Annotated in this window: 51 protein-coding genes and 1 pseudogene (1 of these 52 cut by a window edge); 24 read left to right on the top strand and 28 right to left on the bottom strand. The window is 71.7% G+C overall.

Annotated elements, in window-relative coordinates; translation table 11 throughout:
* Positions 1-1,026: the start of a discoidin domain-containing protein gene (locus tag OG737_RS31115; RefSeq protein ID WP_405922259.1), read on the bottom strand. Its footprint begins 1,527 nt before the window's first position; 1,026 of the gene's 2,553 nt are visible here — the first part of the coding sequence; its start codon is at positions 1,024-1,026; the stop codon falls past the left edge of the window.
* A gap of 153 nt (positions 1,027-1,179) precedes the next feature.
* Between OG737_RS31115 and OG737_RS31120 the strand changes: the two genes are divergently transcribed.
* From OG737_RS31120 to OG737_RS31150, 7 genes are all read left to right on the top strand, one after another.
* On the top strand, positions 1,180-1,713 hold the full coding sequence (locus OG737_RS31120; protein ID WP_328929527.1) for an NUDIX domain-containing protein: 534 nt from the start codon (positions 1,180-1,182) through the stop codon (positions 1,711-1,713).
* Positions 1,714-1,814: 101 nt separating this feature from the next.
* Positions 1,815-3,509 (top strand): AAA family ATPase, encoded by a 1,695-nt coding sequence (locus OG737_RS31125; protein ID WP_405922260.1) that lies wholly within the window; start codon positions 1,815-1,817, stop codon positions 3,507-3,509.
* Between the two features lie 32 nt (positions 3,510-3,541).
* Positions 3,542-4,210 (top strand): hypothetical protein, encoded by a 669-nt coding sequence (locus OG737_RS31130; RefSeq protein ID WP_328929529.1) that lies wholly within the window; start codon positions 3,542-3,544, stop codon positions 4,208-4,210.
* Positions 4,211-4,557: 347 nt separating this feature from the next.
* Positions 4,558-4,989 carry a hypothetical protein gene (locus OG737_RS31135; protein ID WP_328929530.1) on the top strand — a complete coding sequence of 144 codons (432 nt, stop codon included), beginning with the start codon at positions 4,558-4,560 and terminating at the stop codon, positions 4,987-4,989.
* Positions 4,990-5,119: 130 nt separating this feature from the next.
* Positions 5,120-6,232 (top strand): PLP-dependent cysteine synthase family protein, encoded by a 1,113-nt coding sequence (locus tag OG737_RS31140; protein WP_328929531.1) that lies wholly within the window; start codon positions 5,120-5,122, stop codon positions 6,230-6,232.
* Entirely contained in the window at positions 6,232-7,536 is a 1,305-nt protein-coding gene (locus tag OG737_RS31145) for an MDR family MFS transporter (protein WP_405922261.1), read from the top strand. The genes OG737_RS31140 and OG737_RS31145 overlap by 1 nt, the downstream gene beginning before the upstream one ends.
* Before the next feature lie 189 nt (positions 7,537-7,725).
* Entirely contained in the window at positions 7,726-7,944 is a 219-nt protein-coding gene (locus OG737_RS31150; RefSeq protein WP_328929533.1) for a hypothetical protein, read from the top strand.
* Here OG737_RS31150 and OG737_RS31155 read toward each other — a convergent pair.
* The 3 genes from OG737_RS31155 to OG737_RS31165 form a co-directional block, all read right to left on the bottom strand.
* Positions 7,937-8,467: a GNAT family N-acetyltransferase gene (locus OG737_RS31155; RefSeq protein WP_405922262.1), complete on the bottom strand. Its 531-nt coding sequence runs from the start codon at positions 8,465-8,467 to the stop codon at positions 7,937-7,939. The genes OG737_RS31150 and OG737_RS31155 overlap by 8 nt on opposite strands.
* 41 nt (positions 8,468-8,508) lie before the next feature.
* Positions 8,509-8,853 (bottom strand): peptidase inhibitor family I36 protein, encoded by a 345-nt coding sequence (locus tag OG737_RS31160; RefSeq protein ID WP_328929535.1) that lies wholly within the window; start codon positions 8,851-8,853, stop codon positions 8,509-8,511.
* 70 nt (positions 8,854-8,923) lie between these two features.
* Positions 8,924-9,316 (bottom strand): hypothetical protein, encoded by a 393-nt coding sequence (locus OG737_RS31165; RefSeq protein ID WP_328929536.1) that lies wholly within the window; start codon positions 9,314-9,316, stop codon positions 8,924-8,926.
* Positions 9,317-9,457: 141 nt separating this feature from the next.
* Between OG737_RS31165 and OG737_RS31170 the strand changes: the two genes are divergently transcribed.
* The 6 genes from OG737_RS31170 (at position 9,458) to OG737_RS31195 (ending at position 16,674) form a co-directional block, all read left to right on the top strand.
* Positions 9,458-10,369 (top strand): phosphotransferase, encoded by a 912-nt coding sequence (locus OG737_RS31170; RefSeq protein ID WP_405922263.1) that lies wholly within the window; start codon positions 9,458-9,460, stop codon positions 10,367-10,369.
* A 389-nt stretch (positions 10,370-10,758) separates the two neighbouring features.
* Positions 10,759-11,169: a hypothetical protein gene (locus OG737_RS31175; RefSeq protein ID WP_405922264.1), complete on the top strand. Its 411-nt coding sequence runs from the start codon at positions 10,759-10,761 to the stop codon at positions 11,167-11,169.
* A 93-nt stretch (positions 11,170-11,262) separates the two neighbouring features.
* Positions 11,263-11,673 carry a VOC family protein gene (locus OG737_RS31180; RefSeq protein WP_405922265.1) on the top strand — a complete coding sequence of 137 codons (411 nt, stop codon included), beginning with the start codon at positions 11,263-11,265 and terminating at the stop codon, positions 11,671-11,673.
* Positions 11,674-11,780: 107 nt separating this feature from the next.
* Positions 11,781-12,242, top strand: coding sequence for a helix-turn-helix transcriptional regulator (locus tag OG737_RS31185; RefSeq protein ID WP_405922266.1), 462 nt, complete (start codon positions 11,781-11,783; stop codon positions 12,240-12,242).
* A gap of 46 nt (positions 12,243-12,288) precedes the next feature.
* A complete protein-coding gene (locus tag OG737_RS31190) occupies positions 12,289-12,771 on the top strand; it encodes an iron chaperone (protein WP_405922267.1) in 483 nt (160 codons plus the stop codon).
* A 330-nt stretch (positions 12,772-13,101) separates the two neighbouring features.
* The gene (locus tag OG737_RS31195) at positions 13,102-16,674 is read left to right on the top strand and encodes an NB-ARC domain-containing protein (protein ID WP_405922268.1); all 3,573 of its coding nucleotides are present in this window, start codon (positions 13,102-13,104) and stop codon (positions 16,672-16,674) included.
* Positions 16,675-16,740: 66 nt separating this feature from the next.
* Here OG737_RS31195 and OG737_RS31200 read toward each other — a convergent pair whose 3' ends face one another.
* Positions 16,741-18,357 carry an FAD-binding oxidoreductase gene (locus tag OG737_RS31200; protein ID WP_328929543.1) on the bottom strand — a complete coding sequence of 539 codons (1,617 nt, stop codon included), beginning with the start codon at positions 18,355-18,357 and terminating at the stop codon, positions 16,741-16,743.
* Positions 18,358-18,420: 63 nt separating this feature from the next.
* Here OG737_RS31200 and OG737_RS31205 point away from each other — a divergent pair, with 63 nt between their 5' ends.
* Together OG737_RS31205 and OG737_RS31210 are read left to right on the top strand one after the other, a co-directional pair.
* Positions 18,421-19,053: a TetR/AcrR family transcriptional regulator gene (locus OG737_RS31205; protein ID WP_405922269.1), complete on the top strand. Its 633-nt coding sequence runs from the start codon at positions 18,421-18,423 to the stop codon at positions 19,051-19,053.
* 690 nt (positions 19,054-19,743) lie between these two features.
* Complete coding sequence (locus tag OG737_RS31210; RefSeq protein ID WP_328929545.1) at positions 19,744-20,511, top strand: NPP1 family protein; 768 nt, start codon at positions 19,744-19,746, stop codon at positions 20,509-20,511.
* A 44-nt stretch (positions 20,512-20,555) separates the two neighbouring features.
* Here the strand turns inward: OG737_RS31210 and OG737_RS31215 are convergent, their stop codons facing one another.
* Both OG737_RS31215 and OG737_RS31220 read right to left on the bottom strand, forming a co-directional pair.
* Positions 20,556-21,899 (bottom strand): hypothetical protein, encoded by a 1,344-nt coding sequence (locus OG737_RS31215; protein ID WP_328929546.1) that lies wholly within the window; start codon positions 21,897-21,899, stop codon positions 20,556-20,558.
* Positions 21,900-22,024: 125 nt separating this feature from the next.
* Positions 22,025-23,344: a DUF2254 domain-containing protein gene (locus OG737_RS31220; RefSeq protein WP_405922270.1), complete on the bottom strand. Its 1,320-nt coding sequence runs from the start codon at positions 23,342-23,344 to the stop codon at positions 22,025-22,027.
* A 208-nt stretch (positions 23,345-23,552) separates the two neighbouring features.
* On the opposite strand from OG737_RS31220, the gene OG737_RS31225 reads away from it, so the two are divergent.
* The gene (locus OG737_RS31225; protein ID WP_328929548.1) at positions 23,553-25,400 is read left to right on the top strand and encodes a glycoside hydrolase family 15 protein; all 1,848 of its coding nucleotides are present in this window, start codon (positions 23,553-23,555) and stop codon (positions 25,398-25,400) included.
* On the opposite strand, the gene OG737_RS31230 is transcribed toward OG737_RS31225, so the two are convergent.
* From OG737_RS31230 to OG737_RS31285, 12 genes are all read right to left on the bottom strand, one after another.
* Positions 25,397-27,187, bottom strand: a complete 1,791-nt coding sequence (locus OG737_RS31230) for a cation:proton antiporter (protein WP_328929549.1) — start codon at positions 27,185-27,187, stop codon at positions 25,397-25,399. The genes OG737_RS31225 and OG737_RS31230 overlap by 4 nt on opposite strands.
* 116 nt (positions 27,188-27,303) lie before the next feature.
* The gene (locus OG737_RS31235; RefSeq protein ID WP_328929550.1) at positions 27,304-28,356 is read right to left on the bottom strand and encodes a cytochrome d ubiquinol oxidase subunit II; all 1,053 of its coding nucleotides are present in this window, start codon (positions 28,354-28,356) and stop codon (positions 27,304-27,306) included.
* Positions 28,356-29,840 (bottom strand): cytochrome ubiquinol oxidase subunit I, encoded by a 1,485-nt coding sequence (locus OG737_RS31240; RefSeq protein ID WP_328929551.1) that lies wholly within the window; start codon positions 29,838-29,840, stop codon positions 28,356-28,358. The genes OG737_RS31235 and OG737_RS31240 overlap by 1 nt, the downstream gene beginning before the upstream one ends.
* A 38-nt stretch (positions 29,841-29,878) precedes the next feature.
* The gene (locus tag OG737_RS31245) at positions 29,879-30,673 is read right to left on the bottom strand and encodes an SDR family oxidoreductase (protein WP_328930535.1); all 795 of its coding nucleotides are present in this window, start codon (positions 30,671-30,673) and stop codon (positions 29,879-29,881) included.
* Between the two features lie 211 nt (positions 30,674-30,884).
* The gene (locus OG737_RS31250; RefSeq protein WP_328929552.1) at positions 30,885-32,465 is read right to left on the bottom strand and encodes a GMC family oxidoreductase; all 1,581 of its coding nucleotides are present in this window, start codon (positions 32,463-32,465) and stop codon (positions 30,885-30,887) included.
* 146 nt (positions 32,466-32,611) lie between these two features.
* Positions 32,612-33,526: a cyclase family protein gene (locus OG737_RS31255; RefSeq protein WP_328929553.1), complete on the bottom strand. Its 915-nt coding sequence runs from the start codon at positions 33,524-33,526 to the stop codon at positions 32,612-32,614.
* A 32-nt stretch (positions 33,527-33,558) separates the two neighbouring features.
* Positions 33,559-35,049 (bottom strand): gluconokinase, GntK/IdnK-type, encoded by a 1,491-nt coding sequence (locus OG737_RS31260; protein WP_405922271.1) that lies wholly within the window; start codon positions 35,047-35,049, stop codon positions 33,559-33,561.
* A 150-nt stretch (positions 35,050-35,199) separates the two neighbouring features.
* On the bottom strand, positions 35,200-36,606 hold the full coding sequence (locus OG737_RS31265; RefSeq protein ID WP_405922272.1) for a chloride channel protein: 1,407 nt from the start codon (positions 36,604-36,606) through the stop codon (positions 35,200-35,202).
* Positions 36,607-36,747: 141 nt separating this feature from the next.
* Positions 36,748-37,467, bottom strand: coding sequence for a DUF2993 domain-containing protein (locus tag OG737_RS31270; RefSeq protein ID WP_405922273.1), 720 nt, complete (start codon positions 37,465-37,467; stop codon positions 36,748-36,750).
* Positions 37,464-39,707, bottom strand: coding sequence for an MMPL family transporter (locus tag OG737_RS31275; RefSeq protein WP_405922274.1), 2,244 nt, complete (start codon positions 39,705-39,707; stop codon positions 37,464-37,466). Before OG737_RS31275 ends, OG737_RS31270 begins: the two co-directional genes overlap by 4 nt.
* Positions 39,708-39,831: 124 nt before the next feature.
* Positions 39,832-41,217 carry a HAMP domain-containing sensor histidine kinase gene (locus tag OG737_RS31280; protein ID WP_328929558.1) on the bottom strand — a complete coding sequence of 462 codons (1,386 nt, stop codon included), beginning with the start codon at positions 41,215-41,217 and terminating at the stop codon, positions 39,832-39,834.
* The gene (locus OG737_RS31285) at positions 41,214-41,900 is read right to left on the bottom strand and encodes a response regulator transcription factor (protein WP_328929559.1); all 687 of its coding nucleotides are present in this window, start codon (positions 41,898-41,900) and stop codon (positions 41,214-41,216) included. Before OG737_RS31285 ends, OG737_RS31280 begins: the two co-directional genes overlap by 4 nt.
* 297 nt (positions 41,901-42,197) lie before the next feature.
* On the opposite strand from OG737_RS31285, the gene OG737_RS31290 reads away from it, so the two are divergent.
* Positions 42,198-42,707, top strand: coding sequence for a hypothetical protein (locus OG737_RS31290; protein ID WP_328929560.1), 510 nt, complete (start codon positions 42,198-42,200; stop codon positions 42,705-42,707).
* 226 nt (positions 42,708-42,933) lie between these two features.
* Positions 42,934-44,811 carry a PAS domain S-box protein gene (locus tag OG737_RS31295; protein WP_328929561.1) on the top strand — a complete coding sequence of 626 codons (1,878 nt, stop codon included), beginning with the start codon at positions 42,934-42,936 and terminating at the stop codon, positions 44,809-44,811.
* A 16-nt stretch (positions 44,812-44,827) separates the two neighbouring features.
* On the opposite strand, the gene OG737_RS31300 is transcribed toward OG737_RS31295, so the two are convergent.
* On the bottom strand, positions 44,828-45,817 hold the full coding sequence (locus OG737_RS31300; RefSeq protein WP_328929562.1) for an Acg family FMN-binding oxidoreductase: 990 nt from the start codon (positions 45,815-45,817) through the stop codon (positions 44,828-44,830).
* 25 nt (positions 45,818-45,842) lie between these two features.
* On the bottom strand, positions 45,843-46,502 hold the full coding sequence (locus OG737_RS31305; protein ID WP_328929563.1) for a DUF4389 domain-containing protein: 660 nt from the start codon (positions 46,500-46,502) through the stop codon (positions 45,843-45,845).
* 106 nt (positions 46,503-46,608) lie between these two features.
* Between OG737_RS31305 and OG737_RS31310 the strand changes: the two genes are divergently transcribed.
* Positions 46,609-47,502 carry an oxidoreductase gene (locus OG737_RS31310; protein WP_328929564.1) on the top strand — a complete coding sequence of 298 codons (894 nt, stop codon included), beginning with the start codon at positions 46,609-46,611 and terminating at the stop codon, positions 47,500-47,502.
* 12 nt (positions 47,503-47,514) lie between these two features.
* Here OG737_RS31310 and OG737_RS31315 read toward each other — a convergent pair whose 3' ends face one another.
* Positions 47,515-47,901, bottom strand: a complete 387-nt coding sequence (locus OG737_RS31315) for a VOC family protein (protein WP_328929565.1) — start codon at positions 47,899-47,901, stop codon at positions 47,515-47,517.
* Between the two features lie 109 nt (positions 47,902-48,010).
* Between OG737_RS31315 and OG737_RS31320 the strand changes: the two genes are divergently transcribed.
* Entirely contained in the window at positions 48,011-48,304 is a 294-nt protein-coding gene (locus OG737_RS31320) for an acylphosphatase (protein WP_328929566.1), read from the top strand.
* A gap of 306 nt (positions 48,305-48,610) precedes the next feature.
* Positions 48,611-49,720: a hypothetical protein gene (locus tag OG737_RS31325; protein WP_405922275.1), complete on the top strand. Its 1,110-nt coding sequence runs from the start codon at positions 48,611-48,613 to the stop codon at positions 49,718-49,720.
* A gap of 139 nt (positions 49,721-49,859) precedes the next feature.
* Here OG737_RS31325 and OG737_RS31330 read toward each other — a convergent pair whose 3' ends face one another.
* The gene (locus OG737_RS31330; RefSeq protein ID WP_405681294.1) at positions 49,860-50,015 is read right to left on the bottom strand and encodes a CsbD family protein; all 156 of its coding nucleotides are present in this window, start codon (positions 50,013-50,015) and stop codon (positions 49,860-49,862) included.
* 153 nt (positions 50,016-50,168) lie between these two features.
* Between OG737_RS31330 and OG737_RS31335 the strand changes: the two genes are divergently transcribed.
* The gene (locus OG737_RS31335) at positions 50,169-50,486 is read left to right on the top strand and encodes a hypothetical protein (RefSeq protein ID WP_328929569.1); all 318 of its coding nucleotides are present in this window, start codon (positions 50,169-50,171) and stop codon (positions 50,484-50,486) included.
* 534 nt (positions 50,487-51,020) lie between these two features.
* On the opposite strand, the gene OG737_RS31340 is transcribed toward OG737_RS31335, so the two are convergent.
* The 4 genes from OG737_RS31340 to OG737_RS31355 form a co-directional block, all read right to left on the bottom strand.
* The gene (locus OG737_RS31340; protein WP_405922276.1) at positions 51,021-51,896 is read right to left on the bottom strand and encodes an alpha/beta fold hydrolase; all 876 of its coding nucleotides are present in this window, start codon (positions 51,894-51,896) and stop codon (positions 51,021-51,023) included.
* A complete protein-coding gene (locus OG737_RS31345; RefSeq protein WP_405922277.1) occupies positions 51,893-52,636 on the bottom strand; it encodes a TetR/AcrR family transcriptional regulator in 744 nt (247 codons plus the stop codon). Before OG737_RS31345 ends, OG737_RS31340 begins: the two co-directional genes overlap by 4 nt.
* 9 nt (positions 52,637-52,645) lie before the next feature.
* Positions 52,646-53,557 (bottom strand): class II aldolase/adducin family protein, encoded by a 912-nt coding sequence (locus OG737_RS31350; protein ID WP_328929573.1) that lies wholly within the window; start codon positions 53,555-53,557, stop codon positions 52,646-52,648.
* A gap of 103 nt (positions 53,558-53,660) precedes the next feature.
* On the bottom strand, positions 53,661-54,311 hold the full coding sequence (locus OG737_RS31355) for a TetR/AcrR family transcriptional regulator C-terminal domain-containing protein (protein ID WP_328929574.1): 651 nt from the start codon (positions 54,309-54,311) through the stop codon (positions 53,661-53,663).
* Positions 54,312-54,350: 39 nt separating this feature from the next.
* On the opposite strand from OG737_RS31355, the gene OG737_RS31360 reads away from it, so the two are divergent.
* Positions 54,351-55,793, top strand: a complete 1,443-nt coding sequence (locus OG737_RS31360) for an FAD-dependent oxidoreductase (protein ID WP_405922278.1) — start codon at positions 54,351-54,353, stop codon at positions 55,791-55,793.
* 184 nt (positions 55,794-55,977) lie between these two features.
* Positions 55,978-56,352, top strand: a complete 375-nt coding sequence (locus OG737_RS31365; RefSeq protein ID WP_405922461.1) for a phosphotransferase — start codon at positions 55,978-55,980, stop codon at positions 56,350-56,352.
* Here OG737_RS31365 and OG737_RS31370 read toward each other — a convergent pair.
* Positions 56,304-57,053 (bottom strand): annotated as a pseudogene (locus tag OG737_RS31370) (cytochrome P450); the annotation flags it as partial. The gene OG737_RS31365 and the pseudogene OG737_RS31370 overlap by 49 nt on opposite strands.
* Between the last annotated feature and the right edge of the window lie 441 nt (positions 57,054-57,494).

The raw sequence follows: 57,494 nt of genomic DNA on the forward strand, positions 1-57,494 counted from the left end.
GGTGAAGGTGGCGGTCTTGACCGTGTCGTCGTCCCGCCAGGTGCCGGCGGCGACCGGCGCGCCGAAGGCGGTGCCGTCGGTGCTGGTGGTGATGGTGTACGCGCCCGCCCGGCCGTTGGCTCCGCCCACGCGGGGGTGGTAGACGAGTGCGGAGACGGGTGTCGTGCGGTGCATGTCTATGGTGATGCTGTGCGGCAGGGGGGTGGGTGTGCCCGTCCATTTGCTGTGCCAGATGGTGTTGGTGTTGCCGTCGAGCACGTTGGCCGCGCGGCCGTCCTCGCTACTGGTCTCCTCGTCGCTGGCCGTGGCCGTCCATCCGGTCCGGGACAGGTCGACGGTGGCTTCCGGGGTGCCGGGGTCGCCCAGCAGGTTGATCTCGGCGGCGGAGGTCCAGGGCCCGCGCCCGCCCGCCTCGGTGAGGGCCGTCAGCCGTACGAACCGAGCCCCCTGCGGGGCGAACCCGAGCGTCTTGGCGGTGCCGTCGTCCGCGAGCGTGCCGGAAGCGACCGGGCTCGCCCAGCTCCGTCCGTCCGCGCTGAGACTGATGCTGTACTCACCGACGCGCCCGTTGGCCCCGTCGGCACGGGGGCGGTAGACGAGCGCGGAGACGAGTGTCGTGCGTTGCATGTCTATGGTGATGTTGTGCGGCAGGGGGGTGGGTGTGCCCGTCCATTTGCTGTGCCAGATGGTGTTGGTGTTGCCGTCGAGCACGTTGGCCGCGCGGCCGTTCTCACCCCCGGTCTCCTCGTCGCTCGCCGTGGCCGTCCATCCGGTCCGGTCGAGAACGGGAGCCGCGGGTTCCATGGCGTTCGCCGGGGCGATGCCGTGGTGCGGTGACTGCGTCGCCGGCTGCTGCTCGAAGGGCACGGGTGCGGTTCGGGGGGCCGGGACGCGGCCGGCCACTGCCGGGCTCGCGATCCCGAGCCACGGGATCGCGCCGATCAGCAGCGCGCCTATGCCGAAGGCGATGAGCAGGTGGGAACGGCGTATCAGGCGGGTTGAGGCGAGGAAGCGCCTGGACTGCAATCTGACCTCCTGGGGCGAGCTGGTATGCCCCGTAGAACATAGGTCAGAGCGGTAGTAACTCGCCCATAATGCGGGAGAGTTGGCGCAAAACGGCATGGTCGCCAGCGGATCCCCGGCCGCCCGGGGGCGTCGGCCGTGAGACTCTCGCCTAACATGCCCAACAACCCGTCAGACGAAGGAAACCCCGTGAGCCAGCCCATCGGCGACCGCCGTTCCCCAGCGCTCGCGCCGGCGCTCGAATCGATGACGCTGCTGGTCGCGGCGGTCATCGTGCACGACAGGGCCACCCACCGGGTCGTGCTCCTCCAGCGCGGCGAGAACGCCAAGTTCGGCCAAGGGCTGTGGGACCTCCCCGTGGGCAAGAGCGAGCCGGGCGAGCCGATCACGCGAACCGCGGTGCGCGAGCTGTACGAGGAGACCGGGCTCGTGGTGAAGCCGGAGTCCCTCACCGTCGCCCACATCATCCACGCCGCGTGGGGCGTCGAATCCCCCAACGGCTTCCTCACCGTCGTCTTCGCCACCCACGAATGGACGGGCGAACCCGAGAACCGCGAACCCGGCAAGCATTCCCAGGTCCGCTGGAGCGACGCCGAGGCCATCCCCGAGGCCTTCGTCCCCTCCACGAACAGGGCCCTCCGCGCGTACCTGGACGGCACGGTTCAAGTGGCCCTTCACGGCTGGAGCTAGGGCCTCCCAGCGACACGCCCGCCGCCGGCGCGCACGTACATCAGACACGACAAGAGGAGACAGCAGTGCCGGAGCCGTCGGTTTCGCGACGCTCGATGAGGATGTGTGAGGAAGCGTGGCTTCACGGTGTCGCGCTGATCAGGCAGGGGGACCGGACGGCGGCGGCCCATGCCTTCCAGGCGGCCGTCTCACACAATCCGCTCGCAGCCGATGCCTGGCTGGGACTCCACTCGACGGGTCGGCTCCAGGACGAGGCCTTGGAGGCCATGACCCGGTACCAGGGCTCCTTCGGAGCCTTGCGCGCGCAGTTCCAGACCCGGTTGGCGTCCCAGTTCCAGATCGGTGGCTACGTACGCTTCCGTCTGGAGTGGCCGCGCGACCTGTGGCTCGCGTCGGCGGCCAAGCTGCTCGACGACGGCCGGCTCGACGAGGCGTGGCGCATGCTGTCGTCCGCGACGCTCGACTGTGACGAGACCCGGTTCGTCTGTACGCGGTATGCCTTCCTGAAGAAGGACTGGCCACTCGTCCTGACCTTCGCCGAGGGAATAGGCGATCGGTTCCTGCGCGACGAGTCGCAGCTCTACGTCGCCTCCGCGCTGGTCGTGCAAGGAGTCTTCCACGAGGCCCTCAACGTACTCAGACCGCTGCCGCAGGCTCTGGGAAGCGAGACCGGGTTCCTCGGCGAGGTCGCCTACCTGCGTGGGCGTGCTCACGAGGGGCTCGGCGACGCCGTGGAAGGGCTGAAGCAGTTCCAGGCCGCCTACCGCTACAGCCCACGCCTCGCCGACGTGGCCCAGCGGGCGAAGGTGGTCCCGGCGCCGACGCCCGTTTCCGTACCGGCTCAGGCGGTCCCCGACTCCCGGGTGGGGCCCGCGCCTTCCGCGAGTACGGCGGGCGAGACCGCGCTCACCGACGAGTCCCGAGGGGCGCTCCTGGACGAGGCGATGGCCGAGCTCGACGCCATGGTGGGCCTGGGCCCGGTGAAGCGTCAGGTGCGCACCATGTCGGCGCAGCTGCGGATGGCGGCCGTCCGCCGCAGTCAGGGGCTGGCGGCTTCCGCGGCGCCTCAGCACTTCGTCTTCGCGGGGCCGCCGGGCACCGGCAAGACGACAGTCGCCCGGATCGTCGGAAAGATCTTCGCCGGACTCGGGTTGCTGGAACGCGGACACGTCGTGGAGGCGCAGCGCGTCGATCTGGTGGGACAGCACCTCGGAGAGACCGCGATCAAGACCAGCAAGGCCGTCGACGGCGCCATCGACGGGGTCCTCTTCATCGACGAGGCGTACGCGCTGTCCAACTCCGGCTACTCGGGGGGTGACGCCTTCGGCCAGGAAGCCCTCCAGGTCCTCCTCAAGCGGGCCGAGGACGACCGGCACCGCCTGGTCGTCGTGCTCGCGGGGTACTCCGACGAGATCGCGGAGCTGCTGGCCACCAACCCGGGACTCGCGTCCCGGTTCACCACCCGCGTGGACTTCCCCGCCTACTCCCCGGACGAACTCGTGCTCATCGCCCACTCCTTCCTCGCCGCGCAGGGCGATGTCCTCACGGAGGAAGCCGAGGCCGCGCTGCGAGCCTCGTGCGAACTCGCCGTCGGCGACGGGCTGATCGACACGCTGGGCAACGGCCGTTTCGCACGTGAGCTCTCGCGGAAGGTCGCCGCCGTACGGGACCTGCGCGTCTACGACCTCCACGGCAACTCCGGGGTGCCGTCGCAGGACGAGATCACCACGCTGCACACGGCCGACGTCACGGACGCGTACCAGCAGCTGACGGAGGGCGTTTCGCGGACGGTGTGAGCGGTGTCAGAGGCGGCTGCGACACTGGCGCGATGAAGAACGATGGTGAGCTCGACGACCGTGTGGACCCGCAGGACCTGCTGCTGCGGACGGACTGGAACGCCGTGGAGCACTGCTGCCCGGACGTGGCGCCGGCGACGCCCGTGATCCTTCGGGAGCTGCTGGACGAGGACCCGCGCGTTCAGGGCTCCGCCTTCCGGGATCTAGCCGAAGCCCTCACCCGCGGGAACGTCTTCTACACCGCCACCGCTCCCGCGGCCCGGTACGTCGCCGCGATCCTGGGGGACCCCAGAACCCTGGCGCCGGTCACCGACCGCAGCACGCACGAGGAGTACGACCTCGGTCCGCAGACCCCGTTCCCGCTGCGCGTCGGCCTCCTGGCCTGGCTGGGCGACACGGCCGTGGAGGCGATCGGCCAGCAGGATCGGCCCCTCGGGGACGAGGAGGACCTCGACGCGTTCCTCGACCTCGCCCCGGAGCTGTGCGAGGCCGTGCGCCCGTTCCTCGCCGCCGGCTCGCCCGAGGTCCGCGAGGCCGCCCTCGGCGCGCTCCTGCCCCTGCTCCGCCTGCCCGCGCTCGCCGACCGGGCCCCCGCCTTTCGCGACCAGGTCCGCGCCGCGGCCCTCGGCGACGGCCCCCACCGCTTCCGGGCCGTCGACACCCTCTTCGCCTGGGGCGAGGACGTCGCACCCCTGCTCTGACGCTCTGAGGCCCGCGATTGGCGCTTTCTCCAAGTCGCCGCCTTCGCGGGTGAGTTGTTCGCCCCTACTTCTCGAAGGTGCGCTCGACGGGCACGCAGGAGCAGTTACGATCACGGCATGGTGACAGCTTGGTCGGGTTCCGGTGGCCGGTCGGCCTGCCCGCCCTCGGGCGGTTCCGACGACACTCGATGCATTGCGGGTTTTGTCCACAAGATGGCGATATGTTCGGAGCCCATCAGGTTCTGATCCCTCGGACACCCCGCGATCGCGCGCAGACGAGAACGGCTGACGACACTTCCACGACACGCCCACCGGGCTCCGGAAGGTGACTGTTGCACGGAGGAACTGTGCCTCGCCCACACCCCGCGCGCCTCGCCCCACGGCACTCGTCCTGGCTGCGCACCGTGCTCGCCTGCCTGCTGAGCGGGCTGCTCTTCGCGGCGGTCCACTGCTCCTCGTACCTCTCCGGCGACGACCACAGGCATCTCTCGCTCGTCGCGTCGGTCTCCGAGGACGCCCCGCGGCACTCGCCGGGCGAGTCCCACGCTCCTGAGCGGCCCCAGCACGATCACGGCGCCTCCTGCTCCCTCCCGGCCTTGCCCTTCCTGGCCGGGGGAGCCCTGCAGCGCCCGGCCGACCCGGCGAACGTCCTGCTCCCCGCCCTCCTCTCCGAGCGGCCGGTCGCAGGCGCGCCGCACGTGCCTCCCGACGCGGGAGGAACCCGCATAGCCCGAACGGGCCGCAGCACGCTCACCAGCGTCTGCCGGTGGCGCATCTAGGCCACTCGTCACGCAGTCGTGCCCACCGGCTGCCGCATGCCCACCACCGGGTCGGCTCTCCGCCTCCCGTGCGCGTCGGCATGCCACGTGAACGAGTACTCGACGCGTATCACCGAGCGAAAGCGCAGTCATGCATTCCTCTGCCACCGACACGTCATCACCCATCCGCTCCACCCTGTCCGGGCTCGTCGGCAACACGCCGCTGCTGCGGATCTCCGAGCCCCTCGCGCCGGCCGGCCGCGGCTTCTGGGCCAAGCTGGAAGGCTTCAATCCCGGGGGCATCAAGGACCGCCCCGGCCTGCACATGGTCGAACGTGCCCGCGCCCGCGGCGACCTCAAGCCGGGCGGCCGCATCATCGAGTCCACCAGTGGAACCCTCGGGCTCGGCCTCGCCCTCGCGGGCATGGTCCACGGCCATCCCGTCACCCTGGTCACCGACCCGGGCCTGGAAGCCTCCATGACCCGGCTCCTCGCCGCCTACGGAGCCCAGGTCAACGTCGTCTCCGAGCCCCACCCGACCGGCGGCTGGCAGCAGGCCCGCCGCGACCGCGTCACCCAGCTGCTGACGCAGCACCCGGACAGCTGGTGCCCCGACCAGTACAACAACCCGGACAACACCACCGCCTACACGCCGCTCGCCCTCGAACTCGCCACCGAGCTGGGGCACATCGACGTCCTCGTGTGCAGCGTGGGCACCGGTGGGCACTCCGCGGGCATCTCCCGCGTACTGCGGCAGCTGTATCCCGACCTGACGCTGGTGGGCGTGGACACCATCGGCTCGACGATCTTCGGGCAGCCCGCCCGGCCCCGGCTGATGCGCGGCCTGGGATCGAGCATCTACCCGCGGAACGTGGCGTACGAGAACTTCGGCGAGGTCCACTGGGTCTCCCCGGCGGAGGCGGTCTGGACCTGCCGTCAGCTGGCCGGGTCGCACTACGCCAGCGGCGGATGGAGCGTCGGCGCCGTCGCGCTGGTCGCGGGCTGGAAGGCCCGCACGCTGCCCGGGGGGACCCGGATCGCGGCCGTCTTCCCGGATGGCCCCCAGCGCTACCTCGGCACCGTCTACGACGACGACTACTGCGCCGCGCACGGCCTGCTCGACGCCCCGCCGGCCCCCGAACCGGACCTCATCGGCAGCCTGGACGAGAAGGAGGTCACCCGCTGGACGCGCTGCGCGACGGTGGTCGACCCGCTCACCCTCGGCGGCGAGACGGCCCGGGACGGCTCCGGGGAGCAGGCGTGATGAAGGGGACCCTCGCGCAGGTCCGTTCGTACGAGCGCAGCGTGCAGCTGCTGATGGTGAACCAGTTCACCATCAATCTGGGCTTCTACATGCTGATGCCCTATCTGGCCACGTACCTGGCGGGCCCGCTGGGGCTGACCGGCTGGCTGGTCGGACTGATCCTCGGCGTACGCAACTTCAGCCAGCAGGGGATGTTCCTGATCGGCGGAACCCTGGCCGACCGCCTCGGCTACAAGCCCTTGATCATCGCCGGGCTGGTGCTGCGTACGGCCGGCTTCGCGACACTGGGCCTCGTGGATTCCGTACCCGCCCTGCTCGCGGCATCCGCGGCGACGGGGCTGGCCGGAGCCCTGTTCAACCCCGCCACCCGTGCCTACCTGGCCGCCGACGCGGGGGAGCGCAGGGTGGAGGCGTTCGCACTGTTCAACGTCTTCTACCAGGCGGGAATCCTCCTCGGGCCGCTCGTGGGGATGGTGTTGACGGGGGTGGACTTCAGCGTCACCTGCCTGGTGGCGGCGGGCATCTTCGCCCTGCTCGGCCTCGTGCAGATCCGGGCCCTGCCCGCCCGCCGGGGGGACGCCAGGAAGGCTGCCGGGGACGGCGGACGCGAGGGCGTACTCACCCAGTGGCGCGGGATCTTCGCCAACCGCCCGTTCCTCCTCTTCTCCGTGGCCATGATCGGGTCGTACGTCATGTCCTTCCAGGTCTACCTCGCCCTCCCCCTGGAGGTCCGGCGCCTGAGCGGGGAGGGGCGCTTCGGCACGGCCGCGGTGGCGCTCCTGTTCGCCGTCTCCGGGCTGAGCACGATCCTCTTCCAGACGAAGGTGACCGCCTGGTGCAAGGCCAGGAGGGAACCGGGCCGCGCCCTGACCTGGGGTCTGCTGACGATGGCGGCGGCGTTCGTACCGCTGCTCCTGGCCTCGGCCGTGCCGGTGCCGGGCGGCGGAGCGGGGCTGTGGGTGCTGGCCGCAGTACCGCCCGCGCTGTCGGCCCTGTTGCTGGCGCTCGGCACGATGATCGCGTACCCGTTCGAGATGGACACGATCGTCCGCCTGGCCGGCGACCGGCTCGTGGCCACGCACTACGGCCTGTACAACACCATCTGCGGAGTCGGTATCACGCTCGGCAACCTGCTCACCGGAGTGGTACTGGACGCGGCGCGCGACGCCGGAATGTCCGCGCTGCCCTGGCTGGCGCTCCTCGCGCTCGGCCTCGCCTGCACCACCGCGCTGTACGGGCTGCACCGCAGCGGCCGCCTGGCTCCCGTGGCGGCCGGGGGGCGCGCAGAGCCGGCGAGCGTCTGACCCGCACGGCGGGGACCGAGGGGCGGGTGCGCATGCCGCCCCTCGGTCGCCGCCCGCTCCTCGGGGCCGCCCGTCGTCACCGATGGGTCAGGCGGCCGGCGGCTGCCGAGGGGCGCCGAGCTCGCCGACCCCGACCGCACCCGTGCCCTCCTGGCCGAGGCCGGCTTCGAGGACGCCCGCGCGCAGGGCGTGGAAGCGGCCGGGAACTGGGGGAGGAGCGCCGAAGACGCGGCCGCCTTCCTCCTCGACTCCGGCCCCGGCCGCCACCTGCTGAGCCAGGTCGGGCCCGACGTACGGGAGGATGCCCGCCGGACGCTGACCGACACGCTGTGCCCGTTCGGGAAGGAGGGCGCGGTGTGGCTGCGCAGCAGCTCTTGGCTGGTCACCGCCGCCCGCGGCGTCAGCTGACCCGCTGGGCCAGCACCTGCCCCGGCCAGGCCTGGGACAGGAACCGGTCGGTGGGGGTGAAACCGTTGCGCTCGTAGAACGCGACCAGTTCGCCCCCGCCGCCCGCCCAGCAGTCGACCCGCAGCAGTGCCACCCCGGCCCGCCGGGTCTCCTCGACGGCACGGGCCAGCAGCGCCGCTCCGATGCCCAGACCGGCGTGCCGTCGGTCGGAGACCAGCAGCCGCACGTACCGCTCGGGTTCCCCGGCCGGCGCGATCGGCATCTGCGGGCTGGGCCCGGAGTCCAACACCAGGGTTCCGACGGGTGTTCCGTCCAACTCCGCGATGTACGGGTCATGCTCGGTCGCGTACCGCTCGACCCGAGCCACACGTGCGGGGTTCTGCGAAAACGGTGTCGTGCCCCATTGCTCGGTGTTGCCGCGGTTGTTCATCCAGACCACCGCGGAGTCGAGCATGCCCAGAATGGCCGGTACGTCGGCCGGGCCGCCCGGTCTGATCCGTATGCCATGCGTGGTGTCGTTCATGCTGGAAGCTTAGGCACCGCCGCCGCCGGGCCGGTTCAGGGTCAGCAGTTGTCCCCGACCGCGTCCATCTTGGAACCGAAGCGGGCCCCGTAGTTGCTGGCGTAGTCACCCTTCCTGACCGTGTGGCATTCCTTGCCGTGCGCCCAGTCGATGAAGGCGCCGCTCCTGTTGGCCCGGAACGAATACACGTGGTCGACGAACCTGCTGGGCAGGTCCACGTACCCGCCTCGCCAGACGTAGACGTCCCCGGTCCCGTCCTGGAACCTCCACAGGCAGATCGCGTTGCTCGGACACGCCGGCAGTGCTTGGGCCGGCGTGGAGGTGCCGAGCGTGGTCAGGACCACCGCCCCGGAAACCAGCAAAGCGCGTAAGTGACGTGTGCTCATCCGTTCCTCCTCGCCGCGTCGCTTCTCTCATCGTCCTCGCCGGGGCCGGGAAATGTGGGACAACCCCGAATCAGGCGGGAGTGAACACGTCTTCGGGCGTGTCGTCGAGGATGAACCCGTTGTCGAAGCGGACCCGGACCGTTGCGCGGCGCCCCTGCTCCTGGTAGGCGATCCACTCGGGCTCCAAGGAGCCGACCTTCTCTTCGAGCTGCCTCCTGCTCTCCGTGGGCATCTCGTGGCCGAAGGCGTCGAGGAGCGACTTGAGACGCTCGTACTCGCGGACCTCCTGGCTCTGATGGTCGTGCTCGACCACGCGCTCGACGGTGCCCTCGGTGCCCGCTGCCAGGGACAGGGATCCGGCGACGGTTCCCGTCGACGTCGAGGAGTCCTCCGTCATCGCGGCCCAATCGGTGAGCCGGGTGTCCGCCGCCAGCTTGACCCGCTGGCCTTCTTTCAGGGTCATGGGTTCTTCATCTCTCGGATCGGTCCAGGGTGGTGCCATTATCCGCGGGGCGCCGCCGACGACGCCGGCCGACCCCGCGGGCTCGCTCGGGCGATCATGAACGAAGCCGGCTGGCGGCCGACACCACGGGGGGTTCTGCAGATGGACGGCGTCGAGATCGACGAGAGCTTGGTGCGGTTCCTGCTGCGCGAACAGCATCCGGACCTCGCGGGAGGCGACCTGCGTCCGGTGGCCGCGGGCTGGGACAATCAGCTGTGGCGTCTGGGGGAGGAGATGGCCGTACGCCTGCCGCGCACGCGACGCGCCCCGTCCCTCCTGCTCAAGGAGCGCCGGTGGCTGCCGGTCCTCGCCCCGCGGCTTCCGCTCCCGGTGCCGGTTCCCGTGCGGGCCGGTGAACCGTGCGCCCGCTTCACGAAGCCGTGGACCGTCGCGGCATGGGTTCCCGGCGAGCCGGCTGACCGCTCGCCTGTCCGCCGTGGCGAGCACGCGGCCGACACCCTGGCGGGCTTTCTCGGAGCCCTTCACCGGCCCGCGCCCATCGAGGCGCCGGCCAGTTCGAACCGGGGCGTTCCCCTCAAGGGGCTCGCCTCCGAGTTCGACCGGAAGCTCCAGGCCGCCGTCTCCGGGAGCGTTGCCACCGAGGTTCGAGGCATCTGGGACGAGGCCGTCGCCGCTCCCCGTTGGCAGGGGCCGCCGCTGTGGCTGCACGGCGATCTCCATCCCGCGAACGTCGTGGTCACGGGCGCGACGCTGACCGGCGTGATCGACTTCGGGGAACTCTGCGCCGGGGATCCGGCGGCGGACCTCGCGGCCGCGTGGTTGCTCCTTCCGGAAGGCGCGGCTTCACGGTTCCTCGACGCGTACGCAGACGCGTGCGGACACGTGGACAGGGACGAGGCCCTGATCCTTCGGGCGCGGGGGTGGGCGGTCCTGCGCAGCCTTTCCCTCATCGACATCGGCCGGGCCGGGGAACGAGGTCTCCCCGGTGGCCAGCCGACATGGGGCCCCGCGGGCCGGGCGGCTCTCGATCGGGTCCTGGCGTTCGTCGCGTAACCCGTGATCTCGTGTGGCACCGATCCGAAAGGTGTGGGCGCAGGCCCCGCCATCCGGCTCCCCCAACCGGGCGGGGCAGCGAACCCGTCCGGCATGGCGCCAGGGCCTGCCGCGCCGCACGGCGGATGCTGATGCCTCCGACCCTGGAGGAGAGGCCCGTGAACGAGTCCAGCCCTCGGGGAACCCCAAAGTCGGCATCCACCGGAACAGGTGCAGGAACCGCCGACCAGGCCGGGGTCATCGGCATCGGACTCGCCGCTGTGCTGACGTTCGCACTCGCCCAGGGTTCCTGGCAGTGGTTCGCCACATTCATCGGTATGACGCTCTTCGCGGTGATCTTTGCCTTTCAGGGACGGAGGACGTGGACCCCCGGCTTCCGGTCGGCGTACATGCGTGGTCTTGTCGCGTACGCGATGGTCGTCGGCCTGTGCTTGGCGATCGCCCTGGCCCCCATGATGCAGCGCTGGGATTGGCTGTTCCCGATGCCGGGCACTCGTAGCGGGTGCGGCGGGCTGGGCAGGTACGAGGCCATCCGGACGAAGGCCGCGGTGGCGGACCTGGCCGGCGGCGACGGCGCTGCTGTGGCGTACGCCCAAGAGACCCAGAGCCGCAAGGCCGTTGCCGAATGCCTGGCGGCCACGACGACCCTGTGGCTGCCGGTGTACGGATTCGGGGCAGCCGTGCTGGTCGGTGCGGGCGCGTGGTCCCTCGACCGGAGCAGGGCGAGGAACGGTTCCGGGTCGCAGACCTCCGCGCCGGGGCCGGTGTACGCGGGGACGCGGCGGACCGGCACGGAGTAGCTGCCGGGACCTGGTGCGGGCGCGCGCGACCGGCGGCCGGACAGATCAGGAATCGAGAAGCGCCGGTCCCCGGACCCAACTACCGTGACAGCCATGGACATCACCATTCACACGACCTCCCTCCCGCACGACGACCCGGACGCCTCCGTGGCGTTCTACCGCGACATCCTCGGCTTCGAGGTCCGCAGCGACGTCGGACAGGGCAAGATGCGCTGGGTCACGGTCGGCCCCGTCGACCAACCCGGCACGTCCATCCTCCTGGCACCGCCGGCCGCCGACCCCGGGATCACCGAGGACGAGCGCCGGACCATCGTCGAGATGATGGCCAAGGGCACCTTCGGCTGGATCCTGCTGGCGACCCGGGACCTCGACGCCACGTTCGAGAAGGTCCAGGCCGCCGACGCCGAGGTCGTCCAGGAGCCGACCGATCAGCCGTACGGCGTGCGTGACTGCGCCTTCCGCGATCCCGCGGGCAACCTGATCCGCATCCAAGAGCTTCGCTGAGCCGTTCGGCTACCGGTCCGCCCTCGGTGGCCGGCGCCCACCTCGCCGCCGGCCGCTCGGGCATCGGCACCCGGCTGCTCCTCGAACACGAAGAAAGGAGTTCTTCCATGTGCCATCCCGCGTGGGGGCGCGCGCTCACCGCCGCGCAGCACCTGAGCGACCTGACGCGACTGCGCCGCGTCCGCGACCGGATCGACCGGGAGTACGCGCGGCCGCTGAACGTCGAAGCGCTCGCCCTCGGCGCGAACATGCCGGCCGGGCACCTCAGCCGGCAGTTCCGGCTCGCCTACGGCGAGTCCCCGTACTCCTATCTCATGACACGCCGCATCGAGCGTGCGACGGCGCTGCTGCGCCGCGGTGACCTCGGTGTCACCGAGGTCTGCTCCGCGGTCGGCTGCCCGTCCATGGGCATCTTCGGCACCCGCTTCACCGAGAGTGTCGGCGTCCCGCCCAGCACCTACCGGCGCCTCGCGGCGGCGGCTGCGGGGACGCCGCCGTGCGTGCCGGAAGAGCCGACCGGACAGGTCAGGAATCGAGAAGCGTCGGCGACCGAGCCGCAACCAGCGTGACGGACATGCCTTCCGGTCACGTCGCGCAAGAGAGAGGAAACCTGCCATGAAGGTCACGCAGACGTCCGCCAAGAGCACCAGCACCAGCGCGGTCGACAAGGAGCACGACGGATTCACGGACGAGGAACGCGGCGCGATGAAGGAGCGCGCGCAGGAGCTGAGGACGGCCGCGCGCCGCGGCCCGCGCGCGGCCAAGCCGGACACGGAGAGCGAGGTGCTCGCGAAGATCGCCGAGATGCCGGAGGCTGACGGCGTCCTCGCCGAGCGGATCCACCGCATAGTCAAGGCCAGTGCGCCGGACCTCTCGCCGAAGCTCTGGTACGGGATGCCCGCGTACGCCAGGAACGGCAAGGTGGTCTGCTTCTTCCAGAGCGCGCAGAAGTTCAAGGCGAGGTACGCCACGCTCGGCTTCAGCGACCTCGCGGATCTCGATGACGGCGCCATGTGGCCGACCAGCTACGCCCTGACGAAGCTGACCGCCGCGGACGAGGCACGCATCGGCGAGCTCATCGGGCTAGCCGCGGGCTGAGGCCGGTCCGTGTAGCCCGCCGGTCCGGTCCCACGTCCCCTCGCAGGGCGGGGTCGTGGGTGCTCCCGAGGGCACCAGCGCGCGTTCGTCGGCCGTGAACGCCCGGCCCACCGCCGAGCACAACGCCTTCACCATTTCCTCCGGCCGCAGGTCCAGGTCCTGGTACCAGCCGTCTCCGGCGATGCCGAGCTGTGTTCCGCCGCACAGGGCCACGCCCCATGACGCGAACTTGCTTGATAGCAAACAAAATTGATTATGAATCAGGGTCACGAGCGGCAAGTGCGGCGAAGGGATGGCGCGCCGCCCGGGTGGGCAGCGAGGATCATCCCCATGGGTCGGGGAAGGAACTGGGGCATCAGTACGGGAGTGGTCTGCTGCGTGGCCGCCGCGGTCTGGCTGGGCACGATGGCGGTGCGGGACGGCTGGGGCGAGGCGGACCCGGTCGCCAGTGTCCTGGGAGCCACCGCGGGGATCGCCGCCCTCATCGTGACGTTGCGTACGTCCGGCGCCGGCGCCGGCACCGGCAGCACCTCAGAGGCGGGGCTCCCCCTGTCCACGGCGCCGCCGGTGCCGGACTGGGTGGTGGACAGGTCCGAAGCGAGGGAGGTCGTCGCGGCCGTGTGCCGTGGGCGGGGCGGCTCGGCGGTGGGCATCACCACCGGCCTGCACGGGGCCGGCGGCTTCGGGAAGACCACGCTGGCCAACGTGGTGTGCGCGGATCCGAAGGTCCGCCGCCATTTCCGCGACCACGTCTACGTCGTCACCATCGGCCGCGACGTGCGCGGACGGGCGGCGATCGCGGCGAAGGTGGCCGAGGTGACCCGGTACCTCACAGGTGACGCGCGCGAGACCGGCCAGGACCCCGACCTGGCAGGGCAGCACCTCGGGGGCCTCCTCGCACGGCGGCCCCGCATGCTGCTGGTCCTGGACGACGTCTGGGAGGCCGAGCAACTGGCGCCGTTCCTGCAAGGTGCCCACCGCACCTGCGTCAGGCTGGTCACCACGCGGAACCCGGGTGTGCTGCCCCCGGGATCGACGCCGGTCACGGTCGACCGGATGTCGTCGCATCAAGCGCTCGCCGTCCTGACGCACGGCCTCGATCTGCCCGAGGCGATCTCACGCGCCCTGGTCGACGCCACGGGCCGGTGGGCGCTGCTCCTGCGCATGGCCAATCAGCGCCTTGCCGCCCAGGCCGCCACCGGCGCCGACGCCGCCGCGGCCGCCTACCAGCTCCTCAACCGGCTGCGCGCCCAGGGACCGACCGGCGCGGACGACCCCGACGTCCCGCTGGACCTGAACGACCCCAAGCGGCGCAACGCCGCCGTGCGGGCGAGCATCCAGGCCGCCACCACGCTGCTGCCGCCGGACGGCGCCCGCCGCTTCGCCGAGCTGGGCATCTTCGCCGAGGACGACGCCATCCCCGTACCGCTGGTGCTGCGGCTCTGGGAGGCCACCGGGAATCTGGAAGAGGCGCGGGCGCGAGACCTGTGCAAGCAGATGGCGGACTTGTCCCTGCTCACCCTCGACACCACCGTGACCGACGGCGTCGTGAGCGTCCACGACGTCGTCCGGGACTATCTGCGCGCCGAGCTGGCGGGCGAACTGGCCGCGGTGAACGGTGTGTTCGTCGATTCCCTGGCCCCGCAGCTTCCGTACGCCTCCTCCTCCTCCTCCTCCTCCTCCTCGGCAATCGCGACGCCTGTGGTCAGGGCATGGTGGCGGACCGAGAGCCGGTACCTGCACGACCACCTCGTCGAGCACTTCATGGACGCCGATCGCAGAGACCTGGCAGAGGCGCTGGCCGGCGACCTGCGCTGGATACGGGCGCACCTGGAGCGGCTGGGTCCCAACGCCGCCATCCGCGACCTCGACCGCGTCCGGACCCCTGCCACGCGCACCATGGCGCGGGACCTGGCCCGCGCGGCCCACCTCCTCACGCCGACCGACCCGCCCGACGCCCTCGACGCGGTGCTCCGCAGCCGTCTCGGGCCGCTCCCTCACTGGCGCACCCGCCACGTCCCCCTCACCGGCTCCCTTCCCACGCTGGTCAACATGTGGGCGCCGCCCGACCTGCCCGATCCCCTGCTGATGCGCAGCCACGTCGACACGACCCACGACGCGACCGCTCTGGCCGTCAACTCCCATGGCACGTGGCTGGCCAGCGCCGGCCGGGACGGCGCCGTGCGCATCCGGAGCGTCAGCACCGGAGCGGACGTCCGGACGCTGGGAGGAGCCCACAGCGGCCCCCTGGCCGCCCTGACGATCAGCCCGACGGACACGTGGCTGGCCACCGCCGGTGTAGACGGAACCGTACGCGTGTGGGACACGGCGTCCGGGGCCCAGGTACACACGCTCGCGGGCGACACCAGCTGGGTGACGGAACTCGTCGCCGACCCGAACGCCGCATGGCTCGCCACCGTCAACCGTGACGGCACCACGCGACTGTGGGACACCGCCTCCTGGCGCCCGCTGCGTACCCTCGCCCTGCCGAGCGGCACACCGGCGACCTGGTCCCCGTACGCCGTACGGGCGGTCGGCGCGACCTCTGACGGCGCACGGCTCACCACGATCGACTCGGCGGGTGTCGTGCGGACCTGGAACACCGCCGACGGGACCCTGGCCGCCACGGTGACATGCGGTGCGGGCCCCGTGCGCGCCGCATGCGTCAGCCCGGACGGCGGGTGGCTCGCCATCGCCGACGGCGACGGCACCGTGAGTCTGCGCGCCATGGACTCGGGCGCCGAACTCCGGAGGCTGACTGCCCACCCGCGCACCGTCGACGCGTTGTCCGTCAGCCCGGACGGCGCGTGGCTGGCCACGAGTGGCAGTGAGGGCACGGTGCGGCTGTGGGACGCCGCGAACGGAGCCGAACTCCGCACCCTGACTGGAATCGACCACGTGCGGAGCATCGTCATCAGTCCCGATCGCACGTGGCTGGCCTCCATCACGCGGGACGGCGCGGTACGCACCTGGGATACGTCCTCCGGTACGGAGCCGACCGGCGGATCACGCCCGGCCGTCGCCGTCCGTACCCTCGCGATCAGCCCGGACGGCACCTGGCTGGCGACGACCGGCACGGACGGGCTGGTCCGCACGTGGAGCCCGGCGACAGGTGAGGAGACGGGAACGCTGACCGGTCATCGAGGCATCCTCGACGCGGTGGCGATCAGCCCGGACGGCACCACGATCGCGACGAGTGCGAGAGACGGATCCGTCCGGCTCTTCGACCGCATCACCGGAGGGGAGTCGATGTCGAGCCGGCGAGGCGGTGTACGAGCGCTGGCCGTCATGACGGACAACGAGACGGTCATCACGCTCAACCGGGACGGCTCGGCAGGATGCCGGCGGCTGTCGATGGCCTACGAAATCGCACAGCACACCGGCGAGGCCAACGACGTGGCCGTCAGCTCCGACGGGGCCTGGTTCGCGATCGCCAGTTCGAGCGGCGCGATCGAGGTGTGGGCCGGGGCCACCTGGTGGAGGGAGGACCACCACAAGCTCCACGACGCTTCCGGAGCGGTCACCGGCGTGGCCATCAGCCCCGACGGCACCTGGCTGGCGGCTTCCTACGCGTACGGGACGGTCCACATCTGGGACGTCCGCAACCGGATACGGATCCGGACACTGAGCGGCCACACCGGCCCGGTGAACGCGGTGGCCATCAGCCCCGACGGCACCAGGATCGCCACCGTCGGCGCGGACATGACGGTGCGGATCTGGGACCCCGGCCAGGAGGCGGCGTTGACGCTCATGCGCACCCGCAGCCGGCTCCACACCCTCGCGTTCGGTCCCGACGGCCGGTCGCTCTACGTCGGTGGTGACCACGGGCTGTTCGGATATGTCCTGCAGTCGGCCACCACCCCACGTCCGATGTCCGGACCGCGCCGAGTGCAGGGCGCCTGAGCGCTGCGGAATCGGCCGGTCCGGGGCGGCGCCCTGCCGTGGCCGGCAGGGTCTGCACCGCCCCGTTCAGTCCACGAGCACGCCCGGATTGAGGATGCCCCGCGGATCGAGCGCCCCCTTCGCGGCCCGCAGCGCGAGGGCGAAGGGCTCGGGGCGCTGGCGGTCGTAGCCAGGACGGTGGTCCCGGCCGACGGCGTGGTGGTGGGTGATGGTGGCCCGGTGGCGGTGCAGGACCTCGCTCGCGACGGCCTTGAGGTCGTCCCAGAGGGCGACCTCGTCACCGGCGCGGCCCGCGGCGAGGACGGTGAAGTACGGGGCCGCGCCGTCCGGATACACGTGCGTCAGGCGACAGTTGACGGTCGCGGGATGTCCGGTGGCCTTGAGGGCCGCCTCGCCCACCTCGGTACGCACCGCGTCGATCAGCCCGGGGATCCGGTCCCAGGTGGCCGCCGTCTCGAAGGTCTCCGCGACGGCGCCCATCCTGGCCAGGCCGTCACGGAGGTACGGCATCCGCAGGAAGGCCGAGCGCCAGGCGCTCACGGCCGCGTCGCCGGCCGGGGCCCCGCCGGAGGTCCCGTCCGGGCCGGTGGTCGCGTCGTACCGGCCGCCGTACGAGCGGGCCAGGCCGACGGCCTGTTCGAGCCGGGCGGCCACCGGTTCGTCCGCCGACTCGAACCCCAGGACCAGCACGGCGCAGCCGTCCCGCGCAGCGCCCGACAGCGCGGCTTCACCGGCGTCCAGCAGACGGCAGTTGGCGGGGGAGAGGCCGGACTGCGCGATGGCGCGCACCGCCCGGAGCGCGTCGTGGAAGTTCGCGAAGGCGACTGCGGCGGACGCCTTGTGGCGGGGGCGTAGCTGCAGGCGGACCCATGCCTCGGTGATGACGCCGAGGGCCCCCTCGGAGCCCAGGAACAGGCGGTCGGGGGAGGGGCCCGCCCCCGAGGCGGGCAGTCGCCAGGAGCTGCTCGTACCGGCCGGGGTGACGACGCGCAGCGACTGCACGAAGTCGTCGATGTGCGTGCGGCCGGTGGCGTAGTGGCCGCCGGCGCGGGTGGCGAGCCAGCCGCCCAGGGTGGAGAACTCGAAGCTCTGCGGGAAGTGCCGCAGGGTGAGGCCGTGGGGCCGCAGCTGGTCCTCCAGGCTCGGCCCGAGGGTGCCGGCCTGGATGCGCGCGGCCCGGCCCTCGGTGTCGACCTCCAGGACGCGGCCCATGGCGGTCAGGTCGAGGGACATCACCGCCCGGTGGGCGTCGCCGCGGTACTCCACGCCCCCGGTGACCGAGGAACCCCCTCCGTACGGGACGACGGCGACCTGCCGGTCACCGGCCCAGTCCAGCAGGTCGCTCACGCCCCGTTCGTCCGTCGGGCGGGCGACGAGATCGGGGATGCGGCCGGGTCGCCCGCGCAGGGCGCGCACCACGTCGCGGTACGCCTTTCCCATGGCGTGGGCGGCGCGGTCCCCGGGATCGGCGGTGACCAGGTGGTCGAGGCTCCGCGGGGGTTCGACGGCGGGGCTCCCAATGCCCAGGTCGCGGACGCGTGGCACGGGGAGCGGGTGGCCGAGCGTGCCGGGGAGCAGGGCGCCCATCGCGGCGCATTCGTCGTCGTCGGGATGTGCGTCCGTCCAACCCCAGCCCCACCAGGAGCGGGTGCGGGACGTCGGCTGCGGGGTGGTGCCGGCCATGGGTGCGCTCCAGAGGTCAAATAATTTACCTAGTGGTAAATTACCTACTGATAATATGCGCTCATGGCAACCCCTTCTTCGAAAGCCGGCACCAAGGGAGTCCCGAAGCACCACCGTCGGCAGCAGATGCTGGACGCCGCCACGGAGGAGTTCGGCATCCGTGGCTATGCGGCCGCGTCGCTTCCCGCGATCGCCGCGCGCGTGGGCGTCACCAAGACGCTGCTGCACCAGTACTGCGGCACCAAGGAGGAGCTGTACATCGCCTGCCTGGTCCCTGTCGGGGACCGGCTCCTGGACGCGATCCGTACCGCGATGAGCCCGGACGGGACGGGGCCGCACACGCCGCTGCGCGTACTCCGCGGCATCTTCACCGCCCTGGAGGGGCAGCGGGAGGCGTGGTTCGTGCTGTACGACACCACCCTGCCGCCCGGCGGGGACGCCGCGCGCCGGGCGGCGGAGTACTGGTCGGCCATCGACCGGCTCGCCGCCGGGGGCACCGCCGAACTGATGCGCGCGGCCGGATCCGCCGACCCGCTGGACGCCGACGCGCTCAAGTACGTCTGGCGGGACCTGGTCGCCACCCTCGTCCGCTGGTGGGTCAAGCACCCGGAGCAGACCCCGGAGGCCATGACGCAGCGCTGCGCCCGCCTCTTCGCGGCCGCCGCCACCCTCACCTCGGACAGTCGCTTCGGCTGAAGCCGGGCTCCTCGCCGGCCCCCCGGCAAACGGCTCCGCGGTCGCGAGCGCTCCGCGTGGAACCGGGTCATCATGGCCGGAGACCGGCGGGGCTTTCGTGCGGCCGCCGGACCTGCACGTGGCGGCACGTCCGAGCCGGAAGGTGAGTCGTACGCATGGACGAATCACGCAGAGCCTGGTGCATGGTCGGCGGTGTCGTCGCCGTCATCCTCCTGGACCTCTTGGTCATCATCCTGATGAACACCGTCTGGTGATCACCGCGAGACGGTGACCCGCCTCTACGGCTGAGGCCGTCTTCGGCTCACACCCCGCTCGGCCTCCCGCGCCGCGCGGCGAGGTGTCCCCGGTGGCCGACGGGTCCGCCCCCGCCCAGGACCGGTGCCGCACCTGCCCGCCGTAACGTGGCCGTGACGAGCTGCCCCGTGCCGTGCGCCGTGCGCCGTGCCTCGTGCGCCGGGCCCTGCGCCGTAGGAGCCGTGGCCCGAGCTGCGTCGCGGCCTGCGCTCATCACTGACTCTCTGTCAACTCTCTTTCGATCGAAGGCTGTTCATGGGCACCCGTGCCAGGAAGAAGGGGTGCCCGGACCCTTGCTGTGCCGCCCCGGTTCGCGAATGATGCTTCCGGCGTGTCGGCCGACGGTGGTCGTGGTCCGTCCCGCCACCTGATTCCGACCGGCCCGGGAGGCCTGTTTTGCGGACGAACCGTCACATCCGGAGATCCATCGTGGTCGCCGGCGCCACCCTCGCGCTGGTCGTCGGCGTTACCCAAGTGGCCTTCGCGGCGCCACCGCCGGCCCTGCCCGCCCAGGCCGAAGCGATCGAGATGACCTTCCAGCCGGCCTACGACTACGACACCGACGGCTGCTACCCGACACCCGCCATAGGCTCGAACGGTGTCCTGAACGGCGGGCTCAAACCCACCGGCGCCCTCAACGGCAGCTGCCGGGACGCCTCGGACCTCGACAACACCAACGGCTACTCCCGCTGGACCTGCAACAACGGCTGGTGCGCCGTGATGTACGCGCTGTACTTCGAGAAGGACCAGGCCCTCCCGGGCAGCAGCCTCGGAGGCCACCGCCACGACTGGGAACACGTGGTGGTGTGGATCCAGGGCAACGAAGCCAAGTACGTCTCGACCTCCGCCCACGGCGACTTCAACATCCACACGCGCGACCAGATCCGCTGGGACGGCACCCACCCCAAGATCGTCTACCACAAGGACGGCATCAGCACGCACTGCTTCCGCGCGGCGAACACCAACGACGAACCGCCCGAGAACCACCGCCGCACCTGGCAGTTCCCCGCGCTCGTCGGGTGGTCGGGCTACCCGGCGACACTGCGGGACAAGCTCAGCGCGGCCGATTTCGGCAGCGCGCACTTCGGCCTGAAGGACGGCGCCTTCGCGTCCCACCTGGCGGAGGCCAAGCCCGCGGGCATCGCCTTCGACCCGTACCTGTAGACGGACGGCCACCGGCTGCCGGTGTGGGCGGCCGGCGGCTCACGTCACCGTGCCGGCGGTTCGTGCCCTCCTGCGCGCGCCGTGCTCCCGGCGCTCGCGCCGCTCCCGTCCTCCGCGAGGAATTCCGCCACGGCCATCGCGAAGAGGAGCACCAGTGCGATGACGAGGATGACCAGGCCCGTCGGGTAGCTCCACAGGACGAAGGTCAGCACGGCCGCGGCGACCAGGACCCAGGTGATCCAGCCGCGGTGGCGCTGGACGAACGGGCCGACCGGGCCGGTGCGCATGCCCGCCCGGTCCGCCGTGGAGCGGACGGCGCTGATGCCCGAGTGCCACACCTGTCGTACGAGCGTGGCCCAGCGGCCGGGGCCGCTCAGCCAGGCGGCCAGCGCGATCACCACGCCGAGCACCACGGTCATCCGGACCGTCGTACGCAGGTAGCGCGTCAACGCGTCGTAGACGCTCTCCGCCGCGGGCTGCGAGACGCTGTCCGGCAGCCCGTTCAGGTACATCACGCGGAAGACGGTCAGGCCCACGCCGAGCATGAGCGTGGCGAAGGCGAAGGCCAGTGCGGCCGTCACGAGAACGCGGCGGCGGTGTCGGGAGAGGAGCACGCCGGCGGCGACCAGCAGCACCGAGAGCACCGGCAGCCAGGTGCCGGCGAGCTGCAGGAGGCGGAAGTAGGTCTTGACCTTGCCGATGTCGTCCGACCGCAGGACCGTGAAATCGGTGTGCACCTCGGGGATCTTCGAGGCCACCGTCATGCCTTCGTCGACGAGACGCTGCTTGACCTGATCGACGACCGGGCCGAGGTCGACGGTCACCGAGTCGTTCTTGATCTTCACCGCGGCGTCGCCGCTGCCCGTGAGGGCCTTCACCACCGCGGTGTGGATGCGACGGTTGGCGTCCGTCCAGATCCGCGCGAAGGTGTCGGAGGCGATGACGTCCTGCGCCTTGTCGTGGACGAAGCTGCGGACCGCGCTCTCGAGCGAGTTGCCGAGCTTGCCGAGTGCCTTCTCCAGAAGCGGCCGGTCGGTGGGCGCCACGCCTTCCAGCAGCGCCGGGATATCGATGTGCTCCATCACCGCGTTGGTGACCCGGTTGGCCGCTGCCGCCTGGATGTCCGGGTCGGAGGCGAGCGGGGCGACCGTCTGCACGTACCGGTTCGTGTCGCCGATCTCGCTCGACGCCCATGCCGCGACGGCCGCGAGCGGGGCGAGGACACAGCCGATGATGATGAGCACGGCGGCGAAGAAGGACTTCCACCGGTGATGGGGCTCCCGGGCCGCCTTCGCCGCCTCCAGTGCCGCCACCCGGGAGCGCAGGTGTTCGAGTTCAGCGCGCTCGGGGTCCGCGCCAGGGCGTCCCGTTGCACCTTCGTCCGTCATGGCGCGTCCTTTCCCGGCGATGGGGGTTCACCTTGCAGGGGACCGCGCCGGGCGGGCGGACGCGAGTGAACCGCGTCCGAGTGGGTGAACGAGTGGGCGAGCAGGTGAGTGGACGGGCGGACGGCTCAGGGGGAGGGCTCGCTCCGAGGACGCCGCGCACCGCCGATGCCCTGCCGGTCGGCCGTCCGCGCGCTCGCGCGGCGGGCGGGGTCGGTGAACGACCGCTGGACGGCTTCGTCGAGGAGGACGAGTTCCGCCCGTACCGCCGGCAGACGTTCGGCCGACTGGGTCTCCAGCAGGTCCTCCAGCAGTGCGCGCAGCCGCCTGCACACCTGGAAGGACGTGGCTCCGTACTCGCGGATCTCGGTGACGCCGAGCTGTAGGTAGTCCTCCCAGCCGCGGCCCGGCACCACCAGCCGCGGCCGGCCCTGGCCGTCGGCGAGCACGTACCGGCTCCGGAGCCCGGCCCGGCCGACGGCGTGCAGGAACGTGTCGATGTGGTTGAGCACCTGCACGGCGGTCGTCGGGTCGTTCACGGCGGGCGACAGGGCGCGGATGGCGATGTCGACGAGGATGCGCAGGGCGAAGGCGGGGTCCTGCTCGATGGTGCGTTCGGTCCCGAGGGCGACGAGCCCGGTCACCTGCCGCGGGTCGGGCGTCCGCGCGGAGCCGTGGGCCTCGACGAGGGTGGTGCCGGGCGGCACGAAGTCGCCGACCTGGTGGGCCAGTACGAGGACGCAGTCGAGGCGGACGGCGGCGGCGATCATCCCCGTCGCGTCGAACGCCTGGATGACTCCGCCCCGCTCGGACCGGATGCGGGTCACCGGACCGGTCGGCGGCAGGGGAGACCCGTCGCGTGCTTCGGCGCCATGGATGCGTTCCGTCGCGCGGACGAGCACTTTCCCGCCCAAGCGCCCCACCAGGTCGGCGATGGCCACGGGCCGGAGGTTGTGGGTGAACCGGTTGAGGTAGATCAGCAGCAGTACGAGGCTGACGGAGACGGCCACACCGGACAGGGTCACCCCGAGGTCGGGTACGTTGTCCGACTCGATCTTGCGCAGCAGGGAGAAGGCGTACGCGAACGTGCCGGTGAACGTGGCCAGCACGAGTTTCTGCAGCCGGTCGCGGTACCAGAGGCGCATGTAGCGCGGGGACAGCGTTCCCGTGGCCTGCTGGACGACGAGCACACCGATGGTCACGACGAACCCCAGCAGCGCGACCATGGATCCGACGACCGAGCTGAGCACATTGCTCGCGGTCGTCGCGGAGTACTGCCAGTTGTCCGGCACCCAGCCCGCCGGCTCCACGTCTGCGAGCCACTCGGCGAGCAACGCGCCCAGGACGAGTCCGATCAGCGGGATGATCCACAGGCTCGCCTTGGCGTACTGCCTCAACCGGAAGCGCGCCGCCCAGGACATCATCGTCCGCTCCCGTGCGGTCCCCACCGCGGACCGCCGGAGGTTTCGGGAGCCGGTGCAAGGGTCGACGGCACGGGCAGCCTCCGGATCCGGCGGTGCGATGCGGCCTGAACATCCCGTTCGTGCCGTTCCATGCTAGAGCCGTTTCCCGGGGGGTGCAGGTGCAGCCCGCTCGGCGGGCTGGCCCGGTATTCCGTGCTTAAGCTGACTGGGTGGCGTCGGAAGGGGTTCTCCCATGGCTGACTACCCGCTGATCGAAGATCACGGCCTGATCGGTGATCTGCAGACCGCGGCATTGGTGACCACGGACGGAACGATCGACTGGTTCTGCTGCCCGCGTTTCGATTCCCCCAGCGTGTTCGGGGCTCTTCTCGACTGGGAGAAGGGCGGGCATTTCTCGGTCAGACCGACGGAAGAGACGTACACCACGAAGCAGTTGTACCTGCCGGACACGGCGATCCTCGTGACGCGGTACATGACCGAGTCCGGTGCCGGCGAGGTGGTCGACTTCATGCCGGTGACCGGAGGAACGGCCACGGACCGCCATCGCCTGGTCCGTATGCTCCGGTGCGTACGCGGCAGCATGACCTTCCAGATCGACATCGCCCCACGGTTCGACTACGGGCGGGCGCCCCACACGCTGCACGTCACCGAGAACGGAGCGGTGTTCGCCTCGGACGATCTGGAACTCACCCTCAGCGTGGTGCGGGAGCCGGAGGACGAACGGGTGGTGCACAGGCTCACCGGCGAGCACGACCTGCGCGTCTCGCTCGCGCTGGAGGCGGGACAGCAGCGGGGCCTGGTCATCGAGTCGGCCGCGGAAGGGCCGCCGCGCGAGATCCGCGTCGCCGAGTTCCAGGAGCTCTTCGACGACACCAGGCAGTACTGGCGGTCGTGGCTCCGCCAGTCCCGGTACACGGGCCGATGGCGCGAGACGGTGGAGCGCTCCGCCGTGACGCTGAAGTTGATGACGTACGCACCCACCGGCGCCCTGGTCGCGGCCCCCACGGCGGGCCTGCCGGAGCAGCTGGGCGGCGAGCGCAACTGGGACTACCGCTTCACCTGGATCCGTGACGCGTCCTTCTCCGTGTACGCCCTGCTGGGGCTGGGGTTCACGGAGGAGGCGAGGGCCTTCATCGGCTGGCTGAGCGACCGGGTGAAGGAGAAGGCCGGCAGCGACACCGACACGGGACCGCTGAACATCATGTACCGGGTGGACGGTTCCTCCGACCTCTACGAGGAGACCCTGGAACACTGGGAGGGGTACCAGGGATCCGCCCCGGTGCGCGTAGGCAACGGCGCGGCGACCCAGTTGCAGCTGGACATCTACGGCGAGGCACTCGACAGCATCTCCTTCGCCCACCAGCACGGCATCCACCTGGACATCCAGGGCTGGACATCGCTGCGCACGCTGCTCGACTGGCTCGTGGACCACTGGGACCAGGCCGGTGAGGGACTGTGGGAGACCCGCGGTGGGCGCAAGCACTTCACCTACGGCCGCGTCATGTCCTGGGTCGCCTTCGACCGCGCGCTGCGGCTGGCGGTCGCCCACGGTCGGCCTGCCGAGAGCGGCCGCTGGGCCGCCGAGCGCGACAACATCTACGAGCAGGTCCTGGCCAAGGGCTGGGACCCGACGCGCAAGGCATTCGTCCAGCACTACGGCAGCGACGTGCTCGACTCGTCGCTGCTGCGGATGCCGACGGTGGGTTTCATCACGCCCGACGACCCGATGTGGACGACCACCCTGGACGCGATGGACCGGGAGCTGGTCACCGACAGCCTGGTCTACCGCTACAACCCCGAGGCCTCGCCCGACGGTCTGCGCGGCTCCGAAGGAACGTTCTCCCTGTGCACCTTCATGTACGTCGACGCCCTGGCACGGGCCGGGCGGGCCGATCAGGCCAGGCTCGTGCTCGAGAAGATGATGACGTACGCCAATCACCTGGGTCTGTTCTCCGAGGAGATCGCCCTGACGGGCCGGCAGCTCGGCAACTTTCCCCAGGCGTTCACCCACCTGGCGCTCATCGATGCGGCCATCACCCTCGATGAGACCCTCAACCGCATGCGGCAGGGCGGCGGCTAGGAGTCCTCGGGAAGGTGCTGCCGCCCCAGTGGCACGGGGCCGAGCAGCACGACGAGGTCGCCCTCTTCCGGGATGACGGCCTGGCTCTCGTCGACCGGCTCCAGTCGGCCGTCGGCACGTACCACGAACAGCGTTTCGTGTCCTGGCGGGAGTGGATCGGAGGCCGGCTGTACCAGGAACCGCGCGCCCTGCTCGTACCGTGCCGCCAGGACGTGACGGACGAGCGAACCGCCGAAGAGGACGGCGCCGCCCGTGTACGGCGCGACGACACCATGGCTCTCATGGGGCGGTCCCACACGGTAGACGGGGCCCTCGACGTTGTCCTCGACCAGCACCGAGGCGAGCGCGTTGAAGTCGTCGTCATCGGTGAGCAGGAAGACGGCGTTGACCCCCTCCAGCCGCGCCCTGGGGTTGGTGGCCGTCGCCAGCAGGTCCCCTCTGGCCAGTGTGATCCCGGCGTCCTTGATCCGTGCGCGCTCCTCGTCCGCGCCCGCCCACATCTGCACGTCGAGCCCCGCGGACCGCAGGGCCCTTCCGAGTGCGATCGCCCACGGAGCGCCGCCCACCAGGAGGGGCCGCGTGAGGTTCGGCGTGGCGACGCCGAGCCGCCGGGCCACGGGGCCTGCGGTCAGTGCGTACAGCACGACCGTCGAGACGATCACCAGGAAGGTGATGGGAAGGATCTTGGAAGCGCCGCGCAGCCCCAGTTCGACGAGGCTCGCGGAGAAGGCCGCCGCGGTGGAGGCCGCGACGATGCCGCGCGGGGCCATCCATCCCGCGAACGCCCGTTCCCCCACGCTCATGTCCTTGCCCGTGGTGGCGGTGAAGGCCACGAGCGGCCTCACGATGAGGACGAGGAACGCGACGAGGACGAGCGTGGGAAGGAGCACGGGTGTCAGGGAGGCCGGGGTGACGCTGGACGAGATGGAGATGAACAGCAGCCCGATGATCAGCTGGACCAGTGTCTCGAAGAAGGGCCGGCGAGCGGGCATGTCGAAGCCCCGGATGTTGGCCGCGGCCATACCGGTGACGATCGCGGCGATGAGCCCGGTGTCGTCGCGGACGATGTCGCATCCTGCCGACACTGCGATCACCGTGGCCAGTTGCGCCAGCGTTCCGAGCGCTTCGCCGAGCCGGAGCACGCGCAGGGTCAGCCAGAGCAGCGCGACCCCCACGGATCCGCCGACGAGGCCGACGGCCATGCTGATGAGGAACTGGCCGATCTGGTACCCGCGACCGATGTCGATCTGGTGCGTCGTCGCGACGGCGTGGAAGACGATGGCCCCGAGGATGGCGCCGATCGGGTCGGTCAGCGTCCCTTCCCAGATCAGCAGGCGTCGCACCTTGTCGGTCGGCCGCACGTACTGGAGCAGGGGCCCCACGACCGTGGGCCCGGACACGACGAGGATCATGCCCACCATCGCGGCCACCCGCAGCGACATGCTGAACAGGGCCGGGCCGACGGCCCCGACGGCCAGGAAGGTGAAGGTCACTCCGAAGAGCAGCAGCCTGCCCACGATCGTGCGGGTGTGGCCGGTGAGGTTGCGCAGGTCGAGGCCGAGTCCGGCGTCGTAGAGGATCACTGCCACGGACAAGGACACCAGAGCGGAGAACGACTCCCCGATCAGCTGGTCCGGATGGATGATGTCGGTCAGGGCGCCCGCGATGAAACCGGCCGGCAGAAGCAGGATCAGCGAGGGGACGCGCAGTTTGCTCGCGAGGATCTGGCAGGTGGTGGCCAGGGCCACGATCAGGGCGATGCCGAGGAGGATGTCGTTCTCGCTCACAGCGGCTTCCTTCCTCGCTGCACGGGCGTGATGGGGGCTCGACAGGGTTCCGGAGGCCGCCGGCCCCGATCGGGTGCACAGGGCCGCGGCCACCGGGCCGGTGTGGCCCCGCGAGGTCAGTCGCCGTCGGCCGCGTCGCCCCGCGAGGTCCGGGTCCGGCGCAGGTCGGACTCGGTGAGGGCTTCCAGCTCGCCGTGGGTGTCCATCCAGTAGAGGAAGAAGACGGCCGGGGCGACGAGCAGCAGCGCGACGAGGCTGACCACCAGGAGCCAGGCCAGCGTCTGGGAATCGCCCGCGGCGTCCGCGATGGTCAGGGACGTGGGGATGAGGTAAGGGCGCTGGGCGAACCCCCAGGCGAAGATGGCCGCGCCGACGATGCCGACGGCGCTGAAACGGGCCCGGTGGACCTCGCCCCGCAGCACGAACAGCGCCGTGGCGGCGAAGAACACCGCGGACACGATCACGAGGGCGAGCCCCGCACCGTGGGTGAGCCCGTGCCAGACGTAGGGGGCGTCGCCGTGGGTGACGAGGAGCACGCCCACGGCCGTCAGGGCGACCGCGACGAGACCGATGAGGGCGCGGAGCCGGAAGTAGCCGACGAGGTCGGGTGCGTCGAAGCGTACGGCGTCGGCGGTCAGGAACACGGCGCCGAGGAGCGCGGTCGCGGCGACGGTGAGCAGCCCGAACAGGAGGGACGTGGGGTTGGCCCACGCGTCCGCCGAGGCCTTGGTACCGGGCGCGACCCGGCCGGAGGCGATGCCGCCGACGGCCGCCCCGAGGAAGAACGGGGTGAGCAGGGAGGCGACGGCGAACACGGCGCCGTAGAGGCGCCGGCGGGCCAGCCGGCGGGAGGGTTTGCGCAGGGCGAATCCGGCGCCGCGCAGGACCGTGCCCAGGACCGCCAGCGCCAGGGGGAGCCACATCGCGGTGAACACGGTCTGGAACATCACGGGGAACCCGGTCCACATGAGGACGAGGACGAAGATCAGCCAGACGTTGTTGACCTCCCACACGGGAGCCATGGCGTGGTCGATCAGCCATCGGGGGCGCTTGCCGCGCTCGGCTCCGCCGGCCGTCAGGTCCCAGAAGCCCGCCCCGTAGTCGGTCCCGCCGGCGCAGGCGTAGGCGGTCACGGCGAGCAGCATCACGAAAGCGACGAAGTCGGCCATCACGCTCCATCGCCCCCGGAGCCGCTGGAGCCGCCGTCTTCCGAGGACCGGGCGTCGCCGGCCGGGACCGGAGGTCGCGGACCGTAGGGGGTGACCGACTCCGGTGTCTCGACGTGCTGCCCACCTGCCTGTTCGTCGGCCAGGCGCCAGCGGTCACGCATCTTCAGCAGGATGGCGACGAACGACCCGAAGACGAACACGTACACGACGATCACCAGGCCGAACATGATCCAGAGGGTGGAGGAGCGGGTCGAGGTCACGGCCTCGGCGACGCGCATGTTCTGGTAGACGATCCAAGGCTGGCGGCCCACCTCGGTCGTGATCCAGCCGCATTCGACGGCGACGAGGGAGGCGGCGCCGGCGCAGGCAGCACTGAGGTAGAACCACTTGGAGCGGGGCAACCGGCGGTGGCGCAGCCAGATCAGGCCGTACCAGAGGGCGAGGAGCACCAGCAGGGAGCCGATGACGACCATGACGTCGAAGGCCCAGTGCGCGATCGTGGCCTGCGTGGCGTTCGGCCGGTCGCTCGCCGGTACGGAGGTCAGCCCGGTCACCTGGGTGTCCGGTTTGAAACCGGCCAGGATGGAGTCGAGCTGGGGGATCTTGATGCCGCCGGATACCGACCCGTCCGGGTGGAGCCGGCCGAAGAGGTACTCCGGAACGTGGGTGTCGGTGTTCCAGACGATCTCCATCGCCGCGAACTTCACCGGCTGCTTGTGGAACACCTGCCGGGCGATCGAGTCGCCCAGCATGAACTGCACCGGAGTGGCCACCGCGGCAATGGTGAAGGGGACCGTGAAGCCGAGCCTGTGGTAGCGGTCCCGGCGGCCGCGCAGCCATCCGACGGCGTAGACGCCTGCCACGACGTAGCCCGCCGTCACCAGCATCGCCATCACGAAGTGCCAGTACTGGGGCCCGAACATCGGGGTGAAGATGGCCTTCCAGACGTCCACGTCGACCGGGTTGCCCTCGGAGTCGAGCGAGAAGCCCTGTGGGGTGTTCATCCACGAGTTGGCGGCCAGGATGCCGAAGGCCCCGAGCAGCGCGGTGGCCGGCAGCGGCAGCCCGAGCAGGAAGTGGGTGCGTGGCTTGAGCCTGCGCCAGCCGTACAGGTAGATGGCGATGAGCACCGCTTCGAGGAAGAACGCCCAGGCCTCGACGCCGAACCCGACGCCGAAGACATCGCCCCACCGGCCCATCAGTCCCGGCCAGAGCAGGCCGAACTCGAACGACAGTACGGTGCCGGTGACGACGCCGATCGCGAACTGCACCGCCATCACGGCCGACCAGCGCCGGGCCAGCAGCAGGGCTGTGGCGTCGTTCCGGCGCAGGCCGCGGTAGTGCATGACGAGGGTGATGAGCGGCAGTGCCACTCCCATCGGCACCAGGAGGATGTGGGAGGCGAGGGTGAACGCCATGAGTTCCCTGGCCGGGAGCATTTGGGCGGGGGCGTCTGCCGCCAGCAGGTGGACCGTGGTGTGCATACGTTCCTTTGCCGCTCGGGATGACTGGTGGGCGGGGGTCAGCCGCCGGTGGCGAAACCGGGGAAGAGGGTCATCCCGCCGTCCACGTAGAGCGTGGTGCCCACGACGTAGTCCATGAGGTCGGAGGCGAGGGCCACCGCCGCGTGGGCGATGTCCTCGGGGTCGCCGATGCGCACGTAGGGGATCAGCCGGAGCAGATCCTCGCGCGCCGCCTCCGTCTCCCACGCGTCGCGGTTGATCGGAGTCTTGATGGCTCCCGGAGCGATCGCGTTCACGCGGATCTTCTTGGGCGCGAGTTCCTGGGCCAGGGTCGTCATCAGCATGTGCACGCCCCCCTTGGAGGAGGCGTAGTTGGCGTGACCCGCCCAGGGAATGATCTGGTGGACGGAACTCATGCAGATGATCTTTCCGGCCGCCCGGGACACCTCAGGGACGACGCCGCGCCGCAGGAACTCCTTCGTCGCCTCCCGCGCGCAGAGGAACTGGCCCGTGAGGTTGACGTCCAGCACCTTCTGCCACTGGGCGAGCGTCATCTCCTCGAACGCGGCGTCGCGCTGCAGCCCGGCGTTGGCGACCAGGATGTCGATCGTGCCGAATTCCTGGACCATCCGGTCCATCATGGCCACGACCTGGTCCTCCTGGGACACGTCCGCCTCGTACGCGGCGGCGCGCACGCCGAACGAGGCGATCTCCTCGACCACCTTCTCGGCCTCTTCCTTGCCGGCCACGTAGTTCACGACCACGTCGGCGCCGGCTCGGCCCAGGCCGATGGCCGTCGCCTTGCCGATTCCGCTGTTGGCGCCGGTGACCAGCGCTTTCTGGCCCTTGAGCAGGTGAGCGGGGAACACGTCCTGCGGTACGCCCTCGGTGGAACTCACGATCGACTGCCTCCTCGACTGCCCGGTCCGGATCCGGTCCGCCGGACCGCGGCCCGACAGGCTCCGAACGCCACGGAAGCACCCTCTTCGCGGATCGGCAGCCCGGGCGGGGTGCTCTTGGGCCACGCGGCCGAGCACCAACCCCCGGTCGGAGCAAGCTCCGCGGTCAGCTCAGCCGTTCCACGAGGTGGTCGCCCACGCGCAGGGCGTTCGCGATCGCAGTGAGGGACGGATTGACCGCGCCGATGCTCGGGAAGAAGCTCGTGTCGACCACGTACAGGTTGTCGAGATCGTGGGCCTTGCAGTCCACGTCCAGTGCGGATGTGGCCGGGTCGTCGCCGAACCGGACGGTGCCGGCCTGGTGGGCCGTGGCGCCGATCGGCATGCCCTTGTGGAGGTAGAGGCTGCGCGACAGGAGATGGTGCTCCTGCATCCCCAGATGGCCGAGCATGCCCTGGAGCTTGTGCCGCAGGCGTTTCAGCCCCGCGATGTTGTTCTTCTCGTCGAGCACGAGACGGATGGTGCCGTCGCCGTCGACCGTGACCCGGTTGTCGGGGAGGGGAAGGTCCTCGCCGCACAGCCAGAAGTCGACCGCGTGGTGGGCCATGACCTCGAAGGGCATGTCGGGGGTCACCTTGCCCGCCCAGCGGGGCGCCTCGCCGTGGATCTGGTCGGCGTCCGACTTGCCGAGCATCTGGATGCCGCCCAGCGGGTACTCCCAGTCGTCGGCGCCGAGGTACCAGTCGTGCAGGGCCAGGGTCTTCTGGAACTTGGTGTCGTTGGGTTCCTTCGAAATGGCCATCAGGGCGAGGTTGTTGTGACGCATGTAGTGGCGGCCGACCACGTCGGAGCTGTTCGCCAGCCCGCGGGGGTGGCGGTCGTTGGCCGAGGCCAGAAGGAGCACCGCCGAGTTGACCGCCCCGCAGGCGACGACCACGATGTCCGCGGAGTAGGAGGCCTCCACCCCGTCCTCGCCCCGGGTCACGACCGTGCTGACGCTCCGTCCGGCCGGGTCGGTCTCCAGCCGGACCACCCGGGCGTTGGTGATCATTTCTACGTTCGGGTGCCGCAGCGCGGGCTCCACGCAGATCACCTGGGCGTCCGACTTACCGCGTACCAGGCAGGGGAAGCCGTCCACGCGGTCGCAGCGGATGCAGACGCTGGAGCGGGTCGCCCGCCCGTTCTCGTCCTGTCGCAGGTCGACGCCGATGGGCAGGTGGAACGGGTGCAGGCCGCGCTTCTCCAGGTCGTCGCTCAGTTGCTGGATGCGCGGCTCGTGTTCGACCGGCGGGTAGGCGTACTGGTCGCTGTACGGCCCTTCCCACGGGTCCTCTCCGTGCCGTCCGTGGACCTTGTAGAGGTGCTCGGCCTCGGTGTAGTAGGGCTCCAGGTCCTCGTACCTGATCGGCCAGGCGGGCGACAGCCCGTCGTGGTGGCGGAGCTCCCCGAAGTCCTCGGGCCGCAGCCGGAAGAGGGCGGCGCCGTAGAACTTGGTGTTTCCCCCGACGTAGTAGTTGACCTCGGGCGGGAACTCGTCGCCGTGCTTGTCCAGCCAGAACTCCGGGGCACGGTACTTGCCCTTCACGAACACGGCGGTGGAGTCCCAGTTGTCCCGCTCGCGGGGGAGGTAGTCGCCGCGTTCGAGGATGAGTACGCGTTTGCCGGACGGAGCGAGCCGGTGGGCGAGCGTACCGCCGCCGGCGCCGGTACCGATGATGACGACGTCGTAGTGCGGGGAGTCGCCCACGGCGACCACACTCCTTGCGCTCGTGGGCCCGCCCTGTTACCGGGCCCTCTCTCTGCGCTCTGCCGGGACACGGCAGCCACCCCACCTCTTCGAACGTATCCCCCCTTGCCGTGCGTGGCGACCGGACGGGGCCCCGCACGCGGCCGTCACAGAACGGCGATCGGGTTCACGGGCGAGCCGGTGGCCGACGGAAGCCGCAGCGGCGCGACCGCGCACAGGAAGGACCACCGGCCCGCGCGTGTGCACGCCTCGGTCAAGTCCTCGAACTGCAGGTAGTCCATCAGGTGCAGTCCCATGGCGTGCATCGCCAGTACGTGCACGGGAAAGCCGATCCCGGCCACCGCGCTCGGGGCGGTGTCGTGGTTGCCGTCCGCGCCCAGCACGGCGACCTGCCGCTCGGCCAGGAACCGCACGGCCGTGGGATGAAGTCCGGCCCGGGCCCGCTCCGCGTCCCACGCCCCGTGCTCCAGGCGCCGCAGGCGATGCCCCACTCGTACGAAGAGCATGTCTCCCGGGCCGACCCGGACGCCTTGGGCCGCCTCCGCCGCGGTCAGATCGTCAGCGGTCACGTGATCCCCGGGCTCCAGCCAGGGCACGCCCCGCAGCCGCGGAACGTCCAGGAGCACGCCACGGCCGACGATGCCGTTCCGGACGGTTTCGACGGAGAGCGCGCCGGCGCCCTCGGGCGTCACACTGCTCGCCGGCACGCCGTTGTAGAGCTCCCCGTCGAACAGCACGTGGCACAGCGCGTCGAGATGACTGTCCGCGTCCCCGTGCACGTTCATCGAGAACCGGTCGCGCGCGAAGTGCAACCCGTCGGCGACGGCCTCACCGGCGGACGGCGCGATCATCCTGTGACGTGCGGGTTCGGGATTGTCCGGGCCGGACAGGGTTTCGATGGGCGCGGCGAGGGACACCGTGAGTCCGGAGCGGACCTCGGCGGTGGCGGCCACCACGCGCTCGGGCGTCAGGTGGCCGAGTGTGCCGCGGCGGTCGTCGGGGGCGCGCGGGCACATGCCGCGCAGCTCCTCGTACAACGCGCGAAAGGCGTCACCGGTCATGGGCCGCGGCGTCGACGGCCCGGCCGCCGCGGTCACCAGGCCCCCCACGGAACCAGGCCCCAGCGGAACACGTGGCTGCCGCCCGGTTCCAGGACGGTGAGCCCCGTGCCGCTGCGCAACGCGTCGGCCGGGCACGACATCGGCTCGATGGCGACACCGCGCCGGCGCCGCCCGGGCTCCGGCAGCGTGTCCCCGGTGTACACCTGCACGTACCGGACGCCCTCGATGAGCCGTACGTCGATGCCGTACCTCCCCGAAGGGTGCGCCAGCCGGACCGCGCAGTGGCCTGCGGGGTCGTGGTCGAGACCCGTGTACGCGGTGTCCAGTCGCTCCTCGCCGATGGGCCGGGCGGTGCGGAAGTCGTACGCCGTGCCCTCGACCGGTTCCTCGCCGGTCGGCAGGCCGTGTTCGTCGGTGACGAGCCGGGAGCGGGCCGGCACGGTCAGCAGCGCGGTGTCCACCAGGCCGGTGCCCACGGTCAGATAGGGGTGCTGGCCCACGCCGTAGGGCGCGGCGGCGTCCCCCGCGTTGGTGGCGGTGACAGTGGTCTCAAGCCCCTCCGGGCCCAGCCGGTACTCGGCGTGGACCTCCAGCTGGTACGGGTATCCGGGCTGCGGGAAGAGGGTGGTGCCCACCGTGACCGCGTCGTCGCTGCGGCCGAGCAGCCGCCACGGTACCCACCTCAGGAGCCCGTGGATCGCGTTGTCGTTCTCCGGTTCGGTCAGCGGGAGTTGCAGGTCCTCGCCACCGAAGTGGTACTGCCCGCCTGCCACCCGGTTCGGCCAGGGCACGAGAAGCTGCCCCCGTCCGCCGGTGATCCGCTCGTCGGCGGCGAACCCGTCGAGCAGGGCCCGCCCGCCCACCTCGTAGTGGCGCAGCGCGCCGCCCAGCTCGACCACCACCGCCTCGTGGGCGGCGTGACGCAGCCGCCACTGTTCTCCCGATGCGGTGGGGGGCATGTGCGGCTCCTCGGTCGGTGCGGCGGGGGAGGGCGCCGTGCGGGCGCCGGCGTCGAGCAGGGCGATGGCGGCATCGACGACGGCCTCCGGGGGCTGGTCGATGTCCACCATGCAGGCGTGCTCGTCGGGCTCCGGCTCCTGGAGGTCGGCGAACTGGCTGTCCAGCAGCCGTGCGGGGAAGAAGTGGCCGTGCCGGGACATCAGCCGGGAGCGGATGAGCTGCCGTGAACCGTGCAGATAGACCAGACGTACTTCGGGCCGTCCCTGGGCCAGTTGGTCCCGATAGGCTCGCTTGAGGGCGGATACGGCGACGACAGCGGGTTCCCGCGCTGCGATCCGCCGGTCGATCCATGCCTCGACGTCGGCCAGCCACGGGCGTCTGTCCTCGTCGGTCAGGGGTTCGCCGGCCGCCATCTTGGCCCGGTTCGCCGGAGAGTGGAAGTCGTCGGCGTCCTCCTGCGCCCAGCCGAGCCGGTCGGCCATCAGCCGCACCACCGTGGACTTCCCCGACCCCGCCACGCCCGTCACGAGCACCACGGCTGCGGGCACGTGGTGGCGTGCCATACGGCCTCCTCGGTGCGGTGCGGTGACGGTGCGGTACGACCGGCCCGTCCGGTTCCGGCCGGGTACTTCCACTCTCGGCGCGCGCCGTCCGCGGCGCACCTCGGCGACCGTGCGGCGGAGATGGGGCGAAACGGGGGTACGGCGGTGGCCTCAGGCGGAGCCGGACGCGCCGGGGGCGGGGGCGGGGGCATGGGCGGCCGGCGGTTCCGCGGATTTGCCCACGGGTGGAATGACGGGCCCGGGTGGCAGCAACTGGGTCGTCACGAAGGACACGACGGCCGCCAGCATCACCACGGGTGTCATGGCGACGCTGCCGAGCACCACGACGACGAGCACGATGCTGCTGACCGGTAGCCGCAAGGCACTGGTCGTCGCGGCCGCCATGCCCGCGGCCATTCCCGGTACGACCCCCAGCCCCGGCAGGGGCGCGAGCAGCACACCGATCGCACAGCCCAGGAACAGCGACGGGAACACGGGGCCGCCCCGCAGGCTGCCCAGGCACAGGGCGTAGGCGGCGCCCGTGCAGAGCACCACCGCGATCAGGGCCCCGACCCCCCAGGCATGCGGATCGGCGGCCATCCGGCTCAGCGTCCCCTGGCCGGAGGACGACACGTCAGCGGGCGACAGGCCGGTGGTGAGTGCGTACACGGCGGAGCAGACGCCCGCTGCCAGGGCGCACAGGGTCGTACGGGCGACGGTGCGCTTCGCGACGAACCGCGCGGTCAGTCGCCCTCCTCGCATGATCAGATGCAGGAGGGCGCCGATGGCCACTGCCATCGGGACCGCCCAGAGCACGTCCCCGGCATCGATGTGCGGAACCGGCACGCCCACCTTCACGGAGAGGCTGGGCGCATCGAGACCGGTCCAGCGGCCGAAGCCGGTGAACACGAGCGAGCCCACCCCGCTCGACAGCAGCGCGGGCAGCATGACCGCGAACAGCTGTGGCCCGCCCACCCCGGCCACTTCGATGAGCAGCACCCCCGCGATCAGCGGGCTCCCGAAGATCACCGCGACCGCCGCCGCTGCCCCGGCCGCGCCCAGGAGTGCCGTGCTCTGGGCGGTCGCCGGCACCCGCGCCAGATCCCTGAAGAGCAGCGCCAAGCCGCCACCGAGGGCGATCAACGGGGCCTCCGGGCCGAGCGTGGCGCCGAGGGGAAGGCTGATCATGGCGGCGAGGATCACACTGGGCAGGGCTTTCGCCGACAGACCGCCCGTGTGCAGTCCCCCGGCGGGGATGTGGCCCCCGGCGCCGGGCAGACGGGTGACCACGAGCCCGACGGCCACGCCGGCCACGAGCAGCAGCGGCAACGGCCACCACCACGGCGGGGCGTCCCAGCCCAGAGCCTCCGGCAGACCGGCCCACATCAGGTGCTCCAGCTCGTGGAGGGCGACCAGGAACCAGAACGCCACCAGCGATACCGGAATACCCATGAGGGCGCAGAACACGAGCGCCTTGAGATAACCGGGACTGCGCAACAGCGCACGCAGCCGGTCCGCCTCTTCGGGCTGTGCCCCTCCGGCAGGCTGCTCCGAGGGGCGCGGATCCGATGCCGTCATGGGATGTGTCCCGTCTCGGTTCTGGCCGTCCGTTTCAGGCGAGGAGCCTGGCCTGCTGAATCGCGGAATCCTCCTCGGTCATTGCAGCATCCGGTCGTAGGCTTCGCATGTCCGGACGGGCCGGGAAGCGGAGTGCGGACGTCAAGCGCCGACCAGGGTGCTGGAGCCGCCCGTCAGGGTGACGTGCAGGCCGTCCGGCCGGACGTGTACGGACGTTGCCTTGAGCCCGAGCGGGTATTCCTTCAGCGCGCCCCGCTCAGTTCCGAGAGCGCCGTCGCCCATCCCGAACCGGCTGGTGGGGACGGAGCGGCCGAACACGGTGAGCCCGTCCACGGCGAGCGTGACCTTCCCGTCCGCGAGCACGGGACGCAGTGTCAGCTGTCCGACGCCGCCTGGGCCGACGGCGGCGAGGACGGTTCCGTTCGCCGGGTCCGTGGTGACCGTGGTCACCGGAACGGACGGTGCGGCGGTCCGGATCGCGGTGGCGATGGACTGCGGGGAGGCGGTCACCTGGACGTGGGTGCTGCCGACGGTGGTCTTCTCGCCGAGGCGGACGTCGTCGAGCCGTGCGCGTACGCAGACTTGGGAGAGCGGTCCGAGGCGGGCGTCGTCGCTGCTGATGTCCAGCCGGGGGATGCTCTCCTGCGCCAGGTCCCACAGGACCCAGTCGCCGGACGCGCTGACCGCGACGTCGTCGCCGAGGCCGGGTGCCGCTTGCGCGATGTGGTCACGGATCCTGTTGCGGGCCGTGTACTCGGCCGCGCCCGTGGCGACGACGGCCACCAGGAGCACGGCGGTCGTGACCGTGAGGACGAGGTGGCGGCGCATGGCTGCCCGGGTCTTCGTCACCCGCTGGTTCATCGGCGCTCTCCCCGGGCGGGCGCGAGGGCGGGGGCGGGCAGGGAGGCGGGCGGGGAGCTGGGTGCGGCGGGGGGCCCTTCGGGGTCGAGATGCGGCAGGAGCCGGTCGAGCCAGCCGGGGAGCCACCAGTTGGCCCGCCCGAAGAGGTACATGCACGCGGGCACCAGGAGCAGGCGCACCACGGTGGCGTCGATGATGACGCTGACCCCGAGGCCGAGGGCGAGCATCTTGACGGCGACGTTCGTGGAGAGCAGGAACGCCAGGAAGACGCTGGTCATGATCAGGGCCGCGCAGGTGATGACGCGGGCCGTGGCGGCGAGGCCGGTCGCGACGGCCAGGTGGTTGTCCTTGCGGTGCAGCCACGTCTCGCGGATCCGGGAGAGCAGGAAGACCTCGTAGTCCATGGAGAGTCCGAAGACGATCGCGAACATCATCATCGGCACGTAGGACTCGACGGGCACCTTCTCGGTGACGCCGAACAGCGCGCCGCCCCAGCCCCATTGGAAGACCGCGACGACCACGCCGTAGGCGGCGGCGATGGAGAACAGATTGAGCACGGCGGCCTTGAGCGCGATCAGCGGGCTGCGGAACACGGTGAGCAGCAGCAGGAACGCGGCGGCGACCACCACGGCGATGATCAGGGGCAGTTGGGTGGTGAGCGTGTCGGTGAAGGTCTGGGTGGCGGCGGCGGTGCCGGTGACGTAGCCGGTGGCGCCGGTGCCCGACAGCGTGGTCGGCACCGTGTCGTTCTGCAAGGTGTGGATCAGGTCGGTGGTGGCCCGCTCCTGCGGGCCGGTGGTGGGAGTGACCGTGGTGATGAGCAGGGCGTGGTCGGGGCTGGGGGCCGGGGGCGTCACGGAGGCGACGCCGGGTACGCCGGCCAGCGCCTGCTGGATCGAGTCGGCGAGGGCCCCGCGCTCGCCCTGGTCGGCGACCTGCCGGCTGTCGAGGTGGGTGACGACGGTGACGGTGCCGTTGGCTCCGGGGCCGAAGCCCTCCGTGATCAGGTCGTAGGCGCGGCGGTCGGTCCGGCTGGTGGGCTGCGCTCCGGCGTCGACGTGGCCGAGCCGCATGGAAGCGACGGGGATGGAGAGGACGCCGAGCAGGAGCAGGCCGCTCACCAGGAAGAGCCAGGGGCGCCGGCTGACCTTGACGGCCCAGCGGTGCCAGACGTCCGACTCGCCGGTGGGTTCGGCGACCGGCGTACGCACGTGCAGGCGGTCGATCCGGCGGCCGAGCAGACCCAGCAGCGCGGGAGTCAGCGTCACGGACGCGGCAGCGGCCACGACGACACTGAGCCCGGCCGCGACGCCGAGGGTGCCGATGAAGCTCACGCCGCTGACGCAGAGCCCGGCCAGGGCCATGGCGACCGTGGCGGCGGCGACCAGCACGGCACGGCCGCTGGTGGCGACCGTACGCCCGACCGCCTCGGCGGGTTCCGTTCCGGAGTGCAGCAGAGCCCGGTAGCGGGTGGCCAGGAAGAGCGCGTAGTCGATGCCGACGCCGAGACCCATCATCGCGGCCAGGGTCGGGGACGCCTGGGCGAAGTCGAACTGCCGGGCGAGCAGTCCGAGACCGGCCAGGCTGACGGCCAGGCCGGTCACGGCCGTCAGCAGCGGCAGCCCGGTGGCGGCGACGCTGCCGAAGCCGATCAGCAGCACGAGCACGGCGACGGCCAGACCGATGGCCTCTGAGGTGCGGTCGGCGGACTTGGGCGTGGCCAGCTGCCCCAGCGGGGCCCCGTACTCGACGGTGACCTGGTCGGCGCGCAGCGGCTGGACGGCGGTCTCGACCTCGGCGAGGTAGGACGGGTCGAAGGTCGCCGGGTTGCCGTTGAAGCGGACGGTCATCTGGGCGATGCCGCCGTTGGCGGAGACCGCCCCGGGTGTGGTGAGCGGGTCGGCCACCGACAGGACGTTCGGCAGGCGGCTCAGGTTGCCGACGGCCGAATCGATCGCGGCCCGGTGACTGGTGAGCGAACCCTGGTCGGTGGTGATCACGATGGGGGCGGCTGTGCCACCGGAACCGCTCGTGTGGGCCGTGAGCAGGTCGGCGCCGGTCTGGGTAGGGGTACCGGGCAGGGAGAAGCTGTCCGCGAAGGTGCCGCCCCACGTGTGGTTGGCCAGCCCGAGGCCGATCAGGAGCAGCACCCACAGGGCCACGACCCGCCAGGCATGCCGTGCGCACCAGTGCCCGCTGCGGTGGAGGAGTCCGCGCCCCTCGGCCGATTGAGTGTTCATGGGGCTCACTGTGCGCGGTGCGTGTAAGGCGTCTGTGGGCGCATTGTTCGGGGAATGTACGGGTGAGGGCGCGCCCGCCGGGACGAGGGCCGGGATCAGGGCCGGGACGAGGGCCCGCGCGTCCTCAAGCCGCGTCGGGTGCCGGCGGCAGGGCGACGGTGAAGCAGGCGCCGCCTTCCGGGCCGTGCCCGTCGACGCGGATGGCGCCGCCGAGGCGGCCGGTCAGGCGGTGGGCGATGGCCAGCCCCAGGCCGCTGCCGACCGGGCGGGTGCCCCGGTAGCGCTCGTTGAGGGCACCGTGGTCGAAGGCGATGCGCACGTCGTCGTCGGTGAGGCCGGGTCCGCCGTCGCGGACCTGCAGCTCGGCCCCGCCGCCCGCGGCCGCGCGGACGGCGAGGACCAGGGGTGCGCCCTGGGGCGTGACCCGCAGGGCATTCTGCACCAGGCCGTCGATCAGCTGCCGGACCCGGAAGGCGTCCGTCTCGACGACGACGGGCTGCCCCGGCTGCTCAAGCCGGAGATCGACACCGTGGCGTGCGCAGAGGCCGGTCCAGAAGGCGGCGGCCTCGCCGACGACCGCGCAGAGGTCGGACGGTGCCACGTCGAGGCGGAAGTCGTCCGCCTCCAGCCGGGCCAGGTCCAGCAGGTCTCCCAGGAACCGGTCCAGGCGGCGGGTCTCGTCGGCCAGGATGCCGCCGACCTCGGCCAGCCGCTCCGGCTCGATCAGACCGTCGGCGAGCGCCTCCGCGTACCCCTGCAGCGCGGTCAGCGGCGTGCGCAAGTCGTGGGAGACGGAGAGCAGGAACTCCCGCTGCCGGTTCTCGCTGCGCGCCAGCGCCTCGTCCAGGACGTTGAGGGCGCGCCCGATGTCCGCGGTCTCCCGGGGACCGTCGACCGGGGCCGGTACGCCGCGTTCGCCGTCGGCGAGCCGGTGCGAGATCTGCGCGGCCTTCACGAGCGGACGCGCGATGCGGCGGGCCAGGAGCGCTCCGGCCAGGGCCGCGCCGAGCATGCCGACGATCAGCGGCGCGATCACGTTGCGACGGATCTGGTTCGTGTTCCGGGTGACGACCGTGTACGGCTCGGCCAGCACCACCGCCCCGCCGCGCACGCCGGGCTGCCCCACCAGCAGCACGTCCTGGCCGCCCAGGATGCCGTCGGTGGACACCGGCTCCCCCGACAGCAGAGCCGACTTCGAGGTCCGGTCGACGGCCGGGGTGGCGGTTCCGCTCACCGTGCCGTCCGGGGCGATGACCGCGAGCTGCACACCGTTCGGCCCCGCCAGTACCTGGGCGCCGTTGAAGAGCGTTTCGGACAGGGCCGGCAGGCGGCTGAGCACCGTTGCCTGACGCGTCAGCTGGTCGCGTTCGCGCTGCTCCGCGCCGTGCGAGGCGGTCTGCCAGGCGACCAGCCCGGTCAGCGCCACGGCGAGCGCCGCCACCACGGTGGTCAGCACCACGATGTTGCGTGCCAGGGAGCCACGACGGGGGCCGGAACGGGGGCGGTTCACGTGCGGGGAGCCGTCGCGCTGTACCCGACGCCGCGGACCGTGCGGATCGGGCTGGCGTCGCCGAGCTTGGCGCGCAGCTGCGAGACGAAGACGTCGACCATCCGGGTGTCTCGGTAGCCCGGGTACCCCCATACCTGGGCGAGCAACTGCTCACGGGTGAAGACCTGCCCCACGTGCTGGAGCAGGTGTGCGAGCAGATTGAACTCGGTGGCGGTGAGCTCGACCGGCTGACCGTCGCAGCGCACGGTGCGGCTGACCGGGTCCACGCTGAGCCGGCCGACGCTCTCGGGCGGCCGGCCGGGCGGCCCCGCCGCCCGGCGCAGTACGGTCTTGACCCGGGCGACCAGCTCGCGCGGCGAGAACGGCTTGGTCAGGTAGTCGTCGGCGCCCAGTTCGAGGCCGAGGATCCGGTCGGCCTCCTCACCGCGCGCGGTGACCAGCAGTACCGGCGTCCAGTCGCCCGCGTCGCGCAGGGCGCGGCAGAAGGCGATGCCGTCCATGCCCGGCAGGCCGATGTCCAGCACGATCGCCACCGGGCGCATCCGCCGCGCGGCCGCGAGCCCGGCGGTCCCGTCGGCCTCGACGTGGACACCGAATCCCTCGCGCGCCAAGTAGAGCCTTTGCACATCGGAGATGTGGCGCTCGTCCTCGACGATCAGCACGAGGCCCCTGGACTCCGTCATCACTGCCTTTCGCATACGGTGAACACCGTCGATGCTAACCGCGTCGATCCGGCCTTCCGCTGGACGCGCCGCCACCCGTACATTCCCCGAACAATGCGCCGACGGCTCCCTCGCACCCGCCGGTGAAGGCCGGGGCTGCTCCGAAACCACCTGGTGGGCGGCCCGTTCGCGTGGCCTGCGGGGCGAACTCCCGCCCCGCGGCGGCGCTCGGACAAGATTGTCCGAGCCCGCTGTTAGGGTGACGTGCGCCCGTCAAGACGGGCTGTCTCAGTCACTGATATTTCAACGGGGTTGAACGTGAAGCTTCGCCATGTCCGCGCCATTGCCGTGTTCGGAATCGCGATCGTCGCACTCACCGGAGCCCGCGGCTCCCACGGCGGGAGCTGCGGCGGCAGTCACGGCTCGAGCCACAGCAGCTCCAGCGGGGGCACCAGCGGTGGCAGCCACGACAGCAACAGCACCAGCGGCAGCACCAGCAGTGGAACCGTCAGCGGCGGTTCCAGCAGCAACAACAAGGCCGAGCGCGACATCAAGATAGACAACTGCAAGATGGACGCCGCGAGCAAGAAGATGGTCGCCCGGCTCACCGTCACCAACAGCGGTTCGGTGGACTACACCTACAACATCACCATGAAGTTCCGGGGCGCCACCTCGACCGCGGACCTGGCCCAGGCCAACGTGACCGCGCTCAAGGTCAAGGCGGGTGCGTCCCAGCAGGCCGAGGCCACGACGGCCTACACCGGGAAGGGCGACGGCAGCGAGTTCAAGGAGTGCGTCGTCGGGAGCGCGACGAAGAGCGCCCTCTGACGCACGGAGTCCCGGCCTCGCCGGTGCCCTGAGCGGGATCACGGCCTCGCCGGTGTCACACCGGCGAGGCCGCCGCGCACCGCGGATGTCGTGCAGAGTCGGCGACGGCGTCGAGCAGAACTGGTCAATTGCCTGCGCATGCCGGTCAATCGGGGGTGCGATTTTCGGCCACGTGGTCGGATGTCCCCTTCTGCTTCTGCGGGATTCGACGAGTGCGAGGCGCAGCGTGACAGCGACGACCGAAGAGCTGTTCCGGGCTCTGCTGGAAGCGGCACCGGACGCGATGGTGATCGTGGACGACGCCGGCGTGATCCGGCTCGTGAACGCACAGACGGAGGCCTTGTTCGGCTACCCCCGGGAGGAACTCCTGGGGCACCTCATCGACGTGCTGGTGCCCGAGAGGTTCCGCGGCCACCATCCGGCCCACCGGCTCGGATACGCGGCGAGCCGCCAGGTCCGCCCCATGGGCGCGGGCCTGGAGCTGTACGGACTGTGCCGCGACGGGCGCGAGTTCCCCGTGGAGATCAGTCTCAGCCCCCTGGAGACCCCGGAGGGACTGCTTATCTCGGCGGCCGTGCGGGACGTCAGCGAACGCAGGGTCGCCGAGGAGCGCTTCCGGGCGCTGCTGGAGGCGGCGCCCGACGCGATGGTGATCGTCGACGAGAGCGGCATCATCCAGCTCGTCAACGCCCAGACGGAGGCGCTCTTCGGCTACGCCCGCGAGGACCTGCTGGGGCGGCCGGTCGAAGTGCTCGTCCCGCAGCGGTTCCGCGGACACCACTCCGACTTCCGGCACAGCTACTTCGTCAACCGCCAGGTCCGGCCCATGGGTGCGGGGCTGGAGCTGTACGGACTGTGCCGCGACGGGCGCGAGTTCCCCGTCGAGATCAGCCTCAGCCCCCTGGAGACGCCGGACGGCACCCTCGTCTCCGCGGCCATCCGCGACGTCACGGACCGCAAGGCCGCCGAGGAGATGCTCGCCCAGCTCTACGAACAGCAGCGCCACGTCGCCCTCACCCTCCAGCGGAGCCTCATGGGGTCACCGCCGGACGTGCCGGGCATGCCGACGGCGAGCCGCTACTTCCCCGCCCGGCAGGGCGCCGGAGTGGGCGGCGACTGGTTCGACCTGATCCCCCTGGGCGGCGGCCGGGTCGGCGTCATGATCGGCGACGTGATGGGACGCGGCCTGGACGCCGCCGCCGTCATGGGACAGCTCAGATCCGCCTCCCACGCCCTGGCCAAGACCGGGATGGCTCCCTGGCAGCTCATGCGCGCCCTCGACGCCGTGGTCAGTGAACTCCCGGACCAGTTCGTCACCTGCTGCTACCTGGTCGTCGACGCCGACGCCGCCGAAATAACGGTCTGCTCGGCCGGGCACCTGCCGGTCCTGCTGGTCGCCGCGAGCGGGGAGGTGAGCCGGCTGCCGGCCGAGGTGAGCGTGCCGCTCGGCGTGGGCGAGGTGCCCCACCACGAAAGCCGTCACACGGTCGAACCCGGCTCCGTGCTCGCCCTCTACACCGACGGGCTGGTGGAAACTCCGGGGAGCGACATCGAAGGACAGGTGGACGGGCTCGCCGCGGCGCTGGAGAAGGCCCTCGCGACGGCCGACGGCCTGGAGGGCGCCGCCGACCGACTGCTGGCCGATCTGCTGCCGGACGCCGATGACAACCCCGACGACGTCACCCTGCTGCTCGCCCGCATCCCCGACACCCCGGTGACCGCGCAGACCGTGGTCCTGGCCGCCGACCCGAGCAGCGTCGGCGAGGGACGACGCTTCCTGCGCTCCACCCTCGCGTCGTGGGGCACGGACGACGAGCAGCTCCGCGAGACGGCCTGCCTGCTCGCCTCCGAGCTGCTCTCCAACGCGGTGAGGTACAGCCGCGGCCCCGTCCGCCTCCGACTGCGTCAAGCCGGCCGGGAACTGAGCGTCGAGGTCTGCGACGGCAGCCCCGTCCTGCCCCAGGCCCGTTTCGCCGCACCCGAGGCCGAATCCGGCCGCGGTCTGCTCCTCGTCGACTCCCTCGCCACGTCCTGGGGCACCCTCCCGACGGCCGAGGGCAAGGCCGTCTGGTTCTCCCTGCCGCTCCCCGCCCCGCGCCGCTGACACCGCTTCGCTGCGGCTACCGTACGTCGAGCACATCGGCCGCCCGGCGTCGCGGCGTGGCGGGGCCCTGGGGGCCGTAGCCGAGGCGCAGCACCATGTGGACGTGGCCCATCGGCGCTACCGGGTCGCGGACGGCCCAGCGCAGTTCGGGCCATTCGAGGGGCTGCGAGGTCATCGAGGCGACGAGCCCGTCCGCCGTGGCCCGCAGGAGGACGCGCTGCAGCGCCTGGCCGGCGCGGAGCCAGTCCGCCGGAGTGTCCTCCGACGTACCGAGCAGCGCGATGCGGGGGTTCTGCTCGAAGACGGCCGACTCACGCCCCGGAACAGGGCGCCAGCTGCCGAAGTCCCGTACCGGCGCACGGGATCCCGACTGGCGGGGGCCGAACGCGTACGCGGGGATGCCCGCGTCGGTCGGCCCGTCGGGCGCCGCGTCCGTACGGGTCCACCGGGCGGTTTCCTCCTGTGCCGCCGGGTCCATCGCCTCGCGGTGCTCGGAGTCGTGTACGAGCTCCAGTACGGCTTCGGTGTGCCAGACGTCGGGGAGGAACAGCCGCGCCCCTTCGAGGAGGGCCGCCGCGCACAGGCCGTCCTGTACGGCGGGCGGGATCTCCTCATCGGTGAAGGGGAAGCGGCTGGTGTGGCGGCGCCGCACGGCGGGGTACAGGGACGTGAGGGCGGGGTCCGCGGCCGTGGTCTCACGCAGCACCGCGTCCGCCAGGTGCCACGGTCTGTCGTTGTCGGGCAGGAGCGTGACGGCCGCCTCCCAGCCGCGCTCCGCCGCGGCCACCCGGAGGTTGAACAGGGCCGCGGCGCAGCCGAGATGCAGGGCCCGCAGATCCGGGTCGGTGTGGGGCATGGCACGTTCGGGGTCACCGTGCAGCTCGATCCTCCGGTCGTGGGGCCACAGGACGAATTTCCACGGCTGGGCGTTGTGCATGGACGGTGCGGTGACGGCGTCCTCGATGAGGGCGAGCACCGCGGTGGCGTCGAGCGGTGGTGCGGACACGGTCGGATCCTGTCTGTGCGGCGCTTCAGTCCTGCGCTGCGGCGGCCGGGTGCTCGTCGCCGCCCATGTCGAGACGGAACGGGGGGTACTCGTCCGTCATCAGCGCGGCGTACGCCGTGACGCGGAGCACCCAGCGGTTGAGTCCGATCAGCAGGTCGAACAGATCGCGGGGGTACTTCCGGGTGAAGGCCAGCGCGACGACCGCGAACAGTGCGAGCAGGCTGATCAGGCCACCGCTCCAACAGCCCCTTTGCGCCGTCCCGGTGAGGATGGCGACCACGAGGTACTGCGGGATGGCGAGCAGCCACCACTTGACCAGGACCAGGCCCCGCGAGAGCCGCTCGGGGTAGGCGATGTCCAGGCGGGCCGGATAGTCGGGCTCGGGGCCGAGGCTGAACGGCGGGTACCGGTCGGTCCCCAGCACGGCGTACGAGTAGTACGAGACCCGCCAGGACCAGCGGAGCACCCCGAGGTTGAAGTCGAAGAGGGCCCGGGGGTAACGCTCGGTGAAGAGGATGGCGAAGAACGCGATCACGCCGACCACGAAGAAGGCGATCCAGAGGAAGGTCAGCACGATGTAGTGCGGAATGGCCAGGATCCACTTGACCAGCCACAGCCAGCGAGAGAGCGGAGCGTCCAGCCTGGCCGTCACAGTGACCGGCGGGTAGGAGGTCTGCATGGTCATGGAGCTCACCTCCTCGGCTCACCTCGCCCTCTCCCATCATCCGGGCTGAGCGCGCCGCACTCCACTCGGGCGCGCACATCGCAGCCGCGCCGGGATACTGGTGACCATGAGCGCGTACCCCGCGGCTTGGTCGGCGGCCGACCTGCCGGACCTCACGGGCCGCACGATCGTGGTGACGGGCGCCAGCAGCGGCCTGGGCGCCGTCACGGCCCGTGAGCTCGGGCGGGTGGGCGCCCACGTCGTACTCGCCGTCCGGGACACCGCCCGGGGCGACGCCGTGGCGGCCGGCTGCGGCAGGCACGCCGAGGTCCGCAGGCTCGACCTGGCCGACCTCGCCTCCGTCCGGGCCTTCGCCGCGCAGTGGGACGGGCCGCTCGACACCTTGATCAACAACGCCGGGGTCATGGCCGTCCCGGAGCGCCGCACGGCCGACGGCTTCGAGATGCAGCTGGGCACCAATCACCTGGGACCGTTCGCGCTCACCAACCTGCTGCTGCCGTGGATCACCGGCCGTGTCGTCTCCGTCGCCTCCAACGCCCACCGCAGGAAGGGCGTCGACATCGACTTCGACGACATCAACTCGCATCGGAACTACAGTCCCTGGCGCGCGTACCAGCAGTCGAAGCTGGCCGACCTGCTCTTCATCCGCGAACTCCAGCGCCGCCTCACCGAAGCGGGCTCACCCGTCACGGCGCATGCCGCCCACCCCGGGTACGCGGCGACGAACCTCCAGGGCGGCAGCGGCAGCCCCGTCCAGCGGGCGATCATGAAGGTCACCAACCGGTTCATTGCCCAGTCCGATGCCATGGGCGCCCTGCCCATCCTGTACGCCGCCACCCAGCCGCTGCCCGGCGGCAGCTACACGGGCCCGCAGGGCCGCGGCGAACTGCGGGGGCACCCCGGCCCGGCCGTCCTGAGCCCCCAGGCCCGGGACGACGCGCGGGCCCGCCGCCTGTGGCGGGTGTCGGAGGATCTCACCGGGGTGTCGTTCCCCGGGTAGGGGGCTGCCCGATCAGGGACGAAAGCGCAGCGGGTGGTCCGCCGGCACCTCCACGACGGCGATGCGCACGCCGTCGGGGTCGGCGATCCACATCTCGATCAGGCCCCAGGGCTCGCGCCGTGGAGGCCGCAGCACCTCGGCACCCCGGCCGCTCAGCTCCTCGTACGCCGCCTGCACGTCCGCGACTTGGAGCCACAGCTGCAGCCCGGGCGCGGGCGGCGCCTCGGCGCGTCCCGACACCTCCAGGAACCCGCCGCCCAGGAAGTAGACCGTGCCCCGGTCGGGGCCGGTGCCGAACTCGCGGTAGACGGCCAGCTCCAGGGTGTCGCCGTAGAAGGCGCGTGAGCGCTCGGGATCCGTGGGACGCAGCAGAATCCTGCTGCCCAATACATGCACCATGTCCCCACCTTGGCCCACGCGGCGTCCCGTCGGGTGTTCCCGACACACCTGTGGCACGACCCGGGCCCGCGGCCCGGAATGTGGACGCGGCCGGCCTTATGGTCGGAGCATGGTACGCAAGCGCGTGATCGTGTCGGGGATCGTGCAAGGGGTGTTCTTCCGGGACACGTGCCGCCGTGAGGCGCTGGCGCACGGTGTGTCGGGGTGGGTGCGGAACCTGCCCGACGGCGATGTCGAGGCATGGTTCGAAGGGGGCGAGGACGCCGTCGCGGCGATGGTGCGGTGGGCGCGTACGGGGCCTGCGGCGGCCGAGGTCCGCGCCGTCGAGGTCCGCGAGGTGACCGGCACGCCGGAGGAACTCTTCGGCTTCGAAGTACGGTCCACTCCCCGGGACGCGGTCTGAGCGGGCGCGTTCCGCCTCCCGCCGGCAGGTGCCCTTTCCCGTCGCGTCTACGGCTCCCCGACGGGGGTAGGGGCGCAGCATGAGGCATCAGAAGACCGGCCCGCCCACGCATCCCCACCCGCGTGATCCGTCGGAGCCCAGCCCGGCGCCTCCCACGCATCCGCGGCCCGGTGATCCGCAGGCCCCGCGCCCCGCACCGAACCCCGCCCCGGACGCCGAACCGGCACCCGGGAGCCCGCGGCCGCCGTCGCTGTAGGGGAGGCGGCCGATGCGCCGACGCGCACTCCTTCTCCGCGGGAGGAAGCCGTGAAGCTGCAGTTCCTCGATCCGCTCTACGCCCATCCCGGCCCCGTCGCCTCGGTGTATCTCGACACCTCCCGTGACCTGGACGACGCCGACCGGGCCGTGGAACTGCGATGGCACGACCTCCGCAAGAGCCTGCTGGCCCACGACGCCGACCGGGCCACGGTCGACGCGATCGGCGGCGCCGTCGGCACGGGCCGCGAGGTGGCCGGACGGCACGGCCAGGCCGTCTTCGCCGCCCACGGGGAGCTCGTCCTCGCCGAGTGCCTCCCGGAGCCCCCGGCCCGTGACACGGCGCTGTACGGCATGCTGCCCGACACGCTGTCGCTCGCCCTTCAGCACACCCCGGACATCCCGTACGCGGTGGTCATCCTGCACCGCGTGCACGTCCCCGAGCACACCGGCGGGCACCCCGGCGCGGACGAGGAGCTCGAGATCGACTGCGAGAGCGGCCGGTGGCCGACGAGCCGCGTCGCGCCGGGGGCGCGCTCCCGCCGGCGGATACCGGTGGACGGCTGGCCCGGGGAGGTCGAGCGGCTCGTCGGGGAACTGGTGACCGGGATGGACGAGGCGGGTACCGAGATGGTCGTGGTGGCCGGGGACCCGTGGGCCGTCAACAGCCTCATGAGGGCCGCACCGAGCCGGCTGCACGGCGCGCTCGTGAAGCTCAAGGACGGGCAGCACCGCCGACGGGAGACCGGCCGGGCCCTCCTGGAGGAGGAGCTCGCCATCCTGCTCGACGGCAGGCTCTGCGATCGCGACAGGCACCAGGTGGACACCTTCCTCGCGCAACGCGCCCGCCACCCGGAGTACGTCGAAGGACTCGCCGCCGTGGTGGCCGCCCTCCAGCGCGGGCAGGCCCAGACCCTGATCCTCAGCCGGCCCGTACGGCTCGACCGGCACTTGTGGGTCGGCGCCGCCCCCGTCCACCTGGCTCTGACGGGCGAGGAGCTGAGCGCCTTCGGCCTGCACTACTACTGGGAGGAGCCCGCACCCGGCGCGGCCTTGATCCGCGCGGCGGCGGGAACCCAGGCCGACCTGATCTCCGTACCGGACGAAGAGCTGCCGCTCGAAGACGGCGTCGCGGTGGCCCTCCGTTACACGGGCTCGTGACCACCGCCGCACGGGCCCATGACGGCCGGCCCGGGGCTGCTCAGGTCGCCCTCCCGCGTCATGAGGCCGCCCCCGGGCATCGGCCCGGGGGCGCCGTCGTGAGGGAGGAGCGGGCTTGCGCACCCGCCTGCCACACCCGCTAGTCCTCCAAGGTGTCCTTGATCTTCTCCTTGGCCGCGCGGGCGTCGCCCTTGGCCTGCTCCCCACGACCTTTCGCGGTGAGGCTCTCGTTGCCGACGGTGCGGCCCACGGTCTCCTTGGCCTTGCCCTTTGCCTGTTCCTTCTTGGCCTTCATCTTCTCTTCGCCCGACACGATCCACTCCCATCGTTTGGAACCTCTTACTCCGCTGCGCCTAACCCGTTCGGGCCCCTCCAAACGCTCCCGGTCTCCGCAGTCCGAACCGTGGGTCGGGCGGCCTCCCGGCCGCCTTGCTCCTACGCTCGAAACGTGACCGAGAACGAGATCAAGCTCAAGGCCATCGCCGCCCTCACAGCCCTGCGCGGCGGCGCCGAGGAAGGATTCGTGTCCGATCTGCTCGGCGAGGTGATCCCCGACGAGTTCATCGTTCCGGCTTCCGCGGGACCCGAGGAGGCCGGGCTGTCGGTGCTGAGCCAGCTCTCCGAGCCCCTCAGCGCACTGATCAGCGGATTCATCCTCGCCTTCGAGTCGGTGGCCGACGCCTACGACGAGATGGACCCGGAGCGGCCCACCGAGCAGGTCCTCCAAGAAGTGGCGCTCGAACTCGCCCGGGACGACACCGAGTGAGGTAACCGCACGCGGTGGCCGCGTACTCGTCGGTACAGTCGGCACCCTGGCCGACGCCCCCGACCACGACCTGCCGAAGGTGCACGATGAGTCTGGAAGCGCAGATCAACTCCGCCGCCCGGGCGGCCGACGGCGCGAGCCACTGGCGTCCGCGGCTGTTCGCCGCGGGCGACCCCGGGCAACGGTCGGATCTGACCGGGATACTGGCCCGCGGTGAGGCGACGGCGGTGCGGGACACCCTGTACCTCTTGGCCCGCGTCGAGCGCGGCGACGGCGGCGGACTCGACGCGACGGAAACCGCCACCCTGCACAGCTGCGCAAGCGGCTTTCCGCCCTCGTCCCGCGGCACCCGGGCGAGACCGAACTGCTCCTGTTCCGGCTCTCCTACGCCCCACCGCCCACGGCGCGCGCCCTGCGCCGGGGCGTCAACACCGTACTCCGCTTCGACGACCCCGACCGGCGCCGCTGACGTCGAGCGCCGGACCCCGTCCGCCGGTCACCCGGGCCTGCGCGCCGAGGCCCAGCGGGTTCGCCTCAGGGCGCCAGGAACCCGGTGAGCGCTGTTGCGACCGCCTCCGGATCCTCCAGTTGCGGGTAGTGTCCGACGGCCGGAGGCCCGGCGAGCTCCACGACGTGGGCCCGCGGCATGCGCGCCCGGACCCGGGCGAGTACGTGCGCGCCGCTGATCGGGTCGGCAGGCCCCCACACGAACAGCGTGGGCCCGGAAAAGCCCTCCAGGGCCGAGGTCCAGCGCGCGGCGAGCCGACGGCGCTCGTCGATGTACCGCAGCAGTCTCGGGGCGAGGCGGTGGCCGCCGGCGCGGGACGCCGCCGCCCACAGGTCGCGCACGTCCTCGTCGTGGACCGGCCGTCCCAGCACCCCGCGCAGGGTCGCGGCGAACCGCCGCTCCGTGGTGAGGGGCGCGAGCAGCGGCCCCAGCGGGCCGTGCAGCAGGCGCTGGATCGGCACGGGGCGGTGCAGATCGGGATAGAGCCCGCCGTTCAGCCAGGCCATGCGGGCGATCCGGGCCGGGTCGCGGGCCAGCAGTTCCTGGCCGACGCTCACCCCGTAGTCGTGCGCGACCAGGGCGGTGCTGCCGATCCCGTACCGGCGCCAGACCTCCTCGACGAGAGAGGCCTGGTCGAGCACCGAGTAGCGGTGGCGTCGGGGCTTGTCGCTCTCCCCGAAGCCGAGCAGGTCCAGCGTGGTGACCCGGAGTCCGGCCGCGACGAGGGCCGGGACCACGGCCGCCCAGTCGTGGGAGGAGGTCGGGAAGCCGTGGACGAGGGTGACGGGCGCGCCGTGCGCGAGCCCGTCCTGGCGTACGAAGACCGAGTGACCGCCGATCCGCACGGTGCCGCCGCCCTCGGTCCAGCGGCGCAGCGGCGGCAGGACCCGGTCGCCGGTCATCCAGAGGCCTCCTCGGCGTGCAGGTGGCTCAGCCCGTGCAGCAGTGTCCGCAGGCCGAACTCGAACTCGGCCTCGGAGTCGAGTGAGTTGAGCAGTTCGGCGTGGCGGTGGACCACCGGGTGGGTGCGCGGGGAAAGGGAGGCGAACAGGTCGGCCATCGCGGCACGCTGTCCGGCGGTGCGCGCCGCGCCGCCGGAGTCGAGGACCGCGGCACCGATCACGAAGTGGGTGACCGTGAGGTAGACGTGGACGGCCGACCGGGGCGACCACCCGTGGGCGAGGAGCTGCTCGAGGGCGTGCTCACGGGCTCGCAGGGCATGGGGACCCAGCAACTGACCGGTGGTCAGCAGCGGGACGACCGCAGGGTGCGCCGCGAGGACCCGGCGGAACTCCCGGGCCCCGCCTTCCAGACCGGCCCGCCAGTCCCCGTCGAGCGAGGGCAGCCGGATCTCGCCCAGCATGTGGTCGACGGTCGCGATCAACAGCTCCTCCCGGCTCGCGACGTGCCGGTACAGGGAGGTGTGGCGGACCTGGAGGTGGTCGCCGAGCCGGCGCATCGTGAGCGCCTCCAGGCCCTCACGGTCGGCCAGTTCGAGCGCTCCCGCGGTGATCCGGTCGAGCGTCAGCCCGCCCTCGCGGGGCCTGCGGCGCTCGCGTTCCGCGTAGCGGGCCTGCCACCACGCGGGGGATCCGGGCTCCTGGCGGGCGGCGGTGGCTTCGGCTTCGGCCTGGGGTGTCATGGATGGCGCCTACTCGAAGAGGTCGGGTTCCGTGCGGACGATCTCGTCCCAGAGGGGCTGGAAGGAGAACCAGCCCGCGAGCGGGAACCCGGTCTGGTCCCGGGTGTGCCGGGCGGCCTCGGGGTCGATCAGGTGCGGAGTGCCCGCGGCTTCCGCCAGGAGCTGCGCCTGGGCGCTGCGCTCCATGGAGATGAACCACCAGGCCGCTTCGTCGACGGATTCGCCGACGGTGAAGATGCCGTGGTTCTGGTGGATGACGGCCCTGTGCGGCCCCAGCCCGGCGGCGAGCTGCCGGCCGGCCTCCTCCTCGACCACCACGGCACCGGCGCCGTCCCGGTGGACGGTGTGCTGCTCGTACAGGGCGCACGCGTCCTGGGTGATCGGGTCCAGCAGGCGTCCCAGGCTGGAGAAGGCCTTCCCGTGGAGGGCGTGGGCGTGACAGGCGGCGACCACGTCGGGACGGGCGGCGTGGATGGCGGAATGGATCACGAATCCGGCCCGGTTGACCGGGCGCCTGCCGTGGCGGACCTGTCCCTCGTGGTCGACGAGGATCAGGTCGGAGACCCGGACGTGCCGGAAGGACATGCCGAACGGGTTGACCCAGAACATGTCCGGGTACTCGGGGTCGCGCACGGTGATGTGCCCGGCGACCCCTTCGGAGAAGCCGAGGCGACCGAAGACGCGGCAGGCGCCGGCGAGCCGCTGTTTGCGGTGCTCGCGCTCCCGCGCGGGATCGGTGAACACGGGCGGCAGGGGCAGTTCGAGGTTCTCCTGCCGCGGGAGGAACGCGCTGCCGCGCAGCCCTTGCCCGCCGCCGTCCCCCGGAGCGGCTCCCGTCGCCGGGCCCGTCCTCGCGTCCGTCGCCGTGTCCGGCTTCGCGTCCGTCCCGTCGTGCCCTTGCATGCCCGTCGCCTCGTCCACGCCCCGCCTCACTCCGATGTGCGTCCGTTGGACGCACATAATGAGTCCATTGGACGCACAGCGCAAGACCCGGGTCGGCCGCCGGTGCCTGGTGCGGCGGTGGTCAGCCGACCCCGTACCGCGCCTCGATGCCCGCGATCACCAGGCGCAGGCCTTCCTCGAAGCCCGCGTCGAAGTCCTGGAAGAGGTCGGCGCCCGCGGCTGCGGCGAGGGGGAAGTCGCCCATGCGTGCGGCGCGTTCGTCGACGTCGTAGCCCTCCCTGCGCTCGCCCGGGAGCGACTCGACGCCCTGTTCCTCGGTGACGAAGCCGAGGGTGAAGAAGTAGGCCGTGGAAGTGGCCCGGACGGCGGCGGACAGTTCGAAGCCGGCCTCCACCAGGGCGCGGAGGTTCTCTTCCATCTGGACCGCGTGCTCGGTGCCGGTGAAGCGCGATCCGCTGAAGACCTTCGCGCCGTCGCGGTAGCCGAGCAGCGCGGTGCGCAGGCCTCGATTGACGTCCAGGAGCCGCTGCTGCCAGGTGGCGCCCGGGGTGAGCCGCGAGTCGGCGACCATCCGGCGGTACATCTCCGTCGCCATCTCGTCGAGCAGTTCCTGCTTGTTCTTGAAGTGCCAGTACAGGGCCGGCGCCTGGACGTTCAGCTCCTTGGCGATGGCCCGCAGGGTGAGCCCGTCGAGTCCGGCGTCGTTCAGCAGCCTCAGGCCGGTCGCGACGGCCTGCTTCTTGTCCATCTTGGGGGATTTCCGGGTAACCACGCTTGACAGCTTAACACCGTTAAGGGCACTCTCTGGGGCATGGAACTTAACGCTGTTAAGGAGAATGTCGTGGACACGGACGTACTGATCGTCGGAGCGGGCCCCGCCGGCCTCGCGCTCGCCGTCGACCTCGCCCGGCGCGGGGTGCGGGCCCTCCTCGTGGAACGGGCGGTCGGGCTCTTCCCCGGATCGCGGGGCAAGGGTCTTCAGCCCCGCACGCTGGAGGTCCTCGACGACCTCGGCCTGCACCACGCGATCCGGGCCGCGGGCGCGTCCTACCCGGTCGGGATGATCTGGCAGGACGGCAACCGCCAGGGCGAGCACCGGATGTTCGACGAGAGCGGGTCGAGCGAGGGCTCGCCGTACAGCGAAACCTGGATGGTGCCGCAGTGGCGCACCCAGGAGATCCTCTTCGCGCGGCTGACGGAGCTGGGCGCGGACGTCGCCTTCGGCCGGGAGCTGGTCGGGATCACGCAGGACCGGGGCGGCGTGACGGCCGAGTTCGCCTCCGGCGCCCCCGTCCGCGCACGCTACGCCGTCGCCGCCGACGGCGGCCGTTCCACCGTGCGGCGCGCCCTCGGGATCGGCATGACCGGCGAGACCGTGGACCCGAATCCGATGCTGGTGGCCGACGTCCGGATCACGGGGCTCGACCGTGACAACTGGCACGTCTTCCCGCCCGCCGACGGCAGGGGCTTCCTCGCGATCTGCCCGCTGGCCGGCACGGAGGACTTCCAGGTCGCGGCGCAGCTCCCGGCGGGCTCGGAGACAGACCTCTCCCTCGACGGCATCCGTGAGCTCGTCGCCGCGTACTCGCACCTCGCGCCCGACGCCGTGACCGAGGTGCGCTGGGCCTCGGACTTCCGGCCGCGGGCCGCGATGGCCGACCGGTTCCGCGAGGGCCGCGTCTTCCTCGTCGGGGACGCCGCGCACGTCCACTCGCCCGCGGGCGGCCAGGGGCTCAACACCAGCGTCCAGGACGCGTACAACCTGGGCTGGAAGCTGGGCGCGGTGCTGAGCGGCGCGGCTCCCGAGTCCCTCCTCGACTCCTACGAGGAGGAGCGGCTGCCCATCGCCGCGGAAATGCTCGGCCTGTCCACCCGGGTCCACCGGGGCGAGGTCCGGCGCGGCGAAGCCACCAACCAGCTTGGCCTGGGCTACCGGGGCTCATCCCTCGCGGTGGAGACCCGCACCGGCCTGTCCGAGGATGTCCTGCGGGCGGGCGACCGGGCGCCGGACGGGATCCGCGGCGGCGTACGGCTCTTCGACGTGTTCCAGGGGCCGCACTGGACACTGCTGGCGGTCGGCACGGGCCCGGACCTGCCGGAGCTCCCCACCTGCCGTACCGCGCGGATCCCGTCGTACGAGCTGTACGGGGACGGGGTGTTCCTCGTCCGGCCCGACGGTTACGTCGGGTGGGCGGGCGAGACGGCCGAAGGAGCGAAGCGGTACGCGGCCGAGGTGGGCGTCCAGATGTGCTGACCGCGTCCGCTGCGCCGCGGAAAGGGAGAGCGGCGTTCGAGCCCGGCGGGCGCACGCCCTGTCCACCCGGGACGCCGCTGGGTACGGTGGCCGCGGCAATGGCCGTCGAGCGGCGGGGGAGCACTCGGGTATGCGCGTTCTGGCGGGGCGGTACGAACTGCTGCGGCTGGTGGGCTGAGGGGGCATGGGCGAGGTCTGGAAGGGCGTCGACCGCGAGCTCGGCCGTACCGTGGCCGTGAACGTGTTACCCGTCGAACTCACCCGTCCGGAGAAGTTCCGCCAACGGTTCCGCCGCGAGGCACGGACCGGCGCGGCCCTCTCCCACCAGGGCGTGGCGACGCCGTACGACGTCGGCGAGGACGTCGACGGCGCCGAGGCCGTCCCGTTCCTGGTCATGGAGTACATCGACGGCCGGACCCTGGCCGACATCCTGCGCACGGGCCCGCTGCCGGTCGCACGGGCGGTGGCCATGGCCCGCGACGTCGCCGACACGTTGCGCGGGTCCCGGTGGAGCACGAAGGGGCTGACCGCGACCCGCTGGCCGGGGCGCAGTGGGTAGCCGGCGAGTTCGGTGGGCTGGTCCACCGTCCTTTCCAGCAACCAGAGCGGCGGGTAGAGCCGGAGCGTCTCCTTCACGACCGCCTCGGTGACGACCAGGCGGGGCAGGCCGGCCGCGGTCGGCAGCCGGCCCGCCAGCTCCCGGTCGACCTCGGCCAGCACCCGCCGACGCACCTGCGGGTTCTGGTCGAGGAGGAGGAAGAGCCAGGCCAGCGCGGCGGCGGTGGTCTCGTGGGCGGCGAACAGGTTGGCGACGACGATGCTGACCGCCTCCTCGCGCGTGATCGCGTCCTCGTCGCACGCGGTGTTGAGGAGGTCCGCGACGACTCCGGGGGAGTCCTCCTGCCGCCTTCTGCGCAGGTCGAGCAGCCGGGACACCTCCGAGGTCAGCTCCCGTCCGACACGGTGCAGGCGCCGCCTGCGCGGCGACGGCCAGCGGGCGGGCAGGGGCAGGGGCACGGTGCCGGGCAGTCGCGCATCCTGCAGACGGGCCACCAAGGCGGGGACCTGGCCGACCTCGGGCCCCAGACAGAACTCGGCGATGAGCCGGGCGCTGGGCTCCTCCAGCGCGGGGATCGCCTCGATCCTGCCCCGGGCCCGCCAGGATTCCGCGTGACGGGCCGCCGTCGCCGCGAGGCCGTCCCCGGCGGCGCGCAATCCGCTCCGGTTCAGGCCGCGCCCCGCCAGGCTGCGGGCACGCATCCACCGGGCCAGGTCCTCCGAGGCGCGGCCTCCGTCGGCCTCCTCGCCCAGCAGGTCCCGCGTGATGGTGTAGGTGCTGTTGGTGTGCTTGCGCACCTCCTCCGCCAGGCCCGGCGAGTTCACTACGTACAGCTCGTCGTCGAAGCGCACCAGGTCGCCGTACTCCCGCTGGTGGAGCAGGAAGCCGAGCCGGTCCCGGTCGAATGCGCGTCTGCTGCCGTGCCTCCCGGTCCCGAGGGGACCGGGAGGCACGGAGATCGACGACACGGGTCAGCGCTCCTGTACGTAGTAGTAGTAATACGCGCTGTGTGGAGTGGAGGAGCTGAACGCGCTCCTCACCGAACTCTGGCGCAGGGCCCTCGCCCCTGAGGGATCGTCTGACAGAGGGGCGGAGCTCGATGCGGCGTACGCCGATCCGGCACCGAGAAGCGCGGCGGCGGA

It is taken from the genome of Streptomyces sp. NBC_00122, assembly GCF_045160845.1.
Classification (GTDB): Bacteria; Actinomycetota; Actinomycetes; order Streptomycetales; family Streptomycetaceae; genus Streptomyces.

Coding starts and splice junctions, on each gene's coding strand:
- OG737_RS31235 (WP_328929550.1), bottom strand. CDS start 28,356: ATGGCCGACTTCGTCGCTTTCGTGATGCTGCTCGCCGTGACCGCCTAC.
- OG737_RS31145 (WP_405922261.1), top strand. CDS start 6,232: ATGAAGGGGACCCTCGCGCAGGTCCGTTCGTACGAGCGCAGCGTGCAG.
- OG737_RS31130 (WP_328929529.1), top strand. CDS start 3,542: ATGAAGAACGATGGTGAGCTCGACGACCGTGTGGACCCGCAGGACCTG.
- OG737_RS31275 (WP_405922274.1), bottom strand. CDS start 39,707: ATGAACACTCAATCGGCCGAGGGGCGCGGACTCCTCCACCGCAGCGGG.
- OG737_RS31285 (WP_328929559.1), bottom strand. CDS start 41,900: ATGACGGAGTCCAGGGGCCTCGTGCTGATCGTCGAGGACGAGCGCCAC.
- OG737_RS31260 (WP_405922271.1), bottom strand. CDS start 35,049: ATGGCACGCCACCACGTGCCCGCAGCCGTGGTGCTCGTGACGGGCGTG.
- OG737_RS31175 (WP_405922264.1), top strand. CDS start 10,759: ATGCGTGGTCTTGTCGCGTACGCGATGGTCGTCGGCCTGTGCTTGGCG.
- OG737_RS31190 (WP_405922267.1), top strand. CDS start 12,289: ATGAAGGTCACGCAGACGTCCGCCAAGAGCACCAGCACCAGCGCGGTC.
- OG737_RS31165 (WP_328929536.1), bottom strand. CDS start 9,316: ATGACCCTGAAAGAAGGCCAGCGGGTCAAGCTGGCGGCGGACACCCGG.
- OG737_RS31120 (WP_328929527.1), top strand. CDS start 1,180: ATGCCCAACAACCCGTCAGACGAAGGAAACCCCGTGAGCCAGCCCATC.
- OG737_RS31270 (WP_405922273.1), bottom strand. CDS start 37,467: ATGAACCAGCGGGTGACGAAGACCCGGGCAGCCATGCGCCGCCACCTC.
- OG737_RS31320 (WP_328929566.1), top strand. CDS start 48,011: ATGGTACGCAAGCGCGTGATCGTGTCGGGGATCGTGCAAGGGGTGTTC.
- OG737_RS31310 (WP_328929564.1), top strand. CDS start 46,609: ATGAGCGCGTACCCCGCGGCTTGGTCGGCGGCCGACCTGCCGGACCTC.
- OG737_RS31225 (WP_328929548.1), top strand. CDS start 23,553: ATGGCTGACTACCCGCTGATCGAAGATCACGGCCTGATCGGTGATCTG.
- OG737_RS31330 (WP_405681294.1), bottom strand. CDS start 50,015: ATGAAGGCCAAGAAGGAACAGGCAAAGGGCAAGGCCAAGGAGACCGTG.
- OG737_RS31240 (WP_328929551.1), bottom strand. CDS start 29,840: ATGCACACCACGGTCCACCTGCTGGCGGCAGACGCCCCCGCCCAAATG.
- OG737_RS31170 (WP_405922263.1), top strand. CDS start 9,458: ATGGACGGCGTCGAGATCGACGAGAGCTTGGTGCGGTTCCTGCTGCGC.
- OG737_RS31215 (WP_328929546.1), bottom strand. CDS start 21,899: ATGACGGACGAAGGTGCAACGGGACGCCCTGGCGCGGACCCCGAGCGC.
- OG737_RS31255 (WP_328929553.1), bottom strand. CDS start 33,526: ATGACCGGTGACGCCTTTCGCGCGTTGTACGAGGAGCTGCGCGGCATG.
- OG737_RS31315 (WP_328929565.1), bottom strand. CDS start 47,901: ATGGTGCATGTATTGGGCAGCAGGATTCTGCTGCGTCCCACGGATCCC.
- OG737_RS31365 (WP_405922461.1), top strand. CDS start 55,978: ATGGGCGAGGTCTGGAAGGGCGTCGACCGCGAGCTCGGCCGTACCGTG.
- OG737_RS31200 (WP_328929543.1), bottom strand. CDS start 18,357: ATGGCCGGCACCACCCCGCAGCCGACGTCCCGCACCCGCTCCTGGTGG.
- OG737_RS31305 (WP_328929563.1), bottom strand. CDS start 46,502: ATGACCATGCAGACCTCCTACCCGCCGGTCACTGTGACGGCCAGGCTG.
- OG737_RS31265 (WP_405922272.1), bottom strand. CDS start 36,606: ATGACGGCATCGGATCCGCGCCCCTCGGAGCAGCCTGCCGGAGGGGCA.
- OG737_RS31345 (WP_405922277.1), bottom strand. CDS start 52,636: ATGACACCCCAGGCCGAAGCCGAAGCCACCGCCGCCCGCCAGGAGCCC.
- OG737_RS31180 (WP_405922265.1), top strand. CDS start 11,263: ATGGACATCACCATTCACACGACCTCCCTCCCGCACGACGACCCGGAC.
- OG737_RS31155 (WP_405922262.1), bottom strand. CDS start 8,467: ATGAACGACACCACGCATGGCATACGGATCAGACCGGGCGGCCCGGCC.
- OG737_RS31360 (WP_405922278.1), top strand. CDS start 54,351: ATGGAACTTAACGCTGTTAAGGAGAATGTCGTGGACACGGACGTACTG.
- OG737_RS31140 (WP_328929531.1), top strand. CDS start 5,120: ATGCATTCCTCTGCCACCGACACGTCATCACCCATCCGCTCCACCCTG.
- OG737_RS31195 (WP_405922268.1), top strand. CDS start 13,102: ATGGGTCGGGGAAGGAACTGGGGCATCAGTACGGGAGTGGTCTGCTGC.
- OG737_RS31205 (WP_405922269.1), top strand. CDS start 18,421: ATGGCAACCCCTTCTTCGAAAGCCGGCACCAAGGGAGTCCCGAAGCAC.
- OG737_RS31340 (WP_405922276.1), bottom strand. CDS start 51,896: ATGACCGGCGACCGGGTCCTGCCGCCGCTGCGCCGCTGGACCGAGGGC.
- OG737_RS31185 (WP_405922266.1), top strand. CDS start 11,781: ATGTGCCATCCCGCGTGGGGGCGCGCGCTCACCGCCGCGCAGCACCTG.
- OG737_RS31125 (WP_405922260.1), top strand. CDS start 1,815: ATGTGTGAGGAAGCGTGGCTTCACGGTGTCGCGCTGATCAGGCAGGGG.
- OG737_RS31160 (WP_328929535.1), bottom strand. CDS start 8,853: ATGAGCACACGTCACTTACGCGCTTTGCTGGTTTCCGGGGCGGTGGTC.